Origin of the sequence: Kitasatospora sp. NBC_01560, assembly GCF_045208415.1 — a bacterium.
Classification (GTDB): domain Bacteria; phylum Actinomycetota; class Actinomycetes; order Streptomycetales; family Streptomycetaceae; genus Kitasatospora.
Genome location: NZ_CP109364.1, coordinates 7,649,982 through 7,706,287, shown reverse-complemented (window position 1 = coordinate 7,706,287; position 56,306 = coordinate 7,649,982). Strand labels below are relative to the sequence as shown.

General features: G+C 74.7%; 50 protein-coding genes (2 of these 50 cut by a window edge). 22 read left to right on the top strand and 28 right to left on the bottom strand.

Translation table 11 applies throughout. From position 1 onward, the window contains the following. Both OH807_RS33235 and OH807_RS33230 read left to right on the top strand, forming a co-directional pair. A protein-coding gene (locus tag OH807_RS33235) for a TetR/AcrR family transcriptional regulator C-terminal domain-containing protein (protein WP_406206602.1) crosses the window boundary here: on the top strand, positions 1 to 263 show its end. Its footprint begins 385 nt before the window's first position; the window shows 263 of its 648 coding nt (coding positions 386–648); the start codon falls outside the window, past its left edge; its stop codon occupies positions 261 to 263. Between the two features lie 129 nt (positions 264 to 392). Next, the gene (locus tag OH807_RS33230; RefSeq protein ID WP_406206599.1) at positions 393 to 650 is read left to right on the top strand and encodes a hypothetical protein; all 258 of its coding nucleotides are present in this window, start codon (positions 393 to 395) and stop codon (positions 648 to 650) included. 123 nt (positions 651 to 773) lie between these two features. Here the strand turns inward: OH807_RS33230 and OH807_RS33225 are convergent, their stop codons facing one another. The 3 genes from OH807_RS33225 to OH807_RS33215 all read right to left on the bottom strand — a co-directional run bounded on the left by OH807_RS33225 (position 774) and on the right by OH807_RS33215 (position 3,144). Then, complete coding sequence (locus OH807_RS33225; protein ID WP_406206597.1) at positions 774 to 1,541, bottom strand: dienelactone hydrolase family protein; 768 nt, start codon at positions 1,539 to 1,541, stop codon at positions 774 to 776. A 267-nt stretch (positions 1,542 to 1,808) separates the two neighbouring features. Continuing rightward, complete coding sequence (locus OH807_RS33220; protein ID WP_406206595.1) at positions 1,809 to 2,210, bottom strand: VOC family protein; 402 nt, start codon at positions 2,208 to 2,210, stop codon at positions 1,809 to 1,811. A 37-nt stretch (positions 2,211 to 2,247) separates the two neighbouring features. Continuing rightward, positions 2,248 to 3,144, bottom strand: a complete 897-nt coding sequence (locus tag OH807_RS33215; RefSeq protein ID WP_406206592.1) for a (2Fe-2S)-binding protein — start codon at positions 3,142 to 3,144, stop codon at positions 2,248 to 2,250. Between the two features lie 835 nt (positions 3,145 to 3,979). On the opposite strand from OH807_RS33215, the gene OH807_RS33210 reads away from it, so the two are divergent. From OH807_RS33210 to OH807_RS33190, 5 genes are all read left to right on the top strand, one after another. Continuing rightward, a complete protein-coding gene (locus OH807_RS33210) occupies positions 3,980 to 5,254 on the top strand; it encodes an acetyl-CoA carboxylase biotin carboxylase subunit family protein (RefSeq protein ID WP_406206590.1) in 1,275 nt (424 codons plus the stop codon). After that, a complete protein-coding gene (locus OH807_RS33205; RefSeq protein WP_406206587.1) occupies positions 5,251 to 7,263 on the top strand; it encodes an IucA/IucC family protein in 2,013 nt (670 codons plus the stop codon). The genes OH807_RS33210 and OH807_RS33205 overlap by 4 nt, the downstream gene beginning before the upstream one ends. 97 nt (positions 7,264 to 7,360) lie before the next feature. Beyond that, complete coding sequence (locus OH807_RS33200; RefSeq protein WP_406206585.1) at positions 7,361 to 9,229, top strand: IucA/IucC family protein; 1,869 nt, start codon at positions 7,361 to 7,363, stop codon at positions 9,227 to 9,229. Next, the gene (locus tag OH807_RS33195) at positions 9,226 to 10,476 is read left to right on the top strand and encodes a type III PLP-dependent enzyme (protein ID WP_406206582.1); all 1,251 of its coding nucleotides are present in this window, start codon (positions 9,226 to 9,228) and stop codon (positions 10,474 to 10,476) included. The genes OH807_RS33200 and OH807_RS33195 overlap by 4 nt, the downstream gene beginning before the upstream one ends. Positions 10,477 to 10,667: 191 nt before the next feature. Then, entirely contained in the window at positions 10,668 to 11,465 is a 798-nt protein-coding gene (locus OH807_RS33190; RefSeq protein ID WP_406211333.1) for an inositol monophosphatase family protein, read from the top strand. 74 nt (positions 11,466 to 11,539) lie between these two features. On the opposite strand, the gene OH807_RS33185 is transcribed toward OH807_RS33190, so the two are convergent. From OH807_RS33185 to OH807_RS33170, 4 genes are all read right to left on the bottom strand, one after another. Next, positions 11,540 to 12,727 (bottom strand): cytochrome P450, encoded by a 1,188-nt coding sequence (locus OH807_RS33185; RefSeq protein WP_406206579.1) that lies wholly within the window; start codon positions 12,725 to 12,727, stop codon positions 11,540 to 11,542. Positions 12,728 to 12,879: 152 nt separating this feature from the next. Next, positions 12,880 to 13,632 carry a tRNA-dependent cyclodipeptide synthase gene (locus OH807_RS33180; protein ID WP_406206577.1) on the bottom strand — a complete coding sequence of 251 codons (753 nt, stop codon included), beginning with the start codon at positions 13,630 to 13,632 and terminating at the stop codon, positions 12,880 to 12,882. 606 nt (positions 13,633 to 14,238) lie between these two features. Next, positions 14,239 to 15,633 (bottom strand): pyridoxal phosphate-dependent decarboxylase family protein, encoded by a 1,395-nt coding sequence (locus tag OH807_RS33175; protein ID WP_406206574.1) that lies wholly within the window; start codon positions 15,631 to 15,633, stop codon positions 14,239 to 14,241. Positions 15,634 to 15,799: 166 nt separating this feature from the next. After that, complete coding sequence (locus OH807_RS33170; protein ID WP_406211331.1) at positions 15,800 to 17,167, bottom strand: diaminobutyrate--2-oxoglutarate transaminase family protein; 1,368 nt, start codon at positions 17,165 to 17,167, stop codon at positions 15,800 to 15,802. 247 nt (positions 17,168 to 17,414) lie between these two features. On the opposite strand from OH807_RS33170, the gene OH807_RS33165 reads away from it, so the two are divergent. Together OH807_RS33165 and OH807_RS33160 are read left to right on the top strand one after the other, a co-directional pair. Continuing rightward, positions 17,415 to 18,167 carry a class I SAM-dependent methyltransferase gene (locus OH807_RS33165; protein ID WP_406206571.1) on the top strand — a complete coding sequence of 251 codons (753 nt, stop codon included), beginning with the start codon at positions 17,415 to 17,417 and terminating at the stop codon, positions 18,165 to 18,167. 178 nt (positions 18,168 to 18,345) lie between these two features. Continuing rightward, positions 18,346 to 18,711: a PH domain-containing protein gene (locus OH807_RS33160; RefSeq protein WP_406206568.1), complete on the top strand. Its 366-nt coding sequence runs from the start codon at positions 18,346 to 18,348 to the stop codon at positions 18,709 to 18,711. Between the two features lie 92 nt (positions 18,712 to 18,803). On the opposite strand, the gene OH807_RS33155 is transcribed toward OH807_RS33160, so the two are convergent. Then, complete coding sequence (locus OH807_RS33155) at positions 18,804 to 19,529, bottom strand: response regulator (RefSeq protein WP_406206565.1); 726 nt, start codon at positions 19,527 to 19,529, stop codon at positions 18,804 to 18,806. Next, complete coding sequence (locus OH807_RS33150; protein WP_406206562.1) at positions 19,526 to 21,340, bottom strand: ATP-binding protein; 1,815 nt, start codon at positions 21,338 to 21,340, stop codon at positions 19,526 to 19,528. The genes OH807_RS33155 and OH807_RS33150 overlap by 4 nt, the downstream gene beginning before the upstream one ends. Before the next feature lie 229 nt (positions 21,341 to 21,569). Between OH807_RS33150 and OH807_RS33145 the strand changes: the two genes are divergently transcribed. After that, positions 21,570 to 22,991 carry a cation:dicarboxylate symporter family transporter gene (locus tag OH807_RS33145; RefSeq protein ID WP_406206560.1) on the top strand — a complete coding sequence of 474 codons (1,422 nt, stop codon included), beginning with the start codon at positions 21,570 to 21,572 and terminating at the stop codon, positions 22,989 to 22,991. A gap of 204 nt (positions 22,992 to 23,195) precedes the next feature. Here the strand turns inward: OH807_RS33145 and OH807_RS33140 are convergent, their stop codons facing one another. Both OH807_RS33140 and OH807_RS33135 read right to left on the bottom strand, forming a co-directional pair. Further along, the gene (locus OH807_RS33140) at positions 23,196 to 24,170 is read right to left on the bottom strand and encodes a hypothetical protein (protein WP_406206557.1); all 975 of its coding nucleotides are present in this window, start codon (positions 24,168 to 24,170) and stop codon (positions 23,196 to 23,198) included. Positions 24,171 to 24,215: 45 nt separating this feature from the next. Further along, a complete protein-coding gene (locus OH807_RS33135; RefSeq protein WP_406206554.1) occupies positions 24,216 to 24,824 on the bottom strand; it encodes an RNA polymerase sigma factor in 609 nt (202 codons plus the stop codon). Positions 24,825 to 25,222: 398 nt separating this feature from the next. Between OH807_RS33135 and OH807_RS33130 the strand changes: the two genes are divergently transcribed. Then, positions 25,223 to 25,597 (top strand): hypothetical protein, encoded by a 375-nt coding sequence (locus tag OH807_RS33130; RefSeq protein WP_406206551.1) that lies wholly within the window; start codon positions 25,223 to 25,225, stop codon positions 25,595 to 25,597. Positions 25,598 to 25,765: 168 nt separating this feature from the next. Here OH807_RS33130 and OH807_RS33125 read toward each other — a convergent pair whose 3' ends face one another. Both OH807_RS33125 and OH807_RS33120 read right to left on the bottom strand, forming a co-directional pair. After that, positions 25,766 to 26,572 carry an MHYT domain-containing protein gene (locus OH807_RS33125; protein WP_406206548.1) on the bottom strand — a complete coding sequence of 269 codons (807 nt, stop codon included), beginning with the start codon at positions 26,570 to 26,572 and terminating at the stop codon, positions 25,766 to 25,768. Between the two features lie 382 nt (positions 26,573 to 26,954). Then, positions 26,955 to 28,022, bottom strand: a complete 1,068-nt coding sequence (locus tag OH807_RS33120) for an RNA ligase (ATP) (RefSeq protein ID WP_406206545.1) — start codon at positions 28,020 to 28,022, stop codon at positions 26,955 to 26,957. Positions 28,023 to 28,472: 450 nt separating this feature from the next. Here OH807_RS33120 and modA point away from each other — a divergent pair, with 450 nt between their 5' ends. From modA to OH807_RS33105, 3 genes are all read left to right on the top strand, one after another. Further along, positions 28,473 to 29,327: a molybdate ABC transporter substrate-binding protein gene (gene modA, locus OH807_RS33115; RefSeq protein ID WP_406206543.1), complete on the top strand. Its 855-nt coding sequence runs from the start codon at positions 28,473 to 28,475 to the stop codon at positions 29,325 to 29,327. Next, positions 29,324 to 30,178, top strand: coding sequence for an ABC transporter permease (locus OH807_RS33110; RefSeq protein ID WP_406206540.1), 855 nt, complete (start codon positions 29,324 to 29,326; stop codon positions 30,176 to 30,178). The genes modA and OH807_RS33110 overlap by 4 nt, the downstream gene beginning before the upstream one ends. Before the next feature lie 193 nt (positions 30,179 to 30,371). Beyond that, complete coding sequence (locus OH807_RS33105; RefSeq protein ID WP_406206537.1) at positions 30,372 to 31,439, top strand: ABC transporter ATP-binding protein; 1,068 nt, start codon at positions 30,372 to 30,374, stop codon at positions 31,437 to 31,439. A 136-nt stretch (positions 31,440 to 31,575) separates the two neighbouring features. On the opposite strand, the gene OH807_RS33100 is transcribed toward OH807_RS33105, so the two are convergent. Both OH807_RS33100 and OH807_RS33095 read right to left on the bottom strand, forming a co-directional pair. Further along, the gene (locus OH807_RS33100) at positions 31,576 to 32,238 is read right to left on the bottom strand and encodes a response regulator (RefSeq protein WP_406211329.1); all 663 of its coding nucleotides are present in this window, start codon (positions 32,236 to 32,238) and stop codon (positions 31,576 to 31,578) included. Then, a complete protein-coding gene (locus tag OH807_RS33095; RefSeq protein ID WP_406206534.1) occupies positions 32,238 to 33,500 on the bottom strand; it encodes a histidine kinase in 1,263 nt (420 codons plus the stop codon). Before OH807_RS33095 ends, OH807_RS33100 begins: the two co-directional genes overlap by 1 nt. A 150-nt stretch (positions 33,501 to 33,650) precedes the next feature. Between OH807_RS33095 and OH807_RS33090 the strand changes: the two genes are divergently transcribed. Next, positions 33,651 to 34,559: an ABC transporter ATP-binding protein gene (locus tag OH807_RS33090; protein ID WP_406206531.1), complete on the top strand. Its 909-nt coding sequence runs from the start codon at positions 33,651 to 33,653 to the stop codon at positions 34,557 to 34,559. Then, positions 34,556 to 35,314, top strand: coding sequence for a hypothetical protein (locus OH807_RS33085; RefSeq protein WP_406206529.1), 759 nt, complete (start codon positions 34,556 to 34,558; stop codon positions 35,312 to 35,314). Before OH807_RS33090 ends, OH807_RS33085 begins: the two co-directional genes overlap by 4 nt. Before the next feature lie 97 nt (positions 35,315 to 35,411). Here OH807_RS33085 and OH807_RS33080 read toward each other — a convergent pair whose 3' ends face one another. The 3 genes from OH807_RS33080 to OH807_RS33070 all read right to left on the bottom strand — a co-directional run bounded on the left by OH807_RS33080 (position 35,412) and on the right by OH807_RS33070 (position 40,152). After that, positions 35,412 to 36,125: an aminoacyl-tRNA hydrolase gene (locus tag OH807_RS33080; protein WP_406206527.1), complete on the bottom strand. Its 714-nt coding sequence runs from the start codon at positions 36,123 to 36,125 to the stop codon at positions 35,412 to 35,414. A 98-nt stretch (positions 36,126 to 36,223) separates the two neighbouring features. Beyond that, the gene (locus tag OH807_RS33075) at positions 36,224 to 37,315 is read right to left on the bottom strand and encodes an inosamine-phosphate amidinotransferase 1 (RefSeq protein WP_406206523.1); all 1,092 of its coding nucleotides are present in this window, start codon (positions 37,313 to 37,315) and stop codon (positions 36,224 to 36,226) included. Positions 37,316 to 38,010: 695 nt separating this feature from the next. Next, a complete protein-coding gene (locus OH807_RS33070; RefSeq protein WP_406206521.1) occupies positions 38,011 to 40,152 on the bottom strand; it encodes an ATP-binding protein in 2,142 nt (713 codons plus the stop codon). Between the two features lie 221 nt (positions 40,153 to 40,373). Here OH807_RS33070 and OH807_RS33065 point away from each other — a divergent pair, with 221 nt between their 5' ends. The 3 genes from OH807_RS33065 to OH807_RS33055 are packed head-to-tail and all read left to right on the top strand — an operon-like array spanning position 40,374 to position 43,132. Further along, complete coding sequence (locus OH807_RS33065) at positions 40,374 to 41,240, top strand: HpcH/HpaI aldolase/citrate lyase family protein (protein WP_406206518.1); 867 nt, start codon at positions 40,374 to 40,376, stop codon at positions 41,238 to 41,240. 2 nt (positions 41,241 to 41,242) lie between these two features. Beyond that, complete coding sequence (locus tag OH807_RS33060; RefSeq protein WP_406206515.1) at positions 41,243 to 42,502, top strand: aminotransferase class I/II-fold pyridoxal phosphate-dependent enzyme; 1,260 nt, start codon at positions 41,243 to 41,245, stop codon at positions 42,500 to 42,502. Between the two features lie 18 nt (positions 42,503 to 42,520). Continuing rightward, positions 42,521 to 43,132: a MaoC family dehydratase gene (locus OH807_RS33055; protein WP_406206512.1), complete on the top strand. Its 612-nt coding sequence runs from the start codon at positions 42,521 to 42,523 to the stop codon at positions 43,130 to 43,132. Between the two features lie 162 nt (positions 43,133 to 43,294). Here OH807_RS33055 and OH807_RS33050 read toward each other — a convergent pair whose 3' ends face one another. The 4 genes from OH807_RS33050 to OH807_RS33035 all read right to left on the bottom strand — a co-directional run bounded on the left by OH807_RS33050 (position 43,295) and on the right by OH807_RS33035 (position 47,448). Further along, positions 43,295 to 44,275, bottom strand: a complete 981-nt coding sequence (locus tag OH807_RS33050; RefSeq protein WP_406206509.1) for a zinc-binding alcohol dehydrogenase family protein — start codon at positions 44,273 to 44,275, stop codon at positions 43,295 to 43,297. A 104-nt stretch (positions 44,276 to 44,379) separates the two neighbouring features. Beyond that, a complete protein-coding gene (locus OH807_RS33045) occupies positions 44,380 to 45,705 on the bottom strand; it encodes a peptide ligase PGM1-related protein (RefSeq protein WP_406206506.1) in 1,326 nt (441 codons plus the stop codon). Positions 45,706 to 45,846: 141 nt separating this feature from the next. Further along, positions 45,847 to 46,404 carry a hypothetical protein gene (locus tag OH807_RS33040; protein ID WP_406206503.1) on the bottom strand — a complete coding sequence of 186 codons (558 nt, stop codon included), beginning with the start codon at positions 46,402 to 46,404 and terminating at the stop codon, positions 45,847 to 45,849. 111 nt (positions 46,405 to 46,515) lie between these two features. Next, positions 46,516 to 47,448: a hypothetical protein gene (locus OH807_RS33035; RefSeq protein ID WP_406206501.1), complete on the bottom strand. Its 933-nt coding sequence runs from the start codon at positions 47,446 to 47,448 to the stop codon at positions 46,516 to 46,518. A gap of 166 nt (positions 47,449 to 47,614) precedes the next feature. On the opposite strand from OH807_RS33035, the gene OH807_RS33030 reads away from it, so the two are divergent. Together OH807_RS33030 and OH807_RS33025 are read left to right on the top strand one after the other, a co-directional pair. Then, a complete protein-coding gene (locus OH807_RS33030) occupies positions 47,615 to 47,989 on the top strand; it encodes a YbjQ family protein (RefSeq protein ID WP_406206498.1) in 375 nt (124 codons plus the stop codon). A 178-nt stretch (positions 47,990 to 48,167) separates the two neighbouring features. Further along, on the top strand, positions 48,168 to 49,271 hold the full coding sequence (locus OH807_RS33025; protein WP_406211328.1) for an NAD(P)-binding domain-containing protein: 1,104 nt from the start codon (positions 48,168 to 48,170) through the stop codon (positions 49,269 to 49,271). Here the strand turns inward: OH807_RS33025 and paaE are convergent. The 6 genes from paaE to OH807_RS32995 all read right to left on the bottom strand — a co-directional run bounded on the left by paaE (position 49,259) and on the right by OH807_RS32995 (position 55,060). After that, complete coding sequence (paaE, locus tag OH807_RS33020) at positions 49,259 to 50,434, bottom strand: 1,2-phenylacetyl-CoA epoxidase subunit PaaE (protein WP_406206495.1); 1,176 nt, start codon at positions 50,432 to 50,434, stop codon at positions 49,259 to 49,261. The two genes, OH807_RS33025 and paaE, sit on opposite strands and share 13 nt — an antisense overlap. After that, a complete protein-coding gene (gene paaD, locus OH807_RS33015) occupies positions 50,435 to 50,938 on the bottom strand; it encodes a 1,2-phenylacetyl-CoA epoxidase subunit PaaD (RefSeq protein ID WP_406206492.1) in 504 nt (167 codons plus the stop codon). It abuts the gene before it with no gap. Next, positions 50,932 to 51,852, bottom strand: a complete 921-nt coding sequence (gene paaC, locus OH807_RS33010) for a 1,2-phenylacetyl-CoA epoxidase subunit PaaC (RefSeq protein ID WP_406206490.1) — start codon at positions 51,850 to 51,852, stop codon at positions 50,932 to 50,934. Before paaC ends, paaD begins: the two co-directional genes overlap by 7 nt. 17 nt (positions 51,853 to 51,869) lie before the next feature. After that, positions 51,870 to 52,163, bottom strand: coding sequence for a 1,2-phenylacetyl-CoA epoxidase subunit PaaB (paaB, locus tag OH807_RS33005; protein WP_030056311.1), 294 nt, complete (start codon positions 52,161 to 52,163; stop codon positions 51,870 to 51,872). Further along, positions 52,160 to 53,260, bottom strand: a complete 1,101-nt coding sequence (paaA, locus tag OH807_RS33000) for a 1,2-phenylacetyl-CoA epoxidase subunit PaaA (protein WP_406211326.1) — start codon at positions 53,258 to 53,260, stop codon at positions 52,160 to 52,162. Before paaA ends, paaB begins: the two co-directional genes overlap by 4 nt. A gap of 282 nt (positions 53,261 to 53,542) precedes the next feature. Beyond that, a complete protein-coding gene (locus OH807_RS32995; RefSeq protein ID WP_406206486.1) occupies positions 53,543 to 55,060 on the bottom strand; it encodes a M20 family metallopeptidase in 1,518 nt (505 codons plus the stop codon). A gap of 1,079 nt (positions 55,061 to 56,139) precedes the next feature. Here OH807_RS32995 and OH807_RS32990 point away from each other — a divergent pair. Then, positions 56,140 to 56,306: the 5' portion of a GNAT family N-acetyltransferase gene (locus tag OH807_RS32990; RefSeq protein WP_406206483.1), read on the top strand. It continues 136 nt past the right edge of the window; 167 of the gene's 303 nt are visible here — the first part of the coding sequence; its start codon is at positions 56,140 to 56,142; the stop codon falls past the right edge of the window.

Below are 56,306 nucleotides of genomic sequence, written 5' to 3'. Positions count from 1 at the left end.
CCGGGCTGACGCCGCTCCAGGCCCTGCGGGCCATCAACTCCGTGGCCACCTTCACCGTCGGCCACTGCCTCGCCGAGGCCGCCACCACCCCCGGCCACCCGGAGCAGCCCGCCGACGACCTCGACCTCGCGCACTTCCCCACGCTCGCGGCCGCGGTCGCCGCCGGCCTCGGGACGGCGGCCGACCACCAGGCCCGCTTCGACCTCGCGCTCGACGCCCTGCTGACCGGCCTGCACCAGCGGCTCACCCGGCCGGAGGCGTAGCAGCGCACGAGGGGCGGCGGCGCGCCGCCCCGACGGTGTCAGCGGGGAAGTGGTGCCGGCCGGGCAACTGCGCGGACGCCGACGCATACCCGCTCGCCTCCGGCCGCGCTCCTGTGGGACGGTGCTGCCATGGATCTCGTCACGGACGGTGCCACCCCGATCCCCCGCATGGTGATCGTCAACGAGCTGGAGACGGAGGGCGGCGCCTTCGTCACCCCGGAGCACCCGCTCTTCCTCGCGGTCGGCGACCTGGTCGCCTTCGACGGCCGGACCATCACCGTGACGCGGGCCGACGGCGCCTCCTTCACTCCCGCCGGCGTCTCCGGCATCCGCTGCTCGATCTCGGGTGCCCGCCCGGCACTGGTGCTTCGTTCACTGCACCGCTGACCCGCCCCGTACTCCGGCGCCGGCCGGGCGGACTCCGCGCCGACCGGGCCGACGGGCGGCGCGCCGGTCGGCCCGGCACCGACGCCGGGAGAGCCCGGCGCAGCGGCCTGAGCAGTCGTCAGGTCAGAGGGTGCGCCGCAGGAGGTCGAGCAGCGCGGCCCAGTGCCGGGCGTCGCCCTCCGGGTGGTACGCGGTGCTGTCGGCCTGGGTGAAGCCGTGCGACGTACCCGGGTAGACCTCGCAGGCGTGGCGGACGCCGGCCTCGGCAAGGGCCGCCGCCAGGCGTTCGATCTGCTCGACCGGGAGCGTCGGATCCTGGTCCGCGTGCCCGAAGTAGAGCTCGGCCGTGATCCGCTCGACGCCCAGGTGCGGGCTGTCCGCGGCCTCGGTGGCCAGCAGGCCGCCGTGGAACCCGGCCGCGGCGGCCACCCGGTCGGGGTGCGCGGCCGCCGTGCGCAGCGCGAGCTGGGCGCCGAGGCAGTAGCCGGTGATGCCGACCGGGCCGTCCACCGCCAGCGGGGAGTCGGCCAGCCAGTCCAGGTACGCGCCGGCGTCCCGGACGGCCTGGTCCGCGGTGAAGGAGCCCATGAGCCGGCCGAGCCGTGCCATCAGCGCGGGATCGGCGGCCGGATCGAACAGCGCGGGCGGCTCGGGCAGCGTGACGAGCGGTGCGCGGCCCTCCCGGTAGAACACGTTGGGCACCAGCACGGTGTAGCCCTCGGCGGCGATCCGGTCGGCCAGCGAGGCCAGGAAGGGGCGCAGGCCGAACGCGTTCATGTACAGCAGGACGGCGGGGTGGGCGCGGCCGTCGTCCGGGTGGGCCAGGTAGGCGTCGGCGGTGCCGTCCGCCGTCACGATGTCCACGGATGAGCCGCGCACGGCGCTCGTCACGATCAAGCCTCCTTCTCGGTGGGGCACTCGGCGTGGGGCACTCGGCCGCAGCGTACCGGCCGCCGACGGACCGGGCCATGGCGCATCGGCCCACCCGACTCCGGCCGGTGCCCGGTGGGGTGCCGGCGCTCGGCCTGCTGTCCGCGGCCGGATTCCTGCCGGTGAGCGGATCCCTGCCGGTGACTGGTCTGGTAGCGATGCTCGCCCGAGGAGCTCCGCTCGCGCCGCCCGCCGCCCATCTGTGGGTGGGCGGCGACCTGGCCGGGTTCAGGCGGTCCAGGTACGGGTGCTGAGGACCAGTCGGTAGCCGTCGGGGTCGGCGACGGTGACGCCGAACTCGTCCCAGTACGGGTTGTGGGAGGGGACGCGGGTGCCGCCGGCCGCCTCCAGCCCGGCGACCAGGGCGTCGTCCACGGGCGCACCGAGGTAGAGGACGAACAGGTCGTCGACGGTCGGGGTCGGTTCGAGCGGACGCTCCGGGTCGTGGGTCAGCTCGAAGTGCCAGGTGCCGCCGGGCAGTCCGACCATCAGCAGGTCGTGCTCGCCGGGGACGCGCTCGGTGCTGCGCCAGAGGACGGAGAGGCCGAGCCCGTCGACATAGAAACGTTCGGCGGCGGCAAGATCCCGCGAGGGGCGCGCGACCCGGATCCGGGTGGTGGAGTCGATCATGTGGTGAGCGTACTGGCCGCCTGTCGGTGACCCGGCGTCAGAGGCGCTGCAAGCGCTCCTCGTCCGACGTCCGGGGGCAGGTGATGCACGCGTTGTCGGGGCGGATCGCGTAGTAGAGGCAGCAGCCCAGCCTGGTCCGGGTGTGGTGGCCGCGGCCGTCCGGGCCGTGCAGGACGCGGAAGTCGGCGGCGCCGAGGAGCGGCTGGGTCCCTCCGGGGAGTACGGCCCCCGCAGCCGCGACGGCTCCCGCCTCACCACCGGCGCCGGCGCCGTCGACGGTGCCGTCGATGGTGTCGCCGCCGGCGCCGGCCTCGAAACCCGCGCCCTCCCCGGCGGCGTCGAGCATCTGCCCGAGGTGCCAGATCGCCGAGGCGAGGTCGTCCGTGACCATGCCCCAGAGCGCCCGGGTGCCGCGACGGGTGGGGCCCGCGAAAGCGGCGAGGAGCGGTTCGACGGAGGCGACGACGGCGGTGCGCAGTTCGGCGCGGAGCTCGTCGTCGCCCGGGAGCGTGACGTGGGTGCGCGGGCGGAGCACGAGATCGCCGGTCGCCGCGTGCAGCCAGAGGTCCGCGCCGTCGATCGCGGGGACGCGGCGGGCGAGGCGCCAGGGCCCGGCGATCAGGAGGGAGACCGACCACAGGTAGTGGTGCAGCAGACGAGAGGCGGCGACGTGCGGGCGCGGGGCGGTGCCGTGCTCGGCGGCGAGCGGTGCGATGCGGGCCGCCTCACCGGCCAGCGCGGCGTCGAGGGCGGCCGGGTCCGCGGCCAGCTCGGCGGCGGAGTACCAGCCCTGCGCGCGGGTCGGGGCCGGTTCGCCCTCGCCGAGCAGGGTGACCCGCAGCGCGGGGCAGAGGTCCAGCAGCCGCCGGTAGTCCGCGCGGAGAGGAGAGAGGCCCCGGCCGGTGGCGGGCAGGGGTGCGGTCCCCGAGATCATCGGCACTCCCGAGATCGAGTTAGGTGAGGCTCACCTTATAGGCTCCTGGGACCACTTCTGACGCACCGCCACCCCGATCCGCACCGCGTCGGCCCGACTTGACGTTCTTAGGGTCGCCTAACCTAGGATCTCGCCTTGTGCTAGCAACCGACACGACGGCCGTCGCGGCCCCGACAGGGCCCCGGACCACCGCGGTGCGGCAGCTCCCGACACCGGCCACCGGACGAGGAGTGCTCGTGCTGCATGCCACGCCCGCGCCCTGCCCGCCGAGCCCCGGCTCCGCCCCCAGCCGCGCGCCCGGCTCCCGCACCCCGGGCCGGGCCGCCGGCGCCAGAGGCGGTCGACCGGTAGCGGCGTACTGACGGGCACGCTGACGGGCGACGGGCTCAGCCGGCCGGCCGGCCGGCTGACTGACTGACTGACTCGAAGTCCGACGGGCCGACAAGTCGACACTCAGGCCGGTGCCGACCTGCTCGACCGGACCGACCCCGCCCCGATCTTCGTGGCCGTCGTCGACAAACCGGCCGGGCCGCGCGAGGTGAGCACCCGGGCACCGGCGCCCTCGCCCTCGCCCTCGCCCGGCAGAACCCGAACACCACACCATCTGACAAGGTGTTCAATATGTCGGACGAGACCCGGATGTCCGACATCGGCACCCGGGCCACCGATGTCGTGCTCGCCGATGCCGTGCTCTGCAATGCCGTGCTCGCCGACACCGCCGGAGCCGCGGGCGCCGACACGTTCGCGCAGCAATCCCCCTCCGGGACGGGCCATGGGGAGCCCGCCCCTCCCCCGCCCCCTCGCTCCCCACCCCACGGAGAGGATCCGCTCCGCCATGCGGCTCTACCTTCTCGCGCTCAATCCCACCGACTCGGTCACCCAGGGCTTCCTGCCGGCCGCTGCCCGGCTCGGGCTCGACGTCACGGTGCTCACCGACCACGGCGAACCGCATCGACGCGCCTACGCCGGGCTGGAGTTCGCGCCGGACGTCGTGGAGTGTGAGGTCCGGGACTTCCGCGAGGTGGTCGGGGCCGTCTCCCGGCACCGGGCCCACGAGGCCACCCCGGCGGCTCCGGCCTCGGACCCCACGGCGGACCCGGCGGCGGGCGCGGGCTTCGCCGTCTTCAGCAACAGCGACCACCTCCAGACCCAGACCGCCCTGGTCGCCGAGTACTTCGGCCTGCCGGGCAAGGACTGGAGGGCCGCACTGCGGGCCAAGAACAAGGGCGAGCTGCGCCGGCACCTGGCCGCCGTAGGCCTCGACACCGTCCGCTCCGTCGAACTCTCCCCCGGCCAGGACCCCTCCGTGCCGGCGGAGTCGGGCCTGCCCTTCCCCGTGGTGGTGAAGCCCCGCGAGGGCGTCGCGAGCGAGGACGTCTCCCTGGTCGCCGACGTCCACGAACTGCAACGGCGCTGCAAGGAGATACAGCACCGGCGGCCCGGCGCCGCGCTGGTCGTCGAGGAGTTCCTGGCCGGGCAGTTGTGCACGCTGGAGACACTCGGCGACGGCCGACGACGCCACGTCCTCGGCGGGTTCCGGACCAGGGTCTCCCCGCCGCCCCACTTCATCGAGGAGATGCTGGAGTTCGTCCCCGCCCACCCGGCCGCCGTGGTCGAGCAGGTCCTGGCCCAGCTCGACGCCATCGGCATCGGCCTCGGCGTCTGTCACACCGAGTTCGTCGTCCAGCCGGACGGCCGGGCCCGGATCATCGAGGTCAACTACCGTGCCATCGGCGACCAGTGCGACCTGATGCTGGCCGACCTCCTCGACATCCCGCTCTTCGAGCTCATCCTCGGCACCCACCTGGGCCGTGAACTGCCCGCCGACCTCTCCGACCGGTGCGCCGCCGCCCCGCTGCGCGCCCGGAACGAACCGGTCTGCGCCGACCGGGCCGGCACCCTCACCGCCGCACCCGGACCGTACGACGAGGATCTCGACGGCGTCCGGCTCGCCTACCGGCCGCTGCGCGAACTCGGCGAGCGGCACGAGCACTACCGCACCAACCGGGACTACCTGGGCGTGATCCGCGCCGTCGGCCCCGAGCAGTCCGCCGTGGACGCCGCCGTCGCCCGCTTCGTCACCGCCAACCGCTGGGAGATCACACCGTGAGCGCCACCGCCGCCCCGACCGCCCGGCCCAGCACGGCGACCGGCACGGCGACCAGTACGGCGACCAGTACGGCGACCGGCACGGCACGGACCGCCGTCCCCGCCGCCGTGTCCGCGTCCGATGCCCTGACCCTCCGGGTGCTGTCCGCGCTGCTGCGCGAGGACGTGTTCGGACTGCGCACCCGCGCCACCGTCGAGGAGCGGGCCGACGGCCCCTGGCTGCACCTGGCCGACGCCGGCCTCGCCCTGCCCGTCACCCCCGACGGCTTCCAGTGCGAGTACGCCGTCCGGTTGCCGCTGGTCGAACTGGGCGGCGCCCGGCCCGAGGGCCTGGACGGCATCGTGGCCTCGCTCGCCGGCCTCGCCGACCCCGAGGACCGGCCGGGCTGGGCGGCCTTCGCCGAGGAGTGCCGGCAGACCCTCGCCACCATGGAGCTGCACGACCGCGCCCGGTCCGAGACGCACGCCACCCTCACCGACCTCTACGGCGCGGACCCGGCCCGGTGGACCGGCCCCGCCGCCGCCCTGGGCCACGACACGCTCGCCGCCTACCTCGACCACCCGGTCTACCCGACCGCGCGCGGTCGCGCCGGCCTCACCGAGGCACAACTACGCTCCTACGCACCGGAGTTCCACCCAGCCTTCGAACTGCGCTGGCTCGCCCTCCCGGCCGGCGCCCTGACCACCCACGGCACCGAGCCGCTGCCCAGCTGGTGGCCCACCCCGAGCTGGCTGGGCCTCGACCTGCCGGGCGGCGACGGCGCCTGGGCCACCCTGCCGGTGCACCCGCTCACCATCGGCGAACCGCTGACGGAGGCCCTGCGCGCCACCGGCCTGGAGGGCAGCGCCGTGCTCGCCGACCGGTCCTGCCTGACGGTGGTGCCCACCCTCTCGATGCGGACGGTGGCCGTCGCCGACGACCCCGCCCACCACCTCAAACTCCCCCTCGCCACCTCCACCCTGGGCCGCCTCAACCGCCGCACCATCAAACCCGGGACGCTGCTCGACGGCGCCGCCGGCCAGCAGCTGTTCGAGGCCGTCCTCGCCCGCGAACCGCGCTTCGCCGGCCGGATCCTGCACGCCGACGAGCAGACCTGGGCGCATGCCGGGCACGAACTGCTCGCCGTACTGCTGCGCCGCTACCCGAGCCCGGCAGCCCCGGCCACGACCACTCCGGCGGCATGCGGCAGCACGGACGCACCAGGCACGACGGGCACGACGGGCACGACGGGCACGACGGGCACGACGGGCACGAGCAGCCTGGGGCGGTCGGTCGTCGTGCCGCTGGCCGCGCTGCTGGCCCCCGCGCCCGGCGGCCGGCTGGTGATCGACCATCTCGCCGACCGTTTCCACGGCGGCGACCCGGTCGCGCTCTACGACGCCCTGCTTGGCCTGCTCCTCGACTGGCAGACCACCCTGTTCGGCTACGGCATCGCCCTGGAGTCCCATCAGCAGAACATCTCCCTGGTGCTGGACGAGGACGGCGGGCTGCGCCTGCTCCACAAGGACGACGACGGGCCGCGCATCCACACCGCCCGGCTCACCGAGCGGCTGGGCGGAGGAATCGGCGAACTCCTTTCCTCCCCGGCCGGGTTCGACGACGCCCGGATCCTCGGCACCGACGACCGGGCACTGACCGACCTCTTCGCCACCGTCACCGGCCACCTCTGCACCGGAGCACTCGCCTTCGGGCTCGCCGCCCAAGGGCGGGCCGAACTCGACGATCTGCTGGCGATGTTGCGCGGCCGTCTGAGCGAGGCGGTCGACCGGATCGGCCCCGCGGGCGCCCCTCTGCGCGCCGCGCTGCTGGACGCCGACCGACTGCCGGTCAAGGCCATGGTCACCGCGGGCACCCTGCTGACCAAGCAGCGTTCGGGTGCCGCGGACATCAACAAGCACTACACCGACGGGCCCAACTACCTTCTGCCGCCGTCGAGACGCGCCGCACGCCGGGGAGCCGACCGGGCGGCAGGACCGACCGGTGCCGGCACCGGCAGCAGCTGCCGATGACCGCACATCCCCTGGCCGCCGGGGGCGGCGCCATGGCCGCGGACGCCGGCCCGGCCACCGCCCCAGCCCTCTCGCCCCGCACGCGTTGGAGCCGCCGATGATCCACGAACTGCCCACCGCCGACCACGCAGTGGCCCACACCCTGCTCAACTGCCTGCTCCGGGAGGTGTCCCAGCCCGAGCACCAGACCACAGTCGCCGCCGGCCGACTGCTGTTCCGGCTCCCCCGTCGCGGCGTCCTGCTCCGGATCGCCCTGCGCCGCACCTCGCAGCTCGGTGCACACCGGTTCACCGGCCCGGTCGAGGAGGAACGGGCCGACGGCTGGCACGCGTTGGACTGGCGCGAGCTGGCCGGCCACGTCCAGGGCGAGCTGGAGCTGCGGACCGGCGTGACCAACGGGGAGTTCCTCGACCAGCTGACCTCCAGTCACATCGGCGTCGCGGCCGGGCTGGACCGCCGACCTGGCGTTGGCGCCGACCGGTATCTGGAGTCCGAGCAGGCGCTGCTCTTCGGGCACCGGTTCCACCCCGCGCCGAAGTCACGCTCCGCCGAGCGCGGCGACTGGCGGGCGTACGCGCCGGAGTCACGGGCGGCCTTCCAGCTGCGGCACCTGGCCGTCCGGAGCGAGCTCGTCACGGAGTCCGCCACGGACCGGACGGCCCTCGCACTGCTGGACGGGCTGCACGCGGTGCCGGCCGGGTACCGGCTGCTGCCCGTCCACCCCTGGCAGTACCAACTCCTCGCCGACCACCCGCTGTTGCGCGGCGCCCTGGCACGGGGGGACATCCTCGACCTCGGCCCCGCCGGCGAGCCCTTCACCGCGACCGCCTCCGTCCGCACCCTGTACGGCGCCGGCGCGTTCCTCAAGTTCAGCCTCAATGTGCGGATCACCAACTGCCTGCGCAAGAACGCCGCCTACGAGCTGGCCGGCGCCGTCGCACTGACCCGTCTGCTCGACCCCGCCCTCACCGAGCTCGCCGCGCGCTTCCCCGATGCCGCCGTCCTGCGCGAGCCCGCCTTCCGCACCCTCGCCCTGCCCGGCGCGGACGGCCTCCCGGACCTCGCGCTCTACGAAGGGTTCGGCCTCATCGTCCGGGAGGGCTTCGCCGGCGTGCTGCGCCCCGGCGTCACCCCGCTGCTGGCCGCCGCCGTCGCCGACGAGTACCCGACCAGCTCGGCGCACATCTCCACGCTGCTCGGCGCGGGCCGCCCGGGCCGTACCGCGACCACTGGGAAAACCGGGACCACCGGGGCGAGCACCGACGCCGCGACCGGCATCGCGACCGCCACCGACACCGACACCGGTGCGCAACGGGCCCTCGCATGGTGGGCGGCCTACCTGCGGCTGCTCGTCCCGCCGGTGCTCGCCGCCTACTTCGACCACGGCGTGGTGCTGGAGCCGCACCTGCAGAACGTGCTGATCGGCGTCGACGCGGCCGGCCGGCCCGCCCAGGTGCTCTTCCGCGACCTGGAGGGAACGAAGCTCGTGCCCGACCGGAACGCCGCTCTGCTGGCCGCACTTCCGCCCGAGGTGGCCGGCCCGATGGCGTACGACGCCGAGCGCGGATGGGACCGGGTGGTCTACTGCCTGCTGGTCAACCACGTCGCCGAACTGCTGGCCGCCATCGCCGACCGGCACCCGGAGGCCGAGGCCGAGCTCTGGGAGGTGGTCCGGCGCGTCCTGGAGGAGTACGCCGCCGACCACGGCCGCCCGCCCCGGCTGCGCGCGCTGCTGGCCGGCGTGCCGCTGCCCGCCAAGGCCAACCTGCTGACCCGCTGGGAGCGCCGCCCCGACCGCCAGGCCGGCTACGTCCGGCTGCCGTCCCCGCTCGCCCCGACCGTCCTCGCGGAGACCGCGTACCTGCCGACGCGGAGCCCGCGGACACCCGCCTCGCCCGCGCCGGCCGCCCCCTCGCCCACCTCGCGGCAGCCCGCACTGCGGGCACCGGCCTGGAGTGCAGGATGACCGACCCCGACCCCGCCCTGGAGCCTTCGATGACCGACGCCGTCCGCCGGCACGTCGCCGGGCTGGCGCCGGATGCGCTGCCCGCCTTCGTCTACGACCTCGCGGCGCTGCGGGCGCACGCCGCCGCCGTCCGGGCCGCGCTGCCCGAACGGGTGGAGCTCTACTACGCCGCCAAGGCCAACCCGGACGCCCCCGTCCTGACCGCCCTGCGGGGCTCGGTCGACGGCTACGAGGTCTCCAGCGGCGGGGAGTTGGCCCACGTCCGGGCGACCGTGCCGGATGCGCCGCTCGCCTTCGGCGGCCCGGGCAAGACCCCCGCCGAGATCCTGTCCGCCGTCGACGCCGGGGTGCACCGCTGGCACGTCGAGAGCGAGCAGGAGCTGCACCGGCTGGCCGCCGTCCTCACCGGCCGGCGGCCGGAGGCCGTCGTGGACGTGCTGCTCCGGGTCAACCTGCCGGTCGGCGCCGGGGCGCTGGACACGGTCGCGCTCGCCATGGGCGGCCGTCCGACGCCGTTCGGCCTCGATCCGGAGCGCGCCGAGGCCTGCACCCGCCTGCTCACCGATCCGCTCGGGCCGTTCGGTCCGCTCCGCCGGCGGCTGCGGCTGCGCGGCGTGCACGCGCACCTGGCGAGCGGGCTGACCGCGGCGGAACAGCTCGCCGTCGCCGGGCAGATCGTGGGCTGGGCGAGCAGGCTCGCGGAGCGGCACGCCTTCCCGCTGGCCGAGGTCAACGTGGGCGGCGGCATGGCGGTCGACTACGAGGACCCACGCGCACACTTCGACTGGACGGCCTTCGGTGAAGGCCTCGCGAAGCTCCTCGACCGGCACCCCGGCCCGGCCCTGCGGATCGAGCCGGGGCGTGCGCTGACCGCCTACTGCGGCTGGTACGCGACCGAGGTGCTGGACGTGAAGCGCAGCCACGGCGAGGATTTCGCGGTGGTCCGCGGCGGCACCCACCACCTGCGCACCCCGGCCACCCGGGGCCACGACCAGCCCTTCGACGTCCTGCCGGTCGACGCCTGGCCGCACGCCTGGCCGCGTCCCGCCGTCGCCACCGGCCGCGCCACCCTGGCCGGTCAGCTCTGCACGCCGAAGGACGTTCTCGCCCGCGCCTCCACGGCCGCGGACGGTCTCCGCACCGCGGACCGGGTGCTCTTCTCGATGGCGGGCGCGTACGGGTGGAACATCTCGCACCACGACTTCCTGATGCACCCGCGCCCGGGCTTCCACTACCTGGACGGGTGACGTACGGACAACGCGACGGACAACAGGTGGCGGGTGACAACCTTCAGTGAACAGATTCTGAAAGCTGTCACCCGCCATCCGCCGGTCGGACACCACCACCCCGCCACCCCCGTCCCGCGGGGGGCTGGCGCAGGTCACCACCGCACAGACGTGCGAGAGTGGTAACCAGCGAAGGGAGCGCGGACGTGCTGATGGACAGGGTGGCGGAGATCCTCGCCGAGGCGTCGGCCGAGGTGGTGGAGCCGAGGTTCCGGGCACTGGCCGCCGGCGAGATCATGGAGAAGGCCCCGGGCGAGGTCGTGACCGTGGCCGACCGCGAGGCCGAGGCGATCATCGAACGACGGCTCCGCGAGCTCCTCCCCGTCCCCGTGGTCGGCGAGGAGGCCGTGTCCGCCGATCCCGGGCTCGCCCGGGCCCTGCATTCCGAGCCCGCCGTCTGGCTGGTCGACCCGGTGGACGGCACGTCCAACTTCATCGCCGGCCGCCCCGACTACGCCGTGATGGCCTCGCTGGTGCGCTCCGGCCGTACCGTCGCCGCCTGGATCTGGCAGCCCTCCACCGCCACCTGCTTCACCGCCGAGCTCGGCTCCGGGGCCTGGCGCAACGGCCACCGCCTCACCCGGTCACCCGCGGCCGGCGAGCCCGCCAAGTGGCGCGGCTCGCTCAAGAGCCGGTTCCTGGAGCCGGAGCAGCGCCGGCGGCTGGAGGCCAACGCGGCGGCCTTCGGTGAGATCACCCCCGGCCGGAACGCCGCCGGCGTCGAGTACCCGGACCTCGTCGAGGGAGCCCTCGACTTCATCCTCTACTGGCGCACCCTCCCCTGGGACCACGCGCCGGGCTCCCTGCTGGTCACCGAGGCCGGCGGGGTGGCCGCCCGCCTCGACGGCACCCCCTACCGGCCGGAGGCGCCGGGCTGCGAGGACGGTCTGCTGGTCGCCGCGGACCCGGCGGCCTGGGAGCGCACCCGCGACATCCTGCTCGGCCGGTAGCCGGCAGGCCGCGGCCTCGTCAGCCCCGTCAGCCCCGTCAGCCCCGTCAGCCCCGTCGGGCCACCGCTCCCGGCTCACCAGACGACCGGCAGCCGCTCCGGCAGGCGCTTGATGAAGCCGGTCCGCCAGGCCAGCTGCTCGACGGGCAGTGCGAGCCGCAGGCCGGGCAGCCGCTCGACCAGGGCCGTGATCGCGATCTCCGCATGGGTCCGCCCGAGCGCCGAGGCGGGGCAGAAGTGCCGGCCCGCACCGAAGGCCAGGTGCGGGTTGGCGGCCCGGTCGAAGTCGATCTTCTCCGGTTCCGGGAAGACCGCCGGGTCGTAGTTGGCACCCTCGACCAGCACGAGCACCAACTCCCCCTCCTTCACGTCGACGTCGCCGAGCCGCACGTCCGCCAGCGCGAGCCGGGGCAGCGCGTCACCGATCGACAGGTTGACCCGGAGCAGTTCGTCCACCGCGCGGCCGATCAGCGCGGGCTCGCGCCGCAGCCGTTCCGCCAGCTCCGGCTGCTGGGCCAGGTAGATGATCGCGTGCAGCAGGAACGAGGAGGTGGAGACGGCACCCGCGCCGAACAGTGACAGCGCGACGGTGGCGAGCAGTTCGTCACTCACCCGGTCCGGGACGTCGGGGGAGCGGCGCAGCTCGGCGAACCGGCCGAGCAGACCCTCCTTGGGCTCCGGGTCGGCGGTGAGCCGGTCCAGCATGTAGCCGAGGTCCTTGTACCAGTTCGGCGCCGCCCCTTCGAACGGCACGGGGCTGGTGAGGAAGGCGACGTCGATGCCGGACATCAGCCGGCGCCAGTCGTCGGCCGGGATGCCGAGCAACCGGCAGTGCAGGGCGGCGGAGTAGGGCTCGGTGAAGCCGTCGCGCAGCTCACCGGGCGCGCCCTGGTCGATCAGCGCGTCGATCAGCCGGTGTGCCTCGGCCTGCAGCCAGCCGTCCAACTCCCGGTCCGCGCGCGGCGAGAGGGTCTTCATGACGGCGTTGCGCAGACCCGCGCTGTTGACGTTGCCCATGTTGTTGACCACCTCCGGCGGGATGGTCAGGGCGTACTGCCGGGGGACGCCGGGGTTGGCGGTGTCCTTGAGGCTGAACCGTTCGTCCTCCAGCACCTGCCTCGCCAGCTCGTAGCTGCTGACCAGCCAGGCGGGGTCGCCGGTCAGGGTCCGGACCCGGGCGACGGGCTGCTCCTCACGCAGCCGGGTCGCCTCCTCGGGCAGGACGTCACCCCGGCGCGAGAGCGGGAAGGTCGGATCGGTCATGGCTGTGCTCCAGGGGTGGAGGGGCGAGCAGGAAGGTGCACGGGAAAGACGCAAGGGAAAGGCGCACGCGACGGGCGGGCGCCGCGGCGACGGCGACGCGCGAGGGCCCGCACCGGGGCGAGGGGCGGCGGTGGGGCCGGAGCCGGGCGGGCTCAGGCGGCTCGGGCCACCGGCACCTTGACGGATGCCGGAGCGGCCGGGCGGACCACCGCGTACGCCTGGCCGGCCGCCGCCCGCAGGCCCTCGTCACGACCGAAGAGGACCGGGGTGAGGGGCAGTTGGAGGTGGTAGCAACTCACCGAGGAGGCCACCCCGAGCAGCGCCGGGGTGTCCAGGAAGAAGGGCAGCTCGGCCGCGATGTACTGGAGCCCGGCGGCGAGCTGGGGCTCGTTCGGAGTCAGGCCCTCGTCCATCCGGGCGGCCAGGAAGCCGCGGGCCATGCCCTCGGCGGCCTCACGGAACACCGGGTCGGTGCGGAGCGCGTCGAGGGCCTGCCGGTGCAGCCGGCGGTACACGGGGTGGCCGGCGAAGTCGGAGAGAGCGTGCATCCGGACGCCGTCGGGGCGGCCCGCCTCCTCGGCTCCGCGGTCGATCCGCCGGGCAGTGGCCTTGACCTCCTTGGTGGCCCGCCGCCGGGCGTGCTCGGCGGTGTAGCCGAAGGCCTCGTACTGCGCCTCGACGTGCAGGTCGGCGTGGACGATGTCGATACGTTCGAAGAACTCCCGCCCCCACCCGATCAGTTCGGCTATTCGACGGTGACTGAAATAGCTGTTCCCCGGGCTGACGCCGATGAGCAGGTGCTCGCCGCGGCGCCAGATCTCCTCGCAGCGGCCGGAGAACGGGATTGCCTCGTACACGTCCGGATCGATGGTGACGACGCTTTCGCCCGGGAGGGTTTCGCGCATGCCTTGCCTCCGCTTCGTTGTTCGCAGGTGATTCGCAGGTGATTCACAGGGGTTGCCGCGGTTCTCCCGGGATTCACCGAAGTGCATGGCAAATGGGCGGAGTTCACCCGGAGGTTGGGGTGGACTCACCGCATGCGAATGGCACACGCCTGGTCAGGCGGCCTGCCCCGGGGAGTCGCTTGCTCTTGGTGGGGCGGCGACCACATGAAGTTACCGCCGCGCTTCGGGATCTCCGCAAGCCCTACCGGGGGGTTGGCGAAATCTGATCACCGGGCGGCCGGAATCGGCCTGTACTCCCGTGGAAACGTATGTCCACGGAGACTTTCAAGGGGCGGCCGAATATCCCCGGGCCAGCATGTCACGCCAGTGTGGATTCCTCCAACATCCGCCCGGGGAAAGGGCCTTGATTTGGCCGCGACGAACGCCGGACGACGGGCCCGTGAAGGCGGACTCCCGGGGTCGGACCGCCGAATTCGGGTGGCCGGGCCGAACGGCCCGGCCGCCCGGCCGGGGCGGCCGCCACCCACCCCGCGTCCGGCCACCCACCCCGCGTCCGGCCGCCCGGCCCGCCCGGCCCCCGCACAGGCGCAGGCGCGGGCGCGGGCGCTACGCCGGCCGGGTCTCCCGTCCGGTCCGGACGATCGCGTGCAGCAGTTCGCCGACCTGGGCCGCGGTGCTGTGCGGGTTCAACAGCGTCAGCTTCAGGCGGACGCGGCCCGGGCCCTCGCCGGGGAGTTCGGTCCGGCCCACGACGGCGCGACCGGTGCGCAGCAGGGTCCGGCGCAGTTCGGCGTTGACCGCGTCGAGCACGGCGCGGTCCTGCTCGCCGGGCGGGCGGTAGCGGAAGACCACCGTGGTGAGGACGGGTTCGGCGTGCAGTTCGAGCTCGGGTTCGGCGCGGACGGCCTCGGCGGCGTCCAGGGCGAGCCGGTGACAGGCGTCGACCAGCCGGCCGAGCCCGGCGCGGCCGAGGGTGCGCAGGGTGACGGCGATCTTGAAGGCGTCGGCCCGCCGGGTGGTGCGCAGCGACTGCCCCAACAGGCTCGGGTAGCCGGCGCGTTCGTCGTCCGCCGGGTTGAGGTACTCGGCCCGGCGGGCGAGCGAGACGTAGGTCTCGGCGCGGCGGACGAGGAAGATCCCGGCGGCGGCGGGCTGCCAGCCGAGCTTGTGCCAGTCGAGGGAGACCGAGTCGGCGCGGGCGATGCCGTCGAGCAGTGGGGCGAGCCGGTCGGAGAGCAGTGCGCCGCCCCCGTACGCGGCGTCGACGTGCAGCCAGGCGCCGTAGCGGCCGGCGAGGTCGGCGGCGGCGTGCAGCGGGTCGATCGCCCCGGTGTCGGTGGTGCCGGCGGTGGCGACGACGGCGATCGGGGTCTGCCCGGCCCAACTGGTCTCGGCCAGGGCACTGGCCAGGGCGGCCGGGTCCATGCGCAGGTCGCGGTCGACCGGGACGGACACCACGGCGCGCTCACCGAGGCCGAGCAGGGCGGCGGCGCGCTGGACGGAGAAGTGCGCGGCCTGCGAGGCGATGATCCGGGGGGCGACGCCGGCCGGCAGGCCGTCCAGTTCGACGATGCCGTCGAGCTTCTGGTCGCGCGCCAGCATCAGGCCCATCAGGTTGGACTCGGTCCCGCCGGAGGTGAGCACGCCGGCGGCCCGGTCCGGGTCGTAGCCGACCAGGGCGGCGAGTTCGGCGAGCAGCGCGGTCTCCAGCGCGGTGGCGGCGGGGGCCTGGTCCCAGGAGTCCTGGGAGGGGTTGAGCGCGCTGACGGCGAGGTCCGCGGCGGCCGCGACCGCGAGCGGGGGGCAGTGCAGATGGGCGGCGCAGGCGGGGTCGGCGGGGTCGGCGGCGCCGTGGGCGAGCAGTTCGGTGAGCACGGCGAGCGCCTGCGGGCCGTGCGTGCCGGCGAACCGTTCGGCGACGAGCGCGGCGAGCGCGGCCGGGTGTCCGGCGGGCAGCGGGCCACCGCGCCGGGCGGCGCCGGTGTCCAGCGCGTCGAGCACGGTGGCCAGCAGCGGGCCGAGCGCGGCCGGCCCGGCCGCGCCGCCGGAGAGTGCGTCCGGGGGCGCGGCCGGATCGTCGGGCAGTTCGGGATCGTCCGGGAGGTCCGGGTCGCCCGGACGGCCGGGGCCCCGGGGGCGCCCGGGGAGCCGGGCCCGCCGCGCCCGCTCACCGGGCCTCCGCCCCGGGCGCCCGGCGGCCCGCGCCGTGGCCGGCCTCGGCCCACGCCTTCGCCGCGACCGCGATGGCGTCGGCGAGCCGGTCGAGCACCGCGTCGGCCTGTTCGTCGGTGATGGTGAGCGGTGGGAGCAGGCGCAGCACCGCGTCGTGCCGGCCGCCGAGTTCGACGATCAGCCCGCGGTCCAGGCAGGCCTCGCGGACCCGGACGGCGAACGCCGGCGCGGCCGGGCGGGCTCCGCAGGCATCGGGCTCGGCCGTCGGGTCGACCAGCTCGACACCGATCATCAGCCCGCGACCGCGCACGTCGCCGATCACCGGGAGTTCGCCGGCCAGGGCGCGCAGCCGCGCCGTCATCCGGGCGCCGACGACGGCCGCCCGCTCGACGAGCCCGTGCGCGGCGACGTACCGGAGGGTGGCCGCGCCGGCGGCCATGGCGAGGGTGTTGCCGCGGAACGTGCCGGTGTGCGCGCCGGGGAGCCAGCCGTCGTACTCCGCGCGGTAGACGACGACGGCCAGGGGCAGGCTGCCGCCGATCGCTTTGGAGAGCACCATCGCGTCGGGGACGATGCCGCTGTGCTCGACCGCCCACATCGCACCGGTGCGGCCGACTCCGGTCTGCACCTCGTCCACGATCAGCGGGATGCCGCGCTCGGCGGTGATCCGGCGCATCGCGCGCAACCACTCGTCGGGCGCGGGGACGACACCGCCCTCCCCCTGGACGGCCTCCAGGACCATCGCGGCGGGCCGGACCACGCCGCCCGCGGGGTCGTCCAGCAGCCGCTCGGCGTAGGTCGCGGCGAGGCCGGCGCCCGCCTCGCCGCCGACCCCGAACGGGCAGCGGTAGGCGTACGGGTAGGGCAGCCGGACGACATCGCGGCCGCCCGGCAGCGGCTCCTTGACGGCGACGTTGCCGGTCAGCGCGAGGGCGCCGGCCGTCATGCCGTGGTAGGCGCCGGTGAAGGCGAGGGCGCCGGCGCGGCCGGTGGCGGTCTGCATGAGTTTGAGCGCGGCCTCGACGGCGTCCGTCCCGGCGGGGCCGCAGAAGTGCACCCGGGCCTGCTCGGCGAACTCCCGCGGCAGGCTCTCGAACAGGGCGGTGGTGAAGTCGTCCTTCTCGGCGGTGGCGAGGTCCAGCAGGTGCAGCGGCGCGCCGCTGTCCAGGGTGCGGCGGATCGCCTCCAGGACGGCGGGGTGGTTGTGACCGAGCGCGAGGGTGCCGGCGCCGGAGAGGCAGTCGAGGTAGCGGCGGCCGTCGGCGCCCTCGACGGTCATGCCGTGGGCGCGCACCGGGACGATCGGGAACGAGCGCGCGTAGGTGCGGGCGGCGGACTCGCGGACGCGCTGGCGGCGCAGGATGGCATCCCCGCCCGGCCCCTGGGCGGGGACGGCGGTGGAACCGGCAGGGGGGACGGTCTGACCGGTGGCGGGCTCAGCGGCGAGCGTCAAAGCGGACTCCCAAGAAGTTAGGTAAGCCTAACTTTACTTGCCTGACCTGGCCGGATACGCGCGGGGCGGCCACAACCACCCGCGCGGGTGACACGGCCCGCACCTCCCCAACGAACGGGGGCGCCGGAGGTTACGGCCCGCGCGCTACCCTCGCCGCATGTCACCCGCACCCTCCGACCGGCACGGGGCCGACGCGCACGGGGCCGACCGGCGCCGCACCGGCCCGCACGGCACCGACGAGCACCACCTGAACGCGCGCAGCACCGACGAGCGCCCCGTGAACGCGCGCGGCACCGACGAGCCCGACGCGGCCGAGCACCGTGCCGAACTGGCCCGCACCCGCGAGTTCTTCGCCACCCGCGCCGCCGGGTGGGACGCCCGGTTCCCCGACGACGGCCCGCGCTACGCCGCCGCCGTCGCCGAACTCGGCCTGCACGCGGGCGATGCCGTCCTGGACGCCGGCTGCGGCACCGGCCGGGCGCTGCCGCTGCTGCGCGCGGCGGTCGGCCCGGCGGGCCGGGTGCTCGGCGCGGACCTCACCCCCGAGATGCTGCACGAGGCCGCCCGCCACCACACCGCCGAGGCGACCCTGCTGCTCGCCGACTGCGCCCGCCTCCCGCTCCCGGCCGCCACCCTGGACGCCGTGTTCGCCGCCGGCCTGATCTCCCACCTCCCGGCCCCGGCCGGCGCGCTGCGCGAACTCGCCCGCGTCACCCGCCCGGGCGGCGCCCTCGCGCTCTTCCACCCCGTCGGCCGGGCCGTCCTCGCCGCCCGGCACGGGCGCGCGCTCACCCCCGACGACCTGCGCGCGGAGCCCAACCTCCGGCCGCTACTGGCCGCCGCAGGCTGGCAGTTGGGGAGCTACACGGACACCGACGACCGGTTCCTCGCCCTGGCGACGCGCAGCTGACGGCGGAGCCGGCGCGGCGTCGACACGGCGTCGACACGGTGCTGAGGGCCTGGGGCGGCGACGGGCAGCCGGACGGCCGGCGGACGGCGGGGCAAGGGCGGCTCCGGCCCATGATCACCGCCGTGTCAGACTCGGAACCCGACGCACCCGCACCGGGTGCCCGACGAGAGGACCGGACGTGGCACTCTTCGGCAACGCACACCGGGTGGACAACGCCGAGGCGCAGAAGGAGTTCGCCCGGCTGTTCGGTGCGGGCGAGCAGGTGCAGGCCGCCTACCGGCTGGTCCGCGACACCTTCCTGTTCACCGACCGCCGGCTGCTCCTGGTCGACAAGCAGGGCATCACCGGCAAGAAGACCGAGTACCACTCGATCCCCTACCGCAGCATCACGCACTTCGCCGTGGAGACGGCCGGCTCGTTCGATCTCGACGCCGAGCTGAAGATCTGGGTCTCGGGCGCGGCCATGCCGATCTCGAAGAACTTCACCAAGGACGTCGACATCTACGAAGTCCAGGCCCTGCTCACCGAGTACGTCGCCCGGTAGCACCGACGGGCGCCCCGCCCGTCCGCACGCCGGGCGGCACCCGCACCGCGCGCCGCCCGGTGTGCCCCGCCGCGCCCCCGGGCCGTACGCCGTCAGCGGCCCGCGCCGCCCGTCCAGCGGTAGCAGAGCTCCGGGCGCCCGACACTGCCGTACTGGGGTTCGCGGGCGGCGAGGCCGGTGTCTACGAGGTGTTCGAGGTAGCGCCGCGCGGTGATCCGGGAGACGCCCGCCGCGGTGCCGGCGGCCGCCGCCGAGAGCCCCGCGCGGGCCTCGCGCAGGACGGTGGCGAGGGTGTCGAGGGTGGGGGCGCTCAATCCCTTGGGCAGCGCGGTGCGTTCGGGGGTGCGGAGCAGTGCGAGCGCCTGGTCCACCTCGTCCTGGCCGGTGGCCTGGCCGGTGCGGGCGACGGTGTCCCGGTAGCGGGCGTACCGCTCCAGGCGGTCGTGCAGGGCCGCCGCGCCGAAGGGCTTCAGCAGATACTGGACGACGCCCGCGGAGACGGCCTGGCGGACCATCGCGAGGTCCCGGGCCGAGGTGACGGCAATGACGTCGGTGGTGTGCCCGGCCGCGCGCAGGGTGCCGCAGAGCTGGAGGCCGTGCCCGTCGGGCAGGTAGAGGTCGAGCAGGGTGAGGTCCACGGGGCGGCCCGCGGCACGGGCCCGGTCCAGGAAGCGCAGCGCGTCCGCGCAGCTGTGGACCGTGCCGGCAGCGCGGAAGCCTGGCTCACGCGCGACGTACAGGGTATGGGCGGCGGCCGCCACCGGGTCGTCCTCGACCACCAGGACGGAGATCTCGGGCCGGTCCGGCGGGCGGTTCACGACGCCACCGGCCGGTCTGCCGTCGATCGGTCCGCCACCGGCCGATCCGCCACCGGCCCGGCGGACGTGGGGCGGGCCGCCGGGACGCGGCCGAGCGGCAGGCGGACGGTGAGCACCGCGCCACGCTCCCGCCCGACCTCGACGGTGCCGCCGTTGCGCCGGGCGGTCTGGGCGACGAGTGCCAGCCCGAGCCCGTGCCCGTGGCCGTCCTGCTTGGTGCTCCAGCCCCGCCGGAACACGTCCTCCACGGCCGCCGGATCGATGCCGGTACCGGTGTCGGCGACCCGCAGCAGGAGGTACTCGCCCTCCTCGGGGGCCCCGCCGCCCGCGGCGCTGCCCGGGCGGTCGGTGTCGATGCGCGCGGGGTCGGTACGGGCGGGGTCGGTACGGCCTGCGTCGATGCGCGCGGTGATGGTGACCTCCGGCGGGCCGGGATACTCGGCGGCGCCCGCGATCGCGGCGTCCACGGCGTTGTCGACGAGGTTCCCGAGGACGGTGATCAAGTCCCGGGCGGAGAGACCGGGCGGCAGCACCCCGTCGTCGATCCGGCTGTCCTCGGTGAGTGTCAGCTCCACTCCCCGCTCGGCGGCCTGGGCCGCCTTGCCGAGCAGCAGGGCGGCCAGCACCGGTTCGCCCACCGCGGCGACGACCCGGTCGGTGAGCCGCTGGGCCAGGGCGAGTTCGGCGGTCGCGAACTCCACCGCCTCCTTGTGGCGGCCGAGTTCGATCAGCGAGACCACCGCGTGCAGCCGGTTGGCAGCCTCGTGCGCCTGCGCGCCGAGCGCCTCGGTGAAACCCCGGACCGAGTCCAACTCGCCGCTCAAGGACTGAAGTTCGGTGTGGTCGCGAAGGGTGAGGACGCGGCCGAGACCGGTGCCGATGGTGGAGGTGTTGAGCACCACCACCCGCTCGGCGGTGAGGTGGACCTCGTCCCGGACCGGCTCCGCGCCGAGCACAGCCGCCACCAGCGCCTCCGGCAGCCCCAGCCCGTCGACCGGCCGGCCCTCCAGTTCACCGGCCAGCCCGAGGAGTTCACGGGCCGCGTCGTTGCAGAGCACCACCCGGTGGCGGCGGTCGAGCAGGATCAGTCCCTCGCGCACCGAGCGCAGGGTGGCCTGGTGGTACTCGTACAGGTGGCTGAGCTCGGCCGGCCCCATGCCGTGGGTGTGGCGCCGCAGCCGGGAGTTGGCGAGGTAGGTGCCGAGTCCGCCGACCGTCAGCGCCGCCACCGCAACGCCGACCAGCGCGAGCAGCGGACCACGCAGCTGGGCGGAGATGGACTGCACGGTGATGCCCGCGCTGACCAGCGCGATCACCCGGTGCTGCTCGTCCAGCACCGGGGTGACCACCCGCACCGAGGCGCCGAGCGTTCCCGTGTACGTCTCGCTGCGGGTCTCCCCGGCGAGCGCCCAGTCGATGTGACCGAGGAAGGTCCGGCCGATCTGCTCGGGCAGCGGGTGGGTCCAGCGCACCCCGGCGGTGTCCATCACCGTGATGAACGAGACGCCGGTGTCCACCCGGACCTGCTCCGCGTACGGCTGCAGGACGGCGCTCGGATCCGGCCCGACGACGGCGGCCCGGACCGACGGCGCGTCGGCGACCGAACGGGCGACGGCGGTCACCTGGCGGCGGGCCGCGTCCTCGGTGCGGTCGGCGGTGAAGAGGTAGGCCAGCACGGCGCCACCGGCCACCACCGCGGCGACGATGACCACCTGGACGACGAAGAGCTGCCCGGCCAGACTGCGCACCAGCCGACGCGGCGCACCGGGCACCGGCCGCCGGCGCGGCGGGGGCAGCGTGCGCGGGGACATGCCTGACAGTGTGCACCACCGCCGCCCGGCACCCGCCCGGCCCGACACCCCGGCCCGACGGCGGCGACCGGACCCGACGACGGTGGCCCAACGGCGGTGGCCCAACGGCGGCAGCGGCAGACCGGCGTGAACTCTATGAACGCAAACGTGACCTCCGTCACGGCCCGGCCCATAGTCGGAGCGGCCCACCACCCGGGGCCGCCAGGACTGCAGGGCGAAGGAGCCGCAGATGTCGATCACCGGAGCAGGACCGCAGGCGGAGGTCAGACGCCGGGACCGCACCCACTACCTCTATCTCGCGGTGATCGTCGCCGTGATCGCGGGGATCGTGGTCGGCCTGGTCGCGCCCGGATTCGCGGTGGAGCTGAAGCCGGTCGGGACGGGCTTCGTCAACCTGATCAAGATGATGATCAGCCCGGTGATCTTCTGCACCATCGTGCTGGGCATCGGCTCGGTGACCAAGGCCGCGAAGGTCGGCAAGGTCGGCGGCCTCGCACTCGGCTACTTCCTCACGATGTCGACGGTGGCCCTGGCGATCGGGCTGCTGGTCGGCAACCTGCTGGAGCCGGGCGGCGGCCTGCACCTGACCGCCGCGCTCGCCAAGTCCGGCCATGCCCAGGCTGCCGCGGGCGCCGCGCAGTCCACCACGGACTTCCTGCTCGGCATGATCCCGACCACCATGCTCTCCGCCCTCACCGAGGGCAAGGTGCTGCAGACCCTGCTGGTCGCCCTGCTGGCGGGCTTCGCACTCCAGGCGATGGGGCCGGCCGGTGCACCCGTGCTGCGCGGGATCGAGCACGTGCAGCGGCTGGTCTTCCGGGTCATGTCGATGATCATGTGGGTGGCGCCGGTCGGCGCCTTCGGGGCGATGGCCGCCGTGGTCGGGGCGACCGGCACGGCCGCGCTGAAGAGCCTCGCCGTGATCATGATCGGCTTCTACCTCACCTGCGCGCTCTTCGTCATCGTGGTGCTCGGCACCCTGCTGCGGCTGGTCGCGGGCGTCAACGTGTTCAGCCTGCTGCGCTACCTCGGCCGCGAGTTCCTGCTGATCCTCTCCACCTCGTCCTCCGAGAGCGCGCTGCCGCGGCTGATCGCCAAGATGGAGCACCTGGGCGTCAGCCGTCCGGTCGTGGGCATCACCGTGCCGACCGGCTACAGCTTCAACCTGGACGGCACCGCGATCTACCTGACGATGGCCTCGATCTTCATCTCCGAGGCGATGGACAAGCCCATGTCGCTCGGCGAGCAGGCCTCCCTGCTGATCTTCATGGTGATCGCCAGCAAGGGCGCGGCCGGCGTCACCGGCGCCGGGCTGGCCACCCTGGCCGGCGGGCTGCAGTCCCACAAGCCGGCCCTGGTCGACGGGGTCGGACTGATCGTCGGCATCGACCGCTTCATGTCCGAGGCCCGGGCGCTCACCAACTTCGCGGGCAACGCCGTCGCCACCGTGCTGATCGGGCACTGGACCGGTGAGTTCGACCGGGAGCGGGCCGGGCAGGTGCTGGCCGGCGCGGTGCCGTTCGACGAGCGGACGCTGGTCGACACACACGGCGCGGACGCACCGGCCGCCCCGGCGCAGCCCTCCGGCGCGCCGGCGACGCCGCCCGAGCCCGTCCCCGCGCAGGGCGGTGCGGCGAGCGCCACCGTCTGACCGGAGCCGCGGGCGCGGCTCCCCAGCACTCCCCCGGCCCGGTACCGCAAGCCCAACCCCCCGGGCGGCGCCGGGCCGGGGGCCGTACCGACCCGGACGGACCCCCGTCCGCCCCGGGTCGCGCCCGCCGCCCTGCGCGGGCGCCGCGCCGGGCCGGGGCTGTCCGGCCCGGCGCGGGTCAGGGCTCGTCCGATCCGGCGCGGGTCAGGGCTCGTCCGATCCGCTCACCGCCCAGGCCAGACCGGTCGCCGGATCCTCCATCGCCAGGTGCAGGTGACGGAGGTCGTCCGAAGGGTCCCACCAGGTGAAGCAGCGCATCCGGGCCACCAGCGCGTTCACCTCGGCCCGGTTCACCCCCGTGCCTCCGAGCGGGCCGCCGCCACCGGCCATCGCGCCGAGCGCCCGCCACAGTGCCAGCCGGGCGTCGGCCGAGCCGCGCGACCGCTCCGCCGTCCCCGCCTGCACCAGGACGGGGTAGGCGATCGCGAACGGCAGGTAACCGCCGGTGATCCGCCGCCCAGGCGCCAGCTGGGCGGCCGCCTGGGACGCCGGCCCGCGCACGCAGACCACCTCCGTCCACTCCGCCAGTGCGGCCAGCACCCGGGTGGTCCGCTGGCCGCGCAACCGGCCGGCCGGTTCGGGCAGCAGCACCGGGCCCAGCCCCTCCCGGGTGGCGGGCAGGGTCAACAGTGCGCTGCGCGAGCCGCCGGCCGGGAGGTAGTCGCGCACCCGGACGCCCTCGCCCCAGCCCGCCGCCTCCCAGGGCTCCAGCATCAGCGGAACGCCCTCCGGGTCGGGCTCGGCGCCGTACGAGAGGTCCTCGCCGATCAGCACCCTGGTGTGCGCGACCAGCCGGCGCACCGGCGCCGGGCCGAGCAGCGGCGCCAGCCGCAGCCAGGAGTGCCGGGTGGCCAGCACCTCCCAGAGCGGCCCGGCGTCGTGGTCGGCCACCCCGGCGGCGGAGCCGGGGCCGCCGTCCGGATCGAACAGGCGCACGGACAGCTCGGGTGGCGCGGAGTACGCGATCAGATGGCCGAGCGACGCGGTCGCGGCTGCCGCGCGTTCCTCGCCCACCCGCGCCACCGCGGCGGCCCGCGCCTGCCGGTAGGCGCTCAGCAGCTCGGGCCAGCGGCCGTCCTCGACCAGGGTACGGAGCCGGTACTCCTCGTACGTGATCACGAAGCGCAGCGTACGGGCCGGGGCGGCACATCAGCTGACTTGCCGTCAGTTCGGTGCGTCGGGTCGGGCCCGCGGGGAGGGGAGCCGGCCCCGGCCGGCGCGGTCGCCGCCGTCGGGTGCGGGGGCGACCGGACACCCGCCGTCCTCGCGGGGGCCGCCACCGACGGACCGCTCGCGTTCGACGGCGGCCCGCAGGCGGGCCAGGGCGCGACGCCGGGTGACGGCCAGCGTGGAGCGGTGCACGCCCAGCAGCGCGGCCGCCTCGTCGACGGTGTACCCGTCGAGGTCGACGAGCGCCACGGCGCGGGCCTGCTTGGCGGTCAGGCAGCGCAGCAGTCGCGCGACCTCCCACCGGGCGTGCAGGTCCGCCAGGCCTCCGCCGGCCGGGTCGGCCGCAGTGCGCTCCCCCTCGGCCCGGTCCGGCACCACCGGGCGCCGGCGCTCCCGCCGCCACTGGTCACGCACGATGTTCGCCATGGTGGTGAACGCGTAGGCGTAGGGCTGCGGGTGGGCGAGAAAGCGTGCGGGCCGACGAGCGATCCGCAGATACGCATCGTGCACGATGTCGTCCGCCGTGGAGGGGCTTCCGGTCAGGGAAGCCGCTGCCCGGCGGAGCCTCGGCAGCATTTCCGTGAAAACGCGCTGCAATTCCACCCCGTCGGCGCCCGACGCCCCGTCGGGCGCCGAGCCCGGACCAAGGCCCTCGCCCGTACCCGCGCCCGCGTCCGGACCTGGACCCGGACCCGGACCTACACCTGTGCCTGCACCTGGACCTGGACCTGGACCTGGAACTTGGCCTGGACCGAAGGCTCCGGAGCCGCTCCGGTTCCGACCGGTGATCTCCATGCCGCTCCCCTCGGAAATCGGCACCCCTGGGGCCCGGCCGACGATTCGACCGACAGCCGACCTGTGACGCACATCACATCGTAGTTCGTCATCCCACCGTCCGCAGTCATTCGTGTGCAATGCGTCACCGTCCGGGCGTAGCACGGGAATTACCGGTCCCGTGGACCGTCCGGCCGGGGCACTTACCGCCAGCGAGGAGAGACACCGTGTCAGGTCGTATCGCCAGGAACATCGTCAGGCTCGGGATGGTGGCCGCGGCCGCCCTCGGCGTGCTCGCCACCACGACCCTGCCGGCGGCCGCCACCGCGCCGGCCGCCGACCAGAGCATCTCGACCGGGTCGGGCGTCGCGTCGCCCGAGGCCGTCACCGCCTCCTACCGCTGCACCATCACCGCCGACTACGGGTGGCGCTGGGAGGGCAGCTGCCGGATCTACTCCGGCGAGTTGCGCACCATCACGTACTGCGCCAACGGCACGTCCACCACCGGCCTCTGGATCGGTGCCCGCACCGATCCGTGGGCGGTCTGGGGCAACTGCCCGGGCTCCAGCTGGACCAGGATCGTCTTCCAGACCCGCGGCTGACGCCGCCGGGCCGCTCCGACCGGGCCGCTCGGGCCGTCCCGGCCGGGCCGTCCGGCTGCACGCACCGGGCAGGCCGGACGGGGCCGGACAGGCCGGGCGCGTCCGGGAACAGCGAGGGGTGCCGCCCCGCACGGCGGCACCCCTCGTCCCGGTTCAGGCCGCGCGGTGCTACCGGGGCTCCGGTACGGGGTTCGCGGGCGGCGGCGGGAACTCCTCGATGGCCAGCTCTCCCGAGCCGTCGTGGGCGGGGCGCTCCCGGACCCTCGGGGAGAGGGCGACGAAGGCGGTGGCGAGAAAGAGGAAGGAGCCGAGGCCGACGGCGAGCGGGAGGACGAACTCCATCGGGGCGGCGCCGTCCAGTACGGTACCGGCGGGCTCCGAATAGACGTGCACGGCAGCCATCGCGGTGTAGTGCATGCAGCTCACGGCGAGGCCCATCACCAGGGAGGCGCCCAGTGCGGCGGTCAGCGTACGGATGGTGACCGCGGCCCAGAGTGCCGTGGTCGCGGCGCCGACGGCGATCAGGATCGAGAGCGCCACCCGGCCGGGGTCGTAGCGGAGGCCGCCGTGCAGGCGCATCGCGGCCATGCCGAGATAGTGCATCGCGGCGATGCCGAGGCCGGTGACGATGCCGCCGGCCAGGAGCGCCGGGCCCCCGCGCCGTCCGTGGCCGACGACGGCCGCGCCGAGCCCGGTGACCAGGACGGCCACCACCAGGCTGAGCACGGTCAGCGGGACGTCGTACCGCAGTTCGGTGCCGGCGACGGCGAAGCCGAACATCGCGACGAAGTGCATCGTCCAGATTCCCGACCCGGTCGCGGCCGCCGCGGTGAGCAGCCAGTTCCGGCGCGCGGCCCCGGTCGCGGCGAGGCCGCGCAGGGTGCAGCGCAGGCCCAGGGCGGCGCCGGCGCAGGCCACCGCGTAGGACAGCGCGGGCGGCAGCCAGCCGTGACAGAGCTGGTTCGTCGTGCCCATCGGACCTCCGGTCGGCCGGTCGGGCCCGGGACGGGTCCTGCCGACCCCGGGCCCCCTGGACCGGGCGGACTCCGAACGGCGGGTGGACGGCGACCGGCCCGGACCGGTCCGGAGGTTCGATCACCCGTCATGTGCCAGCCGCACGTGCGCTTCCGGTCCGGGGTGCGTGGGACGCTATCGGTGGCCCGTATCAACGGCACGAAGATACGAAAAGCTGCTTGCGTCGTACGTCTGCCGTGTTCGAATGACCCGGTCCTGTGCCCGCCCCTCGACGCGGGGCGCGCGGGGCGGCGGCAGTCGCACCGACGTCGCCGTTCTTCCCCGCACCCCGCACCCCGCGAGAGGCGAGAGGCGCGGGGCGAGAGGCGCGACCCCCGATCGGCTACTCGTACTCGGTGCCGCCCTTGCGGGTCAGGTAGGCGTCGCTGACCACCTTGGCGATCGCGCGCCCGCCGACCACCGGGCTGTAGCGCTCGGTCACCGGCCGGACGACGACCCCCTCCCGCAGGTGCAGCGCCCGCCCGGAGACGGTCTCCCGCCCCTGGGCGAGCCCCAGGACGGTGTCCGGGTCGAACGGCCCGCGCCACAGCTCGGGCACCACCGGCAGCTCGCCGGCCAGCAGTTCGGCGGCCGGCAGCCAGCGCAGCTGTCCGTCGAGCACCGCCGAGACGTCGAACGCGGCGTACCCGGGCAGCTCGGTGCGGCCGGACTGCCCGTAGGTGAGGTCCTGGACGCCCGCGCCGAAGACCTCGCCGAAGATGCCCACCCGTTCGGCGCCGAGCCGCTCCGCGAGCCGGGCGGCGACCTCGGGTATGCGGTGCGCGCGCACGGCCCGCCAGTAGAGGTTCCGCTCGTCCTCGGCCAGGGCCAGCCCCTGGGCGCCGATGCCCTTGGAGGAGACCTCCAGCGCACCGGTGTCCGCGTGGTAGGTGACCAGGCAGCAGCTGCCGTGCAGCTTCTCGGTCAGCACGACCGGCTCCCCGGGCTCGAAGACGTCGGGGAAGCGCTTGAGGTTCTCGATGTCCACCCAGGGCAGCAGGTCGGGGGCGCGGACCACCTCACCGTTCATCGTGGTCGGGATCGGGGGCTGCCACTTGGTGACGCCGAGCAGTTCGGCGAAGTCCTCGCCCGTCCCGGCCGCGGCCGCCAGGTCGGTACCGGCCAGGGCGCCGGGCCGGCAGACGATCCCCTGCGACAGCTCCCCGCGCAGCCGGACGGCCTTGACCCGGTCGGCGTTGCCGCCGGCCAGCCGCCCGGTCAGGCCAAGCTCCTCGATCAGCACGGCGGGCAGCACGGCCTGCTCGGGGATGTAGACGGCGTAGTCACCGGTCCGGTAGGCACCCTTGGCGACGACGGCACGGTAGAGGCCGACCTGGGCCAGTTCGAGGGCGTCCGCGTTCGGGTGGGCCAGAATGGTCAGCCGCTCGGCGGTGACGCGCAGTGTGGACACGGGTGTGCTCCCCCCTCGGTTCGGCCGGTCGGCCGTCGGTACGTGGACCTCGCCGGAACGCGGGGAGTTCCCTGCGCACGGCTCGCCGGTGCGCACGGCCCGGCCGCGCGCACGGCTCGTCCGTACGACCCGGCGGGCGATACGGACGGTGACCACTCTGCCGCTCCCGGGTAGCGTGCGCGAAGGGTTTTCCGGCCGGCCGCGGCCCCGCCGGGCTGCCCCGATCGCGCCCCCGCCGGCATGACGGACCGTCCGGACGGGCAGGCATCCGACCGTGAACCACCCCGGTTTGAGTGTTCCGACAGCCGGGCAGGGATCCCCGATGCTCCTCGCCTGTGCAATGCGACAGGCGATTTTCTGCTCGTATTTGCGGCACTATGATCGCCGTAATGGCCGCAGTTGCGGCAGCATCCCTGCGCCCCTTCCGGCGCGCCCAGGAGGGGAATACCGATGAGTACCGTTCGCACCGCCCATACCCGCAGACTCGCCGTCGCTGCCGCAGCGGCCCTCGCCCTCAGCCTCGGGGTCACCGCCTGTGGCAGCGACGGCGGCACGAAGGCCTCGGACAGCTCCTCCGCGAGCGCGTCCGCGGCCGGCACCACCGCCGCGGGCAGTGCCGCCCCGAAGGCGTCCGGCACCATCACCGTCTTCGCGGCCGCCTCCCTCAAGGAGAGCTTCACCGACCTCGGCAAGAAGTTCGAGGCCGCCAACCCGGGCGCCAAGGTGACGTTCAACTTCGGTGGCAGCTCCGCCCTCGCCACCAGCATCAACTCCGGCGCCCCGGCCGACGTCTTCGCTGCCGCCAGCCCGGCCACCATGAAGACCGTCACCGACGCGGGCGGCGCCACCGGCGACCCGAAGGTGTTCGTCCGGAACACGCTCGCCATCGCCGTCCCCAAGGGCAACCCCAAGCAGTTCGCCGCGCTGAAGGACCTCGCCGGCTCCGGCGTGAAGGTCGCCCTCTGCGCGAAGGAGGTGCCGTGCGGCGCCGCCGCCGTGACGGCGCTCAAGGCGGCCGGCGTCGACCTCACCCCGGTCACCCTGGAGCAGGACGTCAAGGGTGCGCTGACCAAGGTCGAGCTCGGCGAGGTCGACGCGTCACTGGTCTACAAGACCGATGTGAAGGCCGATGCTGCGAAGATCGACGGCGTGGACTTCCCCGAGGCCGCCAAGGCCGTGAACGACTACCCGATCGCCGCCCTGGCCAAGGCGCCCAACAAGGACGGCGCCGCCGCCTTCGTCGCCTACATCCAGTCGCCCGAGGCCCAGCAGGTGCTGACCGCGGCGGGCTTCCAGGCGCCGTGATCCGTCGCACCACCCGGTCCGCCGCCGGGCCGGCAGCTCCGGGAACGGACCTGCCGGCCCGGCGGCGGCGCGCGCGCCGCGTCCCGGTCGCCCTGCTGCTCCCGGCGCTGCTCGGGCTGGCCTTCCTGATCATGCCGCTGGTCGGGCTGCTGATCCGGGCGCCCTGGAGCAGCCTGTCGGAGCAGCTCACCAGCCCCGAGGTGTGGGAGGCGCTGCGGCTCTCCCTGGTCTGTGCCACGGCGGCGACGGGGGTGTCGATGGTGCTCGGGGTGCCGCTGGCCTGGCTGCTGGCCCGCACCGAACTGCCCGGCCGCCGGATCGCCCGCGCGCTCGTCACGCTGCCGCTGGTGCTGCCGCCCGTCGTCGGCGGTGTCGCACTGCTGCTGGTGCTCGGCCGGCGCGGCATCGTCGGCTCCTGGCTGGACTCCGCCTTCGGCATCACGCTGCCGTTCACCACCACCGGTGTGGTCATCGCCGAGGCCTTCGTGGCGATGCCGTTCCTGGTGATCAGCGTCGAGGGCGCGCTGCGGGCCGCCGACCCGCGGTACGAGGAGGCGGCCGCCACCCTGGGCGCCTCCCGGCTGACCGCCTTCCGGCGGGTGACCCTGCCGCTGATCGCTCCCGGTATCGGGGCCGGCGCCGTCCTGGCCTGGGCCCGTGCGCTGGGCGAGTTCGGCGCCACGATCACCTTCGCGGGCAACTTCCCGGGCCGGACGCAGACCATGCCGCTCGCCGTCTACCTGGCGATGGAGTCCGACCCCGAGGCGGCGATCGCCCTCTCGCTGGTGCTGTTGCTGGTCTCGATCGCCGTCCTGGTCGGCCTGCGCGACCGCTGGATGTCGACGCCGTGACCGACCATGCCCGGCCGCCGGCACCGGCCGCCCGGGAGCGGGGAGCCGGCCCGGCCGACGTCCCGCTCCGGGCTCCGGCCGGCCCTCCGCCCGGCTCCCGGCAGCACTCGGCCCTCCGCCCGGCCCTCCGCCCGGCCCTCCACTCACCACGCCGGTCTCCGGCCGGCCACGCCTCCGTCTGGACGCCCACACCGTGACTGCCGCCGCCCACGCCCTCGACGCCCGGCTCCGGGTGGACCGCGCCGCCTTCAGCCTCGACCTCTCGCTCACCGCCGCCCCCGGCGAGGTGGTCGCCCTGCTCGGCCCGAACGGGGCCGGCAAGTCCACCGCGCTGCGCGCCCTCGCCGGGCTGCTCCCGCTCACCGGCGGCCACCTGCGGCTGGACGGCCGCGTCCTGGAGGACCCGGCCCTGCGCCTGCACACGCCCGCCGAGGAACGCCCGGTCGGCGTGGTGTTCCAGGACTACCTGCTCTTCCCGCACCTCAGCGCGCTGGACAACGTCGCCTTCGGCCCGCGCTGTCAGGGCCGGCCCAAGCGGGAGGCGCGGGCCGAAGCGGCCGGCTGGCTCGACCGGATGGGCCTGACCGAGCACGCCGGTGTCCGCCCGGGCCGCCTCTCCGGCGGCCAGGCGCAGCGCGTCGCACTCGCCCGGGCGCTCGCCGTCCGCCCCCGGCTGCTCCTGCTCGACGAGCCGCTGGCCGCCCTGGACGCCCGCACCCGGCTCGACGTCCGCTCGCAACTGCGGCGGCATCTGGCCGAGTTCGAGGCGGTGGCGGTACTGGTGACGCACGATCCGCTGGACGCGATGGTGCTGGCCGACCGGCTGGTGGTGATCGAGGACGGGCGCGAGGTGCAGTCCGGCAGCCCGGCCGACATCGCCCGGCGGCCGCGCACCGACTACATCGCCCGGCTGGTCGGACTCAACCTCTACCAGGGCAGCGCCGACGGCCGTCGCGTCACCCTCGCGGAGGGCACCGTACTGGCCACCGCCGAGGACCTGTCCGGCCCGGCCTTCGTGGCGTTCCCGCCGGCCGCCGTCACGCTGTCCCGGGAGAAGCCGGTGTCCAGCGCGCGCAACGTCTGGGAGCTGGAGGTCGCGGGGCTGGACCTGCACGGCGACCAGGTCCGCGCCGACCTCACCGGTGTCCTCCCGATGGCGGCCGACCTGACGCCCACCGCCGCAGCCGAACTCGACCTCGCCCCGGGCACGGTGGTCTGGGCGGCGGTCAAGGCCACCCAGACGCACGCCTACCGGGCCTGACCCGCCGCCGCTGAACTTCCGCTCCCGGGCTGCCGGTTCCGGGCCGATGGCGGACCGCTCGGCCGGTGGGCCGATGGCCGATGGGCCGATGGGCGGTGAGCCGGTGAGCCGGTGAGCCGCCGCTTCGCGCGCGGACCTACTCCGCCGGCGCCACGAAGCCGGACTCGTACGCGGCGATCACCGCCTGGGTGCGGTCGCGGGCGCCGAGCTTCGCCAGCACACTGCTGACGTGCGTCTTCACCGTCTGCACGCCGAGGAACAGGCGATCGGCGATCTCACTGTTGGTCAGACCGCCGGCCATCAGGCGCAGGACCTCGGCCTCGCGCCCGGTCAGGCCGGCGCGCGCCATGGTCTCGCGCGCCTCGCGGTTGCCCTGGCCGGCGGCGAGGCGGCGGATCGCCGCGGGGAAGAGCAGCGACTCGCCGGCCGCGACCAGCCGGACGGCGTGCGCGATCTCGGCCGGGCGGGAGCGCTTCAGCAGGAAGCCGTCGGCTCCCGCACGCAGCGCCCGGTAGACGTAGTCGTCGATCTCGAAGGTGGTGACGACCAGGATCTTCGGCGCCCGCCCGCCCGGCAGCGCGCCGTCCCGGACCAGTTCGCGGGTGGCCGCCAGGCCGTCCACCCGCGGCATCCGGACGTCCATCAGCACGACGTGCGGGCGCAGTTCGCGGGCCAGGGCGACGGCCTCGGCCCCGTCGGCCGCCTCGCCGACCACCCGCAGGTCGCCCTGCGCCTCCAGGACGGCCCGCAGCCCGGCCCGGACGAGTTCCTCGTCGTCCGCCAGCAGAATGTCGATCATCACGCGCCCAAGCGTAGGGGTACCCGAACGGTCAGCACCCATTCGCCGCCCTCCGGGCCCGCCGAGGCCTCGCCGCCGAGCAGCACGGCCCGCTCGCGGACGCCGCGAAGTCCCTTGCCGCCCCGACGCGGTGAGCTGCGGGACGGGCCGGCCGTGCGGAGCGCGTTGGCGCAGCGCAGCTCCAACCGGCCCTCCCGCAGGGCGATCCGGATGCTGATCGGTTCGCCCGGCGCGTACTTGAGGGCGTTGGTGATGCCCTCCTGGACGATCCGGTAGCCCTCGCGGGAGAGCACACCGGGCAACTGCCCCGGCGGCAGGTCGATCCGGGCCTCGACGGGGCTGCCGGCCGACCGCGCGGTGTCGAGGAGCGCGGGCAACTGCGCGAGCCCGGGCCGCTCGCGGTGGTCGCCGGCGGCGCCCCCCGGGTGGCCGCCGGTCCCGCTCCCGGCAGCGGCGCCGCCGCCCGCCCCGGCGGTGTCGCGCAGCAGGACGAGCGTGCGTTCCAGGTCCTCCATCGCCTGCCGCCCGGTCTCCTCGATGACTTCGAGCGCCTTCGCGACGAACTCCCGGTCGCCGACCGCGCGGGCCGCGCCCGCCTGCAGGACGGTCACGGTCAGCGCGTGCCCGATCGAATCGTGCAACTCGCGGGCCAGCAGGTTGCGTTCCAGCAGGCGTTCGGCCCGCTCCTCTGCGGCGGCCAGCCGCTCGGCCGGCGATGGTCCCAGTAGCCTTACCGCCATGGCGAGTTGGAGCCGACCGGCCCAGACGACCAGCCAGCCGAAGCCGAACAGCAGCACCGGCACCAGCAGCGGGTACCAGGTCGGCCCGTCGCCGGTGGGGAGCCGCCGGCCGGCGATCTGCGGTGCGGGCCCGGTCAGCAGGTCGAACGCCGCGGCCGGCACCAGGATCGAGGCCATCCCGACGAGCGAGCCGAGGGTCACCCGTCCGGTCAACCAGACCGCCGTCCGCCGCCGGTCGGCCCAGCTGCGGGCGGGTTCGGCGGCGATGTCCTGCTCCCGCTCGGGCATCAGCAGCAACCGCGCCTGCACGCCCTCCGCGCGCCGCATCGCCGGGAGCAGCGCGGCGATCACCAGCAGCGCGACGTCCACCGGGACGGCGCGGAGCAGGATCCCGCCGAGCCCGTGGGTGGACGTCCCCGGATAGATCATCAGCACCACGCCGGCGAAGATCCACCCGGCGGCCAGGTGCAGCCACCGCGCGTAGGTGGCAGCACTCAGCAGGGGGGCGAATATTCGGGGCATCCCGTCATCCTGCCAGGTCAGCGGAGTAGCAGGCACTCCCTCCTGAGAGGGAGCCGGATCCCCTCCGCAGCGGGATCCGCCGGGGCCGCCGGGCCGGTCGAATAGGTCGGGCAAGCAGAGCGGAACGACCGGCAGAACGGGAGAGCGGCCATGATCCAGGTGCAGGGCCTCACCAAGGAGTACGACGGCACGCGGGTGGTCGACGGTCTCGACTTCGAGGTCCGGCCGGGCGCGGTCACCGGCTTCCTCGGGCCGAACGGCGCGGGCAAGAGCACCACCATGCGGCTGATCCTCGGCCTGGACCGGCCGACCGCGGGCCGCGCCCTGGTTGCCGGCCGGCCGTACGCCGAGCTGGCCGAGCCGCTGCGGCAGGTCGGCGCACTGCTCGACGCCCACGCCGTGCACGGCGGCCGCACCGCCCGCGGCCAGCTGCGCTGGCTCGCCGCCAGCAACGGCCTGCCCGACCGCCGGGTGGACGAGGTGCTCGGCCAGGTCGGCCTGGCCGACGCCGCCGGCCGCCGGATCCGCGGCTTCTCGCTCGGGATGCGCCAGCGCCTCGGCGTGGCCGCCGCGCTCCTCGGCGACCCGCCGGTGCTGATGCTGGACGAACCGGTGAACGGCCTCGACCCCGAGGGCATCCGGTGGATCCGCACCCTGCTGCGCGAGCTCGCCGCCGAGGGCCGTGCCGTGCTGGTCTCCTCGCACCTGATGACGGAGATGGCGATGACCGCCGACCACCTGGTCGTGATCGGCCGCGGCCGGCTGCTGGCGGACGCCGCCGCCCCCGAGTTCATCGCCCGGCACGGCCGCGCCCGGATCCGGGTCCGCGCGGTCGACCCGGCCAAGCTCGACGCCCTGCTGCGCGGCTCCGGCCTCGCCGCCGAGCCGGTGGACGGCGGTGCCTGGGAGGTGAGCGGCGCCGCTCCCGAGCAGTTGGCCGCGCTGGCGGCGGCCAACGGCGTGGTGCTGTACGAGATCGCCGTCCAGCAGGACTCCCTGGAGGAGGCCTTCATGCGGATGACCACCGACAGCGTCGAGTACCGGGCGGTGGCGGCATGAGTCTCCTCGCCGCCGGTACGGCCGGCCCGCTCCGGGCGGAGCGGATCAAGTTCACCACCCTCCGCTCGCTCTGGATCACCCCGCTCCTCGCCGTCCTGCTCACCGCCGGGCTGGGCGTCGCCTTCACCGCGGCACTCGGCGGGAAGGACCGGACCCTCACCGCGGACCCCGGCGTCGGCATCCACTACGGGCTCAACTTCGGCCAGGCCGCGCTGGCCTGCTTCGGGATCCTGTTGATCGGGCAGGAGTTCAACACCCGCATGATCGGCACCTCGCTCACCGCCGTCCCCCGGCGCGGACGCCTCTACGCCGCCAAGCTCACCCTCGGCACGCTCGTCGCCCTCGGCGTCGGCCTGGTCTCGACGGCCGGCTCGTTCGCCGGGTACGCCGCCTTCGGCCCCAGCCCCGGCACCTGGGACGGGCCCGCCCTGGTCCGCAGTGCCACCGCCGGGGTGCTGTACCCGGTGCTGCTGGTGGTGCTCTGCCTCGGCCTCACCGCGGTGCTGCGCAACCTCACGGCCGCCATGGGCCTGCTGGTGCCCACCGTCTTCCTGCTCTCCCCGCTGCTCAGCAGCGTGCCGGGCGTCCGGCAGGCGGTCCAGTTCCTCCCGGACCGGGCCGGCCAGTACGCGCTGCACTACACCGACGACCCGGCGGTCGCCTACGGCCACTGGACCGGGCTGCTGATCATGGCCGTCTGGGCCGCCGCGGCCGCGTACGGCGGTCTGCGCTCGATACGCCGCTACGCAGCCTGACCCCGCGCCTGCCCTGCGCCTGCCCCGGAGCCGGCCAGCGCCCGCCCCGGGGCCGGCCGGGGCCTCGGCCGGAGCCCGGGCACCGGTCGGTCCGACCTCAGGCGCGCAGCGCCGGGTGGTCCGCCACCACCGTGCAGCTCCCCGGGGCGATCTCGGTGAAGCCCGCGTCCTTGACCAGCGGAAGGCCGCTCACCACCAGCTCCGCCCAGGCCTCGGGCGAGGCGGTGCGGACGGCCAGTGCGAAGCCGGACTCGACCCACTCCTTGCGCTGGGCGTCGTCCAGCCGCCACCAGGCGAGCTGGGCCGCGTGGCCGGTCTGCGCCATGGTCTTCCCGGCGCTCATGTCCAGCTCCGGGTTGAGCCAGAGCACCGGGAGGCCGGGGGCGGGGGCCGCCACCGGGCCGGTCTCCTCCAGGTCGGTGCCGGAGACCTGGAGCTTGGCCAGCTCCTTGGGCCAGCCGTCGAGCGGGATCGGCGGGAACACCCGCACCTCCGCCTCCTGCCCGGCCACGGTGATCCCGGGCAGTTCCCCGGCCCGGCGCCACTCGCCACCGCGGGCCCGCCGGACCACCTTGCGGATCCGGGCGTCCTCCCAGGCCGCCACGCGTTCGGCCCACTCGCCGTCCGCCTCGGTCACCCGCGGGTCGGCCAGCAGGGTGAGCACGGCCCGCGCCGAGGTCTCCAGCGCGTCGGTCCGCCCGGGCGGGGTGTCCCGCTCCAGCCGGACGAGCAGGGGCAGCACGTACTGCGGAAGGGCGTCGCGGTCCTCGGGGGCAGGGGCGGGGACGGGAGCGTCGAACGGAGAAGTCACCCGTCAAGCATGCCAGCCCCCGCCCCGCGGAGATCACGCCAGGGCGGGCGGCGCGGAGCCGGCCACCGTCGTACCGGGGCGCCCGGAGGACCGCACGGTCAGGAGAGGTAGTCCTCCAGGCCGCCGTCACGTCGGGTGTCCAGCGTCACGCAGTGGAAGCCGCCGCCGAGCTCGCGGGAGTGGCGCAGCCGGTGCGGAAGGACGGTGATGCCCGCGTGTTCGAGTTGCTTGATCAGGCCCTGCTGCCCCGACTCCACGATCGCCGTGTCGGGGCTGACCATCAGCAGGTTCATGCTGATCCAGCTCTCGCTGAGGGCGTGCCCGGGCGAGGAGGCGGACGGCTCGGCGGGCGGGCACCAGAGGATGTCCCAGCCGCGCAGCGGCTCGGGCACCGAGTCCGGGCCGATCCGCTCCGGGTTGAGCAGCACCAGGCCGGGCCGCAGCAGGGCGATGGTGCTGTCGATGTGGGTGTAGCCGTAGATGCCGCGCAGGGGGTGCAGGCGGAGGTCCCCGAGGAGTCCGAGGGTCGACTCCAGCCACTGCAGGCCGAGTTCGTTGCCGCTGCGGGAGACCTGGTAGAAGACGTCACGCCCGAGGCGCAGGACGTTGGCGGCGTCGAAGACCGGTTCGGCCTCGCCCAGCAGCGGCAGCCCGTCGGCGTCGAACTCGAAGAGCTCGTCGTCCAGTCGCGGCCGGGGTGCAGCCAACCACTTTGCCCCGCCGCGCAGGTAGTCCTGGAACAGGTTGCGCAGACCGAACACCTCGAAGTAGCGCTGGCGCATCGGGCTCGCCACCTCGATCACCGTCTCACCGACGACCAGCGTGAGGTCACGCGGGCAGTAGGAGTGGAAGCCGCCGTCCGCCCGCCACTTCGGCGCCGCGAACGCGGCCTCGTGATCGACGGCTTCGGGCTGGTGCACGGTGATGCCGAGCCCGCGCAGGGTGGCGACCAGCGCGTCGAGGTCCTCCTCGGTCTCCTCCACCACCTGCTGCGAGTAGGCGCCGACCGGAATCGCGGCGAGCTCGGCCGCAGGGGTCTTCGGAAAGCAGGACAACCAGGACGACGGGTCGGACTGCTCCGGCAGCCGGGCGCCGACGGCGGTGCCGACCACCACCTCGCGCAGCGTGGTGAACTCGTCCCAACTGTGCACCGGGCTGGCCGGCGGGGTCGGGCGGACCGACTCGGACATGACTCTCCCTTGACGCGGTTTCGGGGTTGGCGAGGAAAGCGGCGAACGGCGGACAGCACGGGGCACGCCGGGGCCCGGCCGGCGTTCGACCGGAGCCTCCAGGGACCGCAGGAAGCACAGGTGCTACAGAGACAACGGGGACAACCAGGACGACGGAGGCGCCTGGCATCGGCCGGAACCAGCCGCCGGAAAACGGACGGCGGCCCACCGACCCTTCCGGCGACACTTCGCGCCCGAACCCGGCACCTCCGGCCTCGGACATCGGATTTCGGACATCGGATTTCGACGTCAGGCCTCGGACGTCCGACTTCCGACTTCGAATGTCCGACTTCGAACGTCCGGCATCGAACGTCGGGCATCGAGCTCTCGGTTTTGAACTTCCGGATCCGGACGGGGCCTATGGATTCGGAGGGAGGAACTCCGGATTCGGGGACGGGGTTCGGAGCAGTCGCCGGCGGCTCCGACTGCTCGTGACGGATGGGAAATCGCGGGCCGGACTGTCCCCCACGGGGAAATCCCGGGTCGGGCGATCACGGATCGGGCAGGCGAATGCACGAGGTGGGTGAAGCGGGATCGAGCGCCAAGCTACCGGGCCCCAGGACGGCCACGCAAGCAGGTGATCGACATTCCGGCACCGCCCGGCGGGCCCGGCAATCAACCGGCCCGTTGTTCAACTCGCCATTCCCCGAGACTGATCAATTCCGCCGGGCCCGCAGGATCCGGCTGCCGCCCGCCAGGGTGATCAGTGCACCACCGGCAGCCGCCAGCCCGGCCACCGTCAGGCTCTGCCGCCGGGCCCGGCGGCGGTCGGCCACGGCCGCGCGCAGGGCGGCCGACAGGAACGCCCGCTCGACGCCGCCCGTAGCCAGCTCGCCGGCCGCCACCCTGCGCCGGACGTGTTCCAGGCGGTGCCCGCGGTAGAGGAGTTCGGGGTCCCGGTCGGCGGCGGCCCAGGCGCGCGCGGCCTCGGTGAGCCGCCGCTGCTCGCCGCGCGCCTCCGGCCCCTCCGCCAGCCAGTCCCGCAACCGGGGCCAGGCCTGCGGCAGTCCGTGGTGGGCCAGCTGAACGGCGTCCCGGTCCAGCACCACCAACCGGGCCCGGACCAGCCGTTCGAGCACTGCGGGCACACCGGGATCGTCGAACTCGCCCCGCCTGACCGGTTGGCGCACCCCCTCGCCACCGGCCTCGGGCACGGGCTCACCGCACAGCCGCAGGAACACCGACCGGGACCGTTCCCGGTCCGCCGCGCCGAGCCCGCCGAACAACGCTTCGGCCGTCCGGGCCAGCGCTCCTTCGAACCCCCCGGTGGCCTGGAATCCGGCCAGCGTGAGTGCGTTGCCACTGCGCCGCCGCCAGGTCTCCAGCAGCGCGGCCGACAGCAGCGGCAGAGCACCCGGCTGCTGGGCGGCGGTGGAGATCAGCACGGCCAGCAGCGCCCCCTCCACCGTGCAGCCGGCCCGCAGCGCGGGTTCGGTGATCGCCCGGCGCAGTTCGTCCGGCGCGGGTGCGCCGACGGTCAGGACGGCGTCCCGGCAGGCCGCCGCCAGGCCGGGGTGCTCCGCCCGGAGCACGTCGCACTGGTCGGACCGCACCACCAGGACCACCCGACATCGCAGCCCGCCGGCGCCCGGCGCACCCCGTCCGGCACCGGAATCCCCGAGGACAGCGGAGTCCCCCGAGGCACCGAACACCGCAGCGGCCCCGCCGGCCCTGCCGTTCCCACCATTCCCGCCATTCCTGCAGGCCCTGCCGTTCCCGCCGGCCCGGGTGACCCCGGTGACCCCGGAGGCCCTGCCGCCGACACCCCCGGCGGCTGCCACCGCAGGGCCCAGCGCCGCCGCCACCAGTGCATCCAGAAACCGTGCACGCTCGCCGGCGTCCCGGCACCGGGTGGTCAGCTCCTCGCCCTGGTCCACCACCAGTACCGGATCGCCGCCCGGCAGCCGCACGCCGCCGCCCGCTCCCCCGGTCCGACCGGCCTCCCGGCCTTCGCGCGCCCCGGATGCCCCAATCGCCTCCCCGGCTCGCTGCCCGAGCCTGGCGAGTGCCAACGTGTACGCCTCCATCGGCCGTTCCCCCGGGGTGAGCAGGGCCACCGGCGTGCCGGCATCCAACCGCCGGCCGACAACCGAGCCGGCCCCGGGGCCGGCACCGGGACGGGCACCGACACCGGGGCCCGAGCCGCCTCCACCTCCGACGCCTCCACCTCCGACGCTGCCACCTCCGACGCTGCCGCCGAGCCGCCCCCCGCCGTGCCACCCACCTCCCTGCCATCCCCCTCCCTGCCGACCGCCAGCACGCGCCGCGCCGCTCGGCGACCCGCCCCCTCCGCCGGGCCCGCCCGCGCCCCCGAGCCGGGCCAGCAATCCCGCTCTGACCAGCGAGGACTTGCCCACGCCCGAGGGCCCGGTGACCACCACGAGCCGGCGCTCCCCGAGCAGTCCGACCAGCCGGTCCAGCAGCGCCTCGCGTCCGAAGAACCGCTCCGCATCGACCGCTTCGTAGGCCGCCGCACCCGGGTAGGGGGCCCGTCCGGCGTCCTGGGCGCGGCGCCGGGCCGCGGTGTCGGCGGCCAGTTCGGCGGCCAGCAACTGCCATCGGTGCTGCCATTCGCGGACATCCCCGCCGCAGGCCTGCACGTAGGCGAGCGTGACGGCGAGGCTCGGCAGCCGGCGCCCTCCCGCGGCGACCGAGAGACTGGCCGCCGAACAGTGCGCCCGGACGGCGAGTTGGCGGTACGGCGGGGTGCCGGCCCGCTCCCTGAGGGCGCGTAAGTCGCCGGCGAACCGGACCAGCGGCCCGTCCCCCTGGTCCAGTGGACTCTCCCGACGCGGCACAGCGGCCCCCTTCTCCGGTGACGTGGTGGCCTCGCGACAGCCTCACGGTGACCTCGGTGTCCACCCTTTGAGATTCATCATGCTCAGGTCAGTTGGCATCAAACAATGGGGCGGGTCTGACGGTTGTTCCGAGTTGATGTTCAATGTCCAGCCGCACGGCGCCGAACAAAGCCGGTGGGATAGAACCGGGAGCCGCAGAGTTCGCTGACTTCGGAGATTCCATGAAGTTCACGCGGTACTGCCGTTCCCTGCTGTCCACACCCGCGATGGCGGTGGAGCGGTACACCAAGAGCCACCAGTCCGGGGCCGATATCGCCATGGTCGACCTGGAGGACTCGGTCCCGCCCGCGCGGAAGGAGGAGGCCCGCCGGCTCGCCGAGGAGTTCTTCGTCCTGCCCTCCAGCAAACTCGCGCGAACCGCGGTGCGCATCAACACCCTCTCCGGGCCGGACGGTTTGCGCGATCTGATCGCCCTCACCCACTACCGCACGAAACCGGACATCGTGCTGATTCCGATGGCGGAATCCCCGCGCGACATCGAGATCGCCGCCGGCGCACTGGCGTCGGACTGTCCGGAGACGGAGTTCCTCGCCGTCGTCGAGACACCGCTCGGCATCGAGCACGCTCCCGCCATCGCCGCGGCCGGCCACCGGCTGCGCGGGCTGGTGTTCGGCTCCGCCGACTACGCCTTCGCGGTCGGGGCGCGGCTCTCCTGGGAGGCCCTGGCGCACGCCCGCGGCCGGGTGCTCAACAGCGCCCGCGCCGCCGGGGTCGAGGCGATGGACGCACCGTTCTTCGAGGTCTCCGACCTGGCCGGGCTGCGCCGGGAGGCGGCGCTCGCCCGGGACTTCGGCTTCAGCGGCAAGATCGCCGTCCACCCGCGCCAACTCCCGCTGATCAACGAGGCCTTCAGCCCGGACGAAGCGCTTCTGGAGCGGGCCCGACGGGTGGTCGCAGCAGGGCTGGAGAACGGGCGCTCGGTCACCGTCGTGGACGGGGTGATGGTCGGCATGCCGTTCTTCGAGGCCTCGCAGCGCCTGATCGAGCAGTTCGACCCGCCCACGCCCACCGACATCAAGGAGAACTGACGATGACCGAAGCAGCAGTCCCCGGCGCGGCGGAGACCGTGCAGGGGCCACGCCGGTACCGCAACGCCGAGGCGATGCTCGCCACCGCCGATCCGGTCTGGCAGGCGGCCGGCGCCAACGGCCTGATCGGCATCAAGGTGGACTCGGAGTCCAACAACCGGCTGATCGTCCGCGAGACCGGCCACGAGTTCGCCAACATGGTCTCCTGCGCCTACCTCGGCCTGAACAACCACCCGCAGGTCGCCGCCGGCGCCGTGGACGCGCTCACCGAGTCCCGCAGCACCTGGCTGGTCACCTCCACCACCCGGATCCGGCACAACCTGCTGGTCCGGCTGGAGGAGGAGCTGGGCGACCTGTTCGGCGCGCACATCCTGCCGGGCGCCTCCTGCACCGCGCTCACCGCGGGCATCCTGCCGCTGGTCGCCTCCGGCCACCTCGACGGCACCTGCGACGGGACGAGCGGCGGCCCCCGGGTGATGGTCTTCGACCGGTTCTGCCACTTCTGCATGGCCTATGTGAAGCCGATCTGCGCGGACGAGGCCCTGGTGCTCAACTGCCCGCACAACGACCTGAACTACCTGGAGGACATCTGCCGCAAGTACCCGCGGGTCGCCTACGTGGCCGACGGCGCGTACTCGATGGGCGGCGCGGCGGCGCTCGACGGACTGCTCGAACTCCAGGACCGCTACGGGCTGTTCCTCTACATCGACGACTCCCACTCGCTCTCCATCATGGGCGAGCGCGGCGAGGGCTTCGTCCGCTCCCGGCTGGAGATGAACCCGCTGACCGTCATCGTGTCCAGCCTCGGCAAGGGCTTCGGCACCGGCGGCGGCATCGCGATGCTCGGCAACCGGGAGCAGTTCGAGTTCCTGCACCGGCACGCCGGCCCGGTCGGCTGGTCGCAGAACATCGCGCTGCCCCTGGTGGGCGCCTCGCTGGGCAGCGCCGCCATCCACCGCTCCCCCGAACTGGGCAAGCTCCAGGCGGACCTGAACCGCAACATCGAGCTCTTCGACGAGCTGCTGCCGACCACCTTCGCAGGCAACGGTCTGCCGGTGCGCCGGGTCGACGTCGGCGACGCCGAGCGGGCGGTCAAGCTCTCCGCCCAGCTCTTCGAGCGCGGCTTCTACAGCTCGGCGGTCTTCTTCCCGATCGTCCCCAAGGGCGAGGCCGGGCTCCGGCTGATGCTGCGCGCCGACATGGACGAGCGCCTCATCACCGAGTTCGCCGGCCACGTCAAGGAACTCACCGCCGACCTCTGAGACCGGGAGCAGCGCACCATGCACGACATCGACGAGCCGGACGCGACCGGCCGGACGAGCGGAAGTGCCGGGACGGGCGAACGAACCGGGACGGGCGGGACGGACGCCTCCGAACCGGCCGGCTACCGGCGGATCGGCGAGCGGCGCTACCGCGAGCTGGTCGGCCGCTACTACGAGGAGTTCACCGTCGGCGACGTGATCGAGCACCGCCCCGGGCGGACCGTCACCGAGCTGGACAACGTCCTGATGAGCATGCTCAGCATGAACGACGCCCCGCTGCACATCGACGCCGCGTACAGCGCGCACACGCCCTGGGGCCGGCCGATCGTCTCCAGCCTGGTGACGCTCAGCATCGTCGGCGGGATGACCGCCCGCTCGACCAGCGGGCGGACCATCGCCAACCTGGGGTGGGAGAACATCCGGATGACCCACCCGGTGTTCACCGGGGACACCCTCTACGCGGAGACCGAGACGCTCGCCAAACGGCTCTCCAAGAGCCGCGAGGGGCAGGGCATCATCAGCTGCCGCACCACCGGGACGAAGTCCACCGGCGAGGTGGTGGTGGTCTTCGAACGCAGCTTCCTGGTGCCCCTGCGCGGCCACGGCCTCGACGAGGTCGCGGGCTACTGAGCCCGCGGGAACGGTCGGCGGACGGCAGCCGACGGACTCATCGTCTGTCGGCTGCCATCCGCTCGCCGTTGCCTGTTCGGTCCGACCGGCCGCTGCCTGTTCGCCGTCAGCCGCTGTCCGTCATCCCTCGTCCGCCAGCCGTCGTTCGTCAGCCATCGTTCGTCAGCCGCTCCTGGCCCGCGACTCGCCCTTCCCCGACTCCCGGTGCACGTCCACCAGTACCTTGCCCATGGTCTCGCGCGCACCCATCGCGCGGTGCGCGCCGGCCACCGCGTCGAGCGGGACGACGCGGTCGATCCGCGCCACCAGGCGCCCGTCCGCCGCCAGCCGGAACAGCTGCTCGGCCACGCCCGCGAACAGGGCGCGGTCGTCCAGCACGTGCTGCAGCCAGAAGCCGAGCACCCCGACCGACCCGTCCGCCAGCTCCGCCACCGAGAAGGACTCCTCCGGGCCGCCGCGGGCCCCGACGCTGAGCAGCCGGCCGAACGGCGCCAGCGCGGCGAGCCCGGACCGCAGCACGCCACCGCCGACGGAGTCCACGAAGAGGTCGATCCCGCCCGACTCGCCGAGGCGGTCGACGAGTTTCGGATCCGTCGGGTCGAAGGTGGCGTCCGCGCCGAGCCCGCGGACGAACTCCCGCTTGGCTGCCGTGGATGCCAGGCCGACCACCCGGCCCGCACCCAACTCCCGGGCCAGCTGCACCGCGAGGTGGCCGACCCCGCCGGCCGCCGCCGTCACCGCCACCCGCTCGCCCGGGCGCAGCCGGCCGAGCAGCGTCAGCGCGCCGTACGCCGTCGCCCCCTGCTCCAGGAGCGCCAGCGCCTGCTGGTCGCCGACCGCGTCCGGCACCTCCACGGTGAACGCCTCTTCCGCACAGACCACTTGGGCGTAGCCGCCACCGTCGCGGAGCAGCGCGGCCACCCGCCGGCCGTCGTCGCGCCGCCGGCCCACCACGTCGGCGCCGAGAACCGCGGGCAGGGGGTAGCGGCGGTACTCGCCCGCCCGGCAGTGCAGGTCGGCGTAGTTGAGCCCGGCCAGCGTGACGTCGATCAGCACCTGTCCCGGCCCGGGCGACGGTTCGGGAACGGTCTCGGCCCTCAGCTCCTCGGGCCCGCCGTAACGCCGGATCACCGCTGCCCGCATGCCGCCCCGCCCGGCCGCCACAGCGGGCCCCGCCCCGGCCCCGGCTCCAACGCCCGCCTCAGCACCGGCTCCAGCGCCCGTCCCGGCCCCCGCCCCCGTGGCCGTCACCGCGCGAAGAGTGCGAGCAGCCGGGCCTCCGCCGCCCGCGCCGCCGCCGCGTCCTCGGCTATCGCGCAGTACATCACCGAGCCGTCCGCCGGGCCGAAGTCGGCGCTGAAGACCACGCCGGTACGGGTCGCGGGGTCGAAGGCCAGCCCGGCCCGCCCGATCGCGGCGACGGCCTCGGGGAAGGAGGGGACGTGCAGGCCGGCGAGCTCCAGGATCACCCGGGCGCCCCGGTGCTCGGCGCCGACCAGCCGGGCGAACAGCGCGTCGTGCAGATGCGTCGAGCCGGTCAGCCGCCCGTTGGTCTCACTGAAGTAGAGCTCGCCCTTGGGCGTGAGGAAGGCGTCCGCGCTCAGCGTGCCGCGGTAGCCGAGCACGCGCAGCGACTCGCACAACCTGGCGGCCTGGTCGATGAGTTCGGCCCGCACCCCGGCGTCGGGGGTGACCGGCGGGGTGATCTCGCCGAGCACCACCGGATCCATCAGCATCTCGCCGCAGCCGGAGAGCACCGAGCCGCGCTCGCCGATCGTGAACTCCGCGTACAGCGGCACCGAGTCGGCGAAGTACCGCTCCACCACGACGCGTTGGCCGCGCCCGCCGGTGAGCCAGGCCCAGCGTTCGGCGACGTACGCGGAGACCGCCGCCCGGTCGGCCAGCGGGACCACCCGCTGGGCACCGACCGGGGTGACCTGCTCGTCCCGGCCGAGGATCTCGTTGCCGAATCCGCCGGCCTGGTACTCGACCTTCATCATCACGCTGTGGCCCTGCTCCAGCAGGTCGTTGATCGCCGCCTCCACGTGCTGCGGCGCGGTGGCGACGGTGCCCGGCGGCACCGGGACCCCGGCCCCGGCGGCGAGCGCCCGGAACACCGCCTTGCTGTTGACCAGGGCGTTGCCGCCCTGGGCGGCGAAGGCGTGGCCCGGTACGGCGTGTGCGGCGTCGAGCGAGGCGGCCAGGTCCACCACCGACGCGTTCGGCGAGATCGCCAGCACCCGGTCCACCGGACGGCCGCCGAGTGCCCGGCGCAGCTCGGCGCGGAAGCCCGGGTCGGCCAGCCGGTCCGGGGTGAGGATGTCCTCGCCCTCGACACCCGGCGGCGGGACCACCACGGTGAGGCTCTCCGCCCGGGTGCCGGTCAGCCCGGTGACGTGGGCGAGGTAGGCGGATTCGGGGATCCAGGGCAGCACCAGGACGTCGCCGTCCTCGGCGAACCAGAGCATCCGCTGGGCCCCGCAGCCGGCGAACCGCCGTTCCAGCGGCGTCATCCCGGTGAGGTCCCCGACCATCTCCTCGGTGCGGTTGTTTCCGATGCACAGCGTCGTCATCTGCCGGACTCTCCCCAACGTCTCCCCAACACCGGTCGGTGCAGCGCTCCAGGTGTAGCGCACCGGGGTTGTTCGGGTTCGGCGCTCGGCCATTGAACAAAAACGGTGAACAACAGCCCGGGCGGGAGGCCGGCCGGAGGGTCAGCGCAACCGGCGTCGCAGTTCGTCGACGGCCGAGCGGATGCCGGCGCTGTAGACGTCCTCGGGCAGCGCGTCCAGGCTTCGGACGGCGCGGTCGAGGTGCTCGCGCGCCCGGTCGGGCTCACCGAGCTTCAGGTGGACGGAGGCGAGGTTCAGGTGCAGCGACGGGTAGAACGCGCGGACCTGGAGGGCGGACTCGTACGTCCGGGCCCGTTCGGCGGTCAGCGAGTCGGCGGCGGCCAGGGCCCGCCGGTCCCACTCCAGCTCGGCACGCGGGTCGTCCTGCAGATCGGCCAGGTAGTGGGCGAGCACGCAGCGGTGGAACACGTCACCGCGCTCGCCGAGCGCCTCCCAGAGACGTTCGAAGCTCTCCCGAGCCTCGGCTGTCCGCCCGCGCTGCGCGGCCTGCACACCGTCGAGGCCCAGCGCGATCCGTGCCAGCACCGGATCGTCGGGCCCGGCGCCGTCGAACGCAGCACCGCCGGGCACAGCACGACCGGACGGGGCACCGCTAGGCGCACCGGCCTCGGGGGCAGAACCGTTGGACATGTCGGACATGCCCGCAGCCTAACCGCCCACCGCACTCCGAACGCCGGTGCCCCGCCCCACCGACACAACACCCGGCCGCACCCGGCCGCACCCTCACCGGCCCGGGCCCGGGCCGAACCGTCAGCGCCGGTAGCCGCGCTGCACGTCCCGCTCCTCCGCGTCCTCGTACGGCAGGAACCAGCCCTCCGGGTGCGTGGCCGCGAGCAGCAGCTCGGTGCGCTGCTCGGTGGTCAGCTCCGGATCGCCGTCGTCCGGCCCGAAGACGCCGAACAGCTCGTCGTGGCAGCCGTCCCAGTCGTAGTCGTAGAGGTCGGCGGGCAGGTCACCCATCATGTCGGCGACGGACTCGGGCTGAGCGCCGAGCAGCGCGCGGGCGTCCACCAGGGCCATCCGCAGCGCGATCTCCTCGGCCAGGCTGCGCGGCAGCGGCCACTCGCCGAGCGCGAGGTCGTCGGCGAGGTCGTCGAAGGCGCGGGCCATCGACCGGCGCCAGGCCCGGTGCAGGCGCCAGGTGCGCTGCGGCAGCCGGGCGAAGACCGTCCAGTCCGCCTCGTCCCCGTCGGTCACCGGCTCGTCCTCGTGCTCCTCCAGGTCGTCGTAGGCCGCATCGGCCAGGCCGAGCAGCTGGGCGTGGAGCAGGCAGGCGGTGCGCGGGGTGAGCGTCCAGTCGCCGGCCCCGCCGTTCTCGTCGTCGTCGTCGGCGTCCAGCGGGAACAGCTCGGCGAAGTCCGGTGCGAAGTCCTCGGTGACGCTGATCTCCAGCGTGCCGCCGACGGCCTCGACGCCCGGGATCGCGGCCACCAGCCGGTCCGGGTGGAGCAGCGCACCGAGCGCCGCGTTCGCGTCCTCGGCCACCTCGCGCAGCAGTTCGCGGCGCTGGCCGGCCGGATCGATGCCTTCGAAGTCCAGTTCCTCCACGGCCGCGATCGCGGCCGCGCGCAACGCCGGCCAGTTGGTGATCCGTAGGCCCAGCACCACCGTCGCCTCGATCTCCTGCGCGCCGGAGTCCTCCGCCGCGCCCGGCCCCTGTGGATGATCGCTTCGCTCGCCCATGGGGCTACGGTACGGCCTTTCGGCCGACCGATCACCGGTCTGTCCGAGCTTCGCGTTCTTCCCGCGCTCCTTCCCCTCCGCTCCCCCTCCCCTTCCCCCCACGTGCTCCGGCGTTTCACGGCCACGCCTCTGCGCCCGAACGCCGCCCGGCCCGCAGGATTGGCCCATGGCGAACATCGACGAATTCGGCGGCGGGCAGCGCCCGGACGCCCAGGTACTGGTCGTGACCACCAACGACATCCCCGGCTTCCGGGTCGACCACGTGATCGGCGAGGTCTTCGGGCTCACCGTCCGCAGCCGGCACATCGGCAGCCAGATCGGCGCCTCGCTCAAGTCACTGGTCGGCGGTGAGCTGCGGGGTCTGACGAAGACCCTGGTGGAGAGCCGCAACGAGGCGATGGAGCGGCTGGTCGAGCAGACCAAGGCGCGCGGCGGCAACGCCGTCCTCATGTTCCGGTTCGATGTCACGGAAGCTGCTGATGCGGGCACCGAGGTCTGCGCCTACGGCACCGCCGTGGTGATCTCCCCGGTCACCCCCTGACGATCGGCGGGAACGGCACGAACGACGCGAACCGCGGAAGCGGCGGGAACACTCTCCTCCCACCCGATGTTTCACCGGCGTGACTGTTTACGGTGCAACCAACGAGGGCGGACCCGTCGGCGGACCCGCGGGCCGACCCGAGGGCGGACCCACCGACGCGCCCGACCGCACGCGGCAGGTGGACGTCCTGGTGGTGGGCGGCGGGCAGGCGGGCCTGTCCGCCGCCTACCACCTGCGCCGCCGCGGTTTCGCCCCGTACCGGGCCGGGGCCGGTGACAACAGCCCCGGCGGCTTCGTCGTGCTCGACGCCGACGATGCCCCCGGCGGTGCCTGGGCCCACCGCTCGCCCTCACTGCGGATGGCCACCGTGCACGGGTTCCACGACCTGCCCGACTTCGAGCTGCCCACGCCCGACCCCGACGCCCCGGCCCGCGAGGTGGTCCCGGGGTACTTCGCGGCGTACGAGGCCAAGCACGCGCTCCCCGTGGTGCGCCCCGTCCGGGTCCGGGCGGTCCGCGCGGAGTCCGACCGGCCGGACTCCCGGCTGCTGGTCGATACCGACGCCGGTACCTGGTCCACCCGGGCGCTCGTCAACGCCACCGGTACCTGGACCCGCCCCTTCCTGCCGCACTACCCCGGCCGCTTCACCGGGCGGCAGCTGCACTACGCCGACTACCGGGGGCCGGCGGAGTTCGCGGGCCGACGCGTCCTGGTGGTGGGCGGCGGAGCCTCGGCGGTCCAGGTGCTGTCGGAGGTCGCGGCCGTCGGCGAGACGGTCTGGGTCACCCGCACCCCACCGGTCTTCCACGAGGGTCCGTTCACACCGGAGTACGGGCGGGCGGTGGTGGCCCGGGTCGAGGAGCGGGTCCGCCAGGGCCTGCCGGTGCGCAGCGTGGTGAGCGTGACCGGCCTGGGCCCGTCCGTGGCCTACCGCCGCGCCGAGGAGCTGGGCGCGCTGCACCGGCGCCCGATGTTCGACCGGCTCACCGAGCACGGCGTCGCCTGGGGCGACGAGGAGCTGGCGGTCGACGCGATCGTCTGGGCGACCGGCTTCCGCCCCGAGGTGGGCCACCTGGCCCCGCTCGGCCTGCGCTCCCCCGGCGGCGGCATCGCCCTCACCGGCACCGCCGCCACCGCCGACCCCCGCGTCCACCTGGTCGGCTACGGCCCGTCGGCCAGCACCGTGGGCGCCAACCGGGCGGGCCGGGCCGCCGTCAACGACCTCGTCGCCCTCCTCGGCGAGCCGGCCCGGCAGCCCGCCGTACCGGCTCAGCGGTCGTAGTCGACCGTCACCCGGTCGGTGAGGGGACGGGCCTGGCAGGTCAGCACGTAGCCGGCGGCCAGCTCCTTCTCCTCCAGGGCGAAGTTGCGGCGCATCTCCACCTCGCCCTCGGTCACCAGGGCGCGACAGGTGCCGCAGACGCCGCCCTTGCAGGCGAACGGCAGGTCCGGGCGGGAGCGCTGTGCGCCGTCCAGGACGGAGCGGTCGCGCGGGAGGGAGAGCGTGCTGCTGCGCCCGTCGAGGACGACGGTGACGTCGCTGTGCGGGCCGGCGTCGGCGGCCGTGCCCTCACGGTCGTCGGTCCGTTCGGCGAGGGGCTCGTCCTCGGCGTGGAAGAGCTCCTGGTGCACGCGCCCGACCGGCACGCCCAGCCCGGTGAGCAGCTCCTTGGTGCCGGTGACCATGGCGAACGGGCCGCAGAGCCACCAGTGGCCGACCCGCTCCACGTCCACCAGCGCCGCCAGCAGCGCCCGGACCCGCTCCGGGTCCAGCCGGCCGCTGAGCAGTTCGGCGTCCCTGGTCTCCCGGGAGAGCACGTGGACCAGCTGGAAGCGGCCGAGGTAGCGGTCCTTCAGGTCGGCCAGCTCGTCGGCGAACATCACGGTGTCGCTGCGCCGGTTGCCGTAGAGCAGGGTGACGGTGGAGGTGCGGTCGGCGGCGAGCACCGAGCCGGCGATGGAGAGCATCGGCGTGATGCCGGAGCCGGCCGCCAGCAGGACGTGGTCCGCGGGCACGCCCAGGTCGGGGGTGAAGAGGCCGGTCGGGGTGAGCACCTCGACCTCCTCCCCGGCCGCCGCCTCGCGCACCAGCCAGCGGGAGAACAGCCCGCCGGGCACCTCGCGGACGGCGATCCGCAGCGGACCGCCGACGGGGGCGCAGATCGAGTACGAGCGGCGCTCGTCGGCACCGTCCACCACCCGGCGCAGCGTCAGCGTCTGGCCCGGCCGGAAGTCGAACGGCTCGGCGAGCGCCTCCGGCACCTCGAAGGTCACCGCGACGGCGTCCTCGCAGAGCCGCTCAACCCCGGCGATCCGCAGCCGGTGGAAGGCCGGGCGGCGGGCGGGGCGGACGGCCGGGGCAGGCGCACCGGCGGGGGCGTCGGCCGGGGCGGCGGCGGCATCGGGGGCGTCGGCCGGGGCGGCGGCATCGGCGGGGACGGCCATTCAGATCTCCTTGACGCGTTCGAAGGGCTCGCGGCAGTCGCGGCAGCGCCACAGCGCCTTGCAGGCGGTCGAGCCGAAGCGGGACAGCTCCTCGGTGTCGGTGCCGCCGCAGAGCGGGCAGGCCACGACGTGGCGGGTCGGGCCGAGGGCCAGCAGGCCCGGGGAGGTCCGGCCCCCGGCGGCGGGCCCGGGCGGGGCGATGCCGGCCTCGGCGAGCTTGCGGCGGCCCTCCGCGGTGATCAGGTCGGTGGACCACGGCGGGTCGAGCCGCAGCCGGACCCGGACGTCCGGGTAGCCGGCCGCGCGCAGCCGCCGGTCCACGTCGGCCGCCATCTCGGCGACGGCCGGGCAGCCCGAGTACGTCGGGGTCAGCCAGGCGGTCACCACGTCGCCGACCGCCTCGACCTCCGCCAGCACCCCGAGGTCGGCCAGCGTCAGCATCGGCAGCTCCGGGTCGGGAACGGTCGCCGCGATCTCCCAGGCGTCGTCGAGTACGGTCACCACGTCGCCCCCGGGTGGGCGCGGGCCAGCACCTGGAACTCCGCGAGCAGCGGGCCGAGGGCCTCGGTGTGCACGCCGTCCCGCCCGGCCCGGCCGCCGACCGCGGCCAGCGCCGGGGTCTGCGGCACGGTCAGCCCGGCCTCGGCGAGCACCGCGGCCAGCGCCCGCTGCACGGGCTCGCGCAGGGCCGCCGGGTCGACGCCGACCCGCAGCTCGACCGGGTGCCCGGTGAACAGCTCCTCCAGCAGCGGCCAGACCGCGTCCAGCCCGGCCTGCATCCGCTGCGCCGAGAACGGTGTGCCGTCGCCGAGCCGCAGCGTCCAGGCGGTGGCGTACTCGCGGTGGTAGGCGAGCTCCTTCACGCCCCGGGCGGCGACCGCCGCCAGGACCGGGTCGCGGTGCCCGGCCAGCGCCTCGTACAGCGCGCCGCGCACGGTGGAGAAGAGCAGCAGCCGGGCGATCGAGAACGCGAAGTCCCCGTTCGGCGCCTCGACCAGGCGGACGTTGCGGAAGTCCTGCTCCTCGCGCCAGTACGCCAGGTCGTCCTCGCTCCGGCCCGAGCCGTCCGCCTGGCCGGCCCTGGTGAGCAGCTGGCGGGCCTGGCCGAGCAGGTCGAGGCCGAGGTTGGCGAGCGCGACCTCCTCCTCCAGCTCCGGCGCCCGGGTGCACCACTCGATCAGCCGTTGGGCGAGGATCAGCGCGTCGTCGCCGAGCATCAGGCAGTAGGCGGCGAGGTCGGCGCCGTCCAGGCCGGCCGGGACGGTCGTGTCCACGCCGAGCAGCGGGTCGGCGAAGCCCGTCCCGTAGGCCCAGCGCCCCTCGCCCTCGGGCTCGGGAGAGGCCTCGGAGAGGCTCAGGTAGACGTGATCGTCGTGCTCGCCGGCGGCGAAGTCACTGGTCACGGTGTGGTCGGTCATGGCTCTGCTGCTCCCCGTCAGATGTGCGGGACATCCTCGGGGATGTCGTAGAAGGTCGGGTGGCGGTAGACCTTGTCACCGCTCGGCTCGAAGAACGGGTCGCGCTCGTCCGGGGTGGAGGCGGTGATCGCGTCCGAGCGGACCACCCAGAGGCTGACGCCTTCGTTGCGCCGGGTGTAGAGGTCCCGGGCGGCGAGCAGCGCCATCCGGTCGTCGGCCGCGTGCAGCGAGCCGACGTGGACGTGGTTCAGCCCGCGCCGGGGGCGCACGAACACCTCGTAGAGCGGCCAGCCGGCCTTGGACTCGGTCACTTTCCGTTCTCCTGTTCGGTGCGGTGCGGGGCCTCGGTGTGCTGCGGGGTCTCGACGTGGGGCTCGGCCTCGACGTGGCGCGGGGTCCCGACGGGCTTCGTGGCCGGCGCGGACGGCACGGTGGCGGCGGACTGCGTGCTCTCCGTCGGCCGCCCGGCTTCGGCCCGGCGCTTCGCGGCGTAGGCGGTGGCCGCCTCGCGGACCCAGGCGCCGTCCTCGTGGGCGGCGCGGCGGCGGTCGATCCGCTGGGCGTTGCACGGGCCCTGGCCCTGGATGACGCGGGTCAGCTCGGACCAGTCCGGCTCACCGAAGTCCCAGCCGCCGCGCTCCTCGTTCCGGCGCAGCTCCGGGTCGGGGAGGGTGACGCCGAGGTGCTCGGCCTGCGGGACGGTCATGTCGACGAAGCGCTGTCGCAGCTCGTCGTTGGTGTGCCGCTTGATCCGCCACGCCATCGAGCGGGCGGTGTTCGGGGAGTCGCCGTCGGAGGGGCCGAACATCATCAGCGACGGCCACCACCAGCGGTCCACCGCGTCCTGGACCATCCGGCGCTGGGCCTCGGTGCCGCGCATCAGCGTCATCAGGAGCTCGTAGCCCTGGCGCTGGTGGAACGACTCCTCCTTGCAGACCCGGACCATGGCCCGGGCGTACGGGCCGTAGCTGCAGCGGCAGAGCGGCACCTGGTTGCAGATCGCGGCGCCGTCGACCAGCCAGCCGATCACCCCGACGTCGGCGAACGTGAGGGTCGGGTAGTTGAAGATCGACGAGTACTTCTGCCGGCCCGAGATCAGCTTCTCGGTCAGCTCCGCGCGGTCCACACCGAGGGTCTCGGCGGCGGCGTAGAGGTAGAGGCCGTGGCCGGCCTCGTCCTGGGCCTTGGCCAGCAGGATCGCCTTGCGGCGCAGCGACGGGGCCCGGGTGAGCCAGTTGCCCTCGGGCTGCATGCCGATGATCTCGGAGTGCGCGTGCTGGGCGATCTGGCGGATCAGTGTGGCCCGGTAGGCCTCGGGCATCCAGTCCCGGGGTTCGATCCGCTGCTCGGCGGCGACGACCGCCTCGAACCGGTCCTCCTGCGTCTGCGCGGGGACCGGCTCGGCCACCTCTGCTGTCACCACATGCCCCTCTCGCGTCGTGCGGCGTGCACGGTACGGCCGGCGTCGTGCGGCACGGACCGGCTCTGCCACCACCCAGCCTACCGACTGACCGTTCGGTCGGTGCCATTGTGCGCAATGTGGCGGCAGCCTGACAAGGGACTCCGGGCGGCCGGTCCGGCGGCCGCCGCCACCGACAGCCCCCCGCCCCGCCTGTCCGGCTACGGTGAGTAGCCGGACAGGCGGGGCGGGGCGGGCAGAGCGAGCCGGACGGGCCGGGGCGGGGGGCGGTCAGCCCTCCGACCGGTCCCGCAGGCGCGGCAGCGGTACGGCGAGGAGCGCCGCCAGCAACGCGATCCTGGGTGCGAGCTGGTCGATCCGGATGTGTTCGTGACGGGCGTGCGCCCCGGCACCGACCGCGCCGAAGCCGTCCAGGGTCGGCAGTCCGCGCGATCCGGGGAGGTTGGTGTCCCCGGCCCCGCCGGCGGGAGCGCCGTCCAGCTGCTGCCCGAGCACCGCGGCCAGCGAACGGACGTGCCGCAGCAGCGGGTTGGCCGACCGCTCCGGCCAGGCCGGGCGGCTGGAGAGCACCTCCGTCCGGACGCGGGCCCCCGGTCGCAGTGCGGTGAGCCGGGCGAGGTTGTCGAGCGTGCGGCGCTGGGCCTCAGCGGTCGAGAAGCGCAGTCCGAGTTCGGCCTCGGCCCGGCCGGCGATCACGTTGGCCCGGGTGCCGCCGCTGATCCGGCCGGCGTTGAGCTCGGTGCCGGGCTGGCCGGCGAGGCCGCGGACGGCCACCAGCTGGTCGACCAGTTCGTCCACGGCGGAGACGCCCTGCGTCGCGTCGTTGCCCGCGTGCGCCTCGCGTCCGGTCACGGTCAGCCGCACCCGGGTGCTGCCCCGGCGGGCCGTCTTCAGCCGCCCGTCCGGGTGCGGCGGCTCCAGGCCCAGGACCGCCGCCGAACCGCGCAGTTGGCGCTCGACCAGGAGCCGGCCGTCCGGGCTGCCGACCTCCTCGTCGGAGACCACGACCAGGCGGACGGTGCGGTGCGGCCGCTGACCGAGGTCGGCGAGCAGGGCGAACGCGCCCTCCAGCGCGGCGAGTCCGCCCTTCATGTCGACCACCCCGGGGCCGCTGAGGGTGCCGTCCTGCTCCGTGACCGGCCAGTCCTTGAGCGTGCCGGCCGGCCACACGGTGTCATGGTGGCCGACCACGAGGAGGTGCGGCAGGCTCTCGTCCCGCCCCTCCCACTGGAGGACCAGATGGTCACCCGCCGGACCGGGCTCGCGCCGGGCGGTGGCACCGGTGGCACGGAAGCCGGCGGCCAACTCCTCGGCGAGGGCGTTGAGTCGGGGCGCATCACCACTGGGTGACTCGATCCGGGCGAGGTCCGCACAACGGCGCCGGACGGCACCGGCCAGGGTGCGGGCGCGTGAACTCAGGGCCTGGGGCAGTCCGGGAAGGGCCGCGGTGGGGCCGGATTGGCCGTCGCTGTCGGTGACCGTCGGGGCGGCGGCAGGAGCGGCGGCCCGGGCGGAGACCGCAGCGACGGCGGGACGGGAGGCGAGGCCGGCGGACCGGTCGGCGGCGGGCCGCGCGGTGGCCGTGGCCGTGGGCATGAGGCCGGCCGGCGCCACGGCCACCGCGTCGGACACGGGAACGGACACGGTGGCGGGGACAGCGGCGGGCGCGGGCGCGGGGGTTGCGGCCGGCAGGTCTGCCGCGGCGTGCTCGCTCACGGCGGGCGCAACAGGCCCGGCGGGCCCGGCGGTCGCGGTCGGCACCGTCGTCGCGGTCGGCACGGTGGTCACGGTGGTCACGGTCGGCCCGACGGGGGGCCGGACGGCTTGGGGACTCAACGCTCGCCTCCGCGGCCGCCGCCGGTATTCAGCGGCCGCACCGGCCGGCCGGACCAGCCCGGGTGCCCGGACCAGCCGGGACGGGCGGCACCGGCGAGACGCAGCGTCCGCCAGGGCGGCCCGCCTGGCTCAACTGCGGTGGAACGGCTGGGCGACGTGCATGGCATTTCGTCCTCCTCGCTCGATCCGGTGACCCCGGTCGGCCCGGAGCCTCCGTGGACGGCGGCTTCGAAGCGGCAGGCGCAGAGACTGCACCGCTACAGGGAAGCCGAGAAGTGAGCCTAGAAGAACCGTTCGGTTTCCTGCGAGGTGGCCCTGCTCCCAGCGTGCCGGAGGCCGGGCCCGCCTCGGGCGCCCGCCTTCGATCGGTGGCAGGCGTACGGCGCGCGGGCCAGGGTCGGCGCGCGAGCGCGGTCGCCGGATCGCGCCCATCTCCACCATGGACCCCGCGCCCGGGTTCGGCAGCGCAAACGGCCAAGGCACGGCATTTCCACGCCGGATGGGTGACAGCGGCTCAGCGCTCGGTACCGGACGGCGGGTCGCGGGAGACGGGCAGGCAGGAGTCGTCACGGCCGGGTCACAACGACCGGGCCGTGACTGCCGGGTCGGGCCGTGACGGCCCGATCGCAAGGGTCGAGCCCTGACGGTCGGCCGTCGTCGCCGAGCGGCCCCGGCGACCTCCGCGGCGGCACCGGCCCCGCCGCAACGACGGGCAGCGAACCGGAAGCCGCCCCGGCCCTCGGCGCCGGCGTCGAAGTGCGGAACTCGCCCGGCACAGGCCGGAGATCACCCTCCGGCTGCCCGGGCACCGGCCGACGGCGCCGGGGGCACCGCCGCCGGCGGGCGCTACGACGTGATCGTCCCCGCACGACCGCCGGGACGCCCCACAAGCCGACGGGCCGGCCGACGAACCCCGACGGGCGGAGCAACGGGCAGAGCGACGAACCGGCCGACGGGCGGAGCGACGAAGGGCGCTCGATGATGGACCGGGGCCGGCCCCGGCTCCGCATCCGGCAGCGAGGGAGCCTGCGATGACCGTCACGGTGCGCGACGCCGAAGCCGACAGCCGCTTCGAGGCGTGGACGGGCGACACCCTGGCCGGGTTCGCCGAGTACATGCGCAGCGACCACCTGGTGGTGTTCCCGCACACGGTGGTCGAGCCCGCCTTCGAAGGACAGGGGATCGGCGGAGCGCTGGC

What these genes read in the sequence shown, in the direction of transcription:
- OH807_RS33230 (WP_406206599.1), top strand. Translation starts at nt 393, where the DNA reads ATGGATCTCGTCACGGACGGTGCCACCCCGATCCCCCGCATGGTGATC.
- OH807_RS33220 (WP_406206595.1), bottom strand. Translation starts at nt 2,210, where the DNA reads ATGATCGACTCCACCACCCGGATCCGGGTCGCGCGCCCCTCGCGGGAT.
- OH807_RS33215 (WP_406206592.1), bottom strand. Translation starts at nt 3,144, where the DNA reads ATGATCTCGGGGACCGCACCCCTGCCCGCCACCGGCCGGGGCCTCTCT.
- OH807_RS33210 (WP_406206590.1), top strand. Translation starts at nt 3,980, where the DNA reads ATGCGGCTCTACCTTCTCGCGCTCAATCCCACCGACTCGGTCACCCAG.
- OH807_RS33200 (WP_406206585.1), top strand. Translation starts at nt 7,361, where the DNA reads ATGATCCACGAACTGCCCACCGCCGACCACGCAGTGGCCCACACCCTG.
- OH807_RS33195 (WP_406206582.1), top strand. Translation starts at nt 9,226, where the DNA reads ATGACCGACCCCGACCCCGCCCTGGAGCCTTCGATGACCGACGCCGTC.
- OH807_RS33190 (WP_406211333.1), top strand. Translation starts at nt 10,668, where the DNA reads ATGGACAGGGTGGCGGAGATCCTCGCCGAGGCGTCGGCCGAGGTGGTG.
- OH807_RS33185 (WP_406206579.1), bottom strand. Translation starts at nt 12,727, where the DNA reads ATGACCGATCCGACCTTCCCGCTCTCGCGCCGGGGTGACGTCCTGCCC.
- OH807_RS33180 (WP_406206577.1), bottom strand. Translation starts at nt 13,632, where the DNA reads ATGCGCGAAACCCTCCCGGGCGAAAGCGTCGTCACCATCGATCCGGAC.
- OH807_RS33165 (WP_406206571.1), top strand. Translation starts at nt 17,415, where the DNA reads ATGTCACCCGCACCCTCCGACCGGCACGGGGCCGACGCGCACGGGGCC.
- OH807_RS33150 (WP_406206562.1), bottom strand. Translation starts at nt 21,340, where the DNA reads ATGTCCCCGCGCACGCTGCCCCCGCCGCGCCGGCGGCCGGTGCCCGGT.
- OH807_RS33145 (WP_406206560.1), top strand. Translation starts at nt 21,570, where the DNA reads ATGTCGATCACCGGAGCAGGACCGCAGGCGGAGGTCAGACGCCGGGAC.
- OH807_RS33125 (WP_406206548.1), bottom strand. Translation starts at nt 26,572, where the DNA reads ATGGGCACGACGAACCAGCTCTGTCACGGCTGGCTGCCGCCCGCGCTG.
- modA (WP_406206543.1), top strand. Translation starts at nt 28,473, where the DNA reads ATGAGTACCGTTCGCACCGCCCATACCCGCAGACTCGCCGTCGCTGCC.
- OH807_RS33100 (WP_406211329.1), bottom strand. Translation starts at nt 32,238, where the DNA reads ATGATCGACATTCTGCTGGCGGACGACGAGGAACTCGTCCGGGCCGGG.
- OH807_RS33095 (WP_406206534.1), bottom strand. Translation starts at nt 33,500, where the DNA reads ATGCCCCGAATATTCGCCCCCCTGCTGAGTGCTGCCACCTACGCGCGG.
- OH807_RS33090 (WP_406206531.1), top strand. Translation starts at nt 33,651, where the DNA reads ATGATCCAGGTGCAGGGCCTCACCAAGGAGTACGACGGCACGCGGGTG.
- OH807_RS33085 (WP_406206529.1), top strand. Translation starts at nt 34,556, where the DNA reads ATGAGTCTCCTCGCCGCCGGTACGGCCGGCCCGCTCCGGGCGGAGCGG.
- OH807_RS33075 (WP_406206523.1), bottom strand. Translation starts at nt 37,315, where the DNA reads ATGTCCGAGTCGGTCCGCCCGACCCCGCCGGCCAGCCCGGTGCACAGT.
- OH807_RS33065 (WP_406206518.1), top strand. Translation starts at nt 40,374, where the DNA reads ATGAAGTTCACGCGGTACTGCCGTTCCCTGCTGTCCACACCCGCGATG.
- OH807_RS33060 (WP_406206515.1), top strand. Translation starts at nt 41,243, where the DNA reads ATGACCGAAGCAGCAGTCCCCGGCGCGGCGGAGACCGTGCAGGGGCCA.
- OH807_RS33055 (WP_406206512.1), top strand. Translation starts at nt 42,521, where the DNA reads ATGCACGACATCGACGAGCCGGACGCGACCGGCCGGACGAGCGGAAGT.
- OH807_RS33050 (WP_406206509.1), bottom strand. Translation starts at nt 44,275, where the DNA reads ATGCGGGCAGCGGTGATCCGGCGTTACGGCGGGCCCGAGGAGCTGAGG.
- OH807_RS33045 (WP_406206506.1), bottom strand. Translation starts at nt 45,705, where the DNA reads ATGACGACGCTGTGCATCGGAAACAACCGCACCGAGGAGATGGTCGGG.
- OH807_RS33040 (WP_406206503.1), bottom strand. Translation starts at nt 46,404, where the DNA reads ATGTCCGACATGTCCAACGGTTCTGCCCCCGAGGCCGGTGCGCCTAGC.
- OH807_RS33035 (WP_406206501.1), bottom strand. Translation starts at nt 47,448, where the DNA reads ATGGGCGAGCGAAGCGATCATCCACAGGGGCCGGGCGCGGCGGAGGAC.
- OH807_RS33030 (WP_406206498.1), top strand. Translation starts at nt 47,615, where the DNA reads ATGGCGAACATCGACGAATTCGGCGGCGGGCAGCGCCCGGACGCCCAG.
- paaE (WP_406206495.1), bottom strand. Translation starts at nt 50,434, where the DNA reads ATGGCCGTCCCCGCCGATGCCGCCGCCCCGGCCGACGCCCCCGATGCC.
- paaC (WP_406206490.1), bottom strand. Translation starts at nt 51,852, where the DNA reads ATGACCGACCACACCGTGACCAGTGACTTCGCCGCCGGCGAGCACGAC.